43 protein-coding genes (2 of these 43 only partly in view) are annotated in these 57,671 nt (G+C 71.5%); 14 read left to right on the top strand and 29 right to left on the bottom strand.

What is annotated here, in order from left to right; all coding sequences use genetic code 11:
* Positions 1 to 1,720: the 3' portion of a type VII secretion protein EccCa gene (gene eccCa, locus CFW40_RS26330; protein WP_088800352.1), read on the top strand. Its footprint begins 2,237 nt before the window's first position; the window shows 1,720 of its 3,957 coding nt (coding positions 2,238–3,957); its start codon lies off the left edge, out of view; the stop codon is at positions 1,718 to 1,720.
* A gap of 151 nt (positions 1,721 to 1,871) precedes the next feature.
* Here eccCa and CFW40_RS26325 read toward each other — a convergent pair whose 3' ends face one another.
* Together CFW40_RS26325 and CFW40_RS26320 are read right to left on the bottom strand one after the other, a co-directional pair.
* A complete protein-coding gene (locus tag CFW40_RS26325; RefSeq protein WP_088800351.1) occupies positions 1,872 to 2,672 on the bottom strand; it encodes a WXG100 family type VII secretion target in 801 nt (266 codons plus the stop codon).
* Positions 2,669 to 2,977 (bottom strand): hypothetical protein, encoded by a 309-nt coding sequence (locus CFW40_RS26320; protein ID WP_088802377.1) that lies wholly within the window; start codon positions 2,975 to 2,977, stop codon positions 2,669 to 2,671. Before CFW40_RS26320 ends, CFW40_RS26325 begins: the two co-directional genes overlap by 4 nt.
* Positions 2,978 to 3,215: 238 nt before the next feature.
* On the opposite strand from CFW40_RS26320, the gene CFW40_RS26315 reads away from it, so the two are divergent.
* The 3 genes from CFW40_RS26315 to CFW40_RS26305 all read left to right on the top strand — a co-directional run bounded on the left by CFW40_RS26315 (position 3,216) and on the right by CFW40_RS26305 (position 7,529).
* Positions 3,216 to 3,623, top strand: coding sequence for a hypothetical protein (locus CFW40_RS26315; RefSeq protein ID WP_088800350.1), 408 nt, complete (start codon positions 3,216 to 3,218; stop codon positions 3,621 to 3,623).
* 343 nt (positions 3,624 to 3,966) lie between these two features.
* Entirely contained in the window at positions 3,967 to 6,201 is a 2,235-nt protein-coding gene (locus CFW40_RS26310; RefSeq protein WP_256331283.1) for an ATP-binding protein, read from the top strand.
* The gene (locus CFW40_RS26305) at positions 6,198 to 7,529 is read left to right on the top strand and encodes an SUKH-4 family immunity protein (protein ID WP_088800349.1); all 1,332 of its coding nucleotides are present in this window, start codon (positions 6,198 to 6,200) and stop codon (positions 7,527 to 7,529) included. The genes CFW40_RS26310 and CFW40_RS26305 overlap by 4 nt, the downstream gene beginning before the upstream one ends.
* A 91-nt stretch (positions 7,530 to 7,620) precedes the next feature.
* On the opposite strand, the gene CFW40_RS26300 is transcribed toward CFW40_RS26305, so the two are convergent.
* Entirely contained in the window at positions 7,621 to 7,920 is a 300-nt protein-coding gene (locus tag CFW40_RS26300) for a hypothetical protein (protein ID WP_088800348.1), read from the bottom strand.
* 399 nt (positions 7,921 to 8,319) lie between these two features.
* On the opposite strand from CFW40_RS26300, the gene CFW40_RS26295 reads away from it, so the two are divergent.
* A complete protein-coding gene (locus CFW40_RS26295) occupies positions 8,320 to 8,649 on the top strand; it encodes a WXG100 family type VII secretion target (protein WP_256331284.1) in 330 nt (109 codons plus the stop codon).
* A 213-nt stretch (positions 8,650 to 8,862) separates the two neighbouring features.
* A complete protein-coding gene (locus tag CFW40_RS26290) occupies positions 8,863 to 9,891 on the top strand; it encodes a PE-PGRS family protein (protein ID WP_176956379.1) in 1,029 nt (342 codons plus the stop codon).
* Between the two features lie 174 nt (positions 9,892 to 10,065).
* On the opposite strand, the gene CFW40_RS26285 is transcribed toward CFW40_RS26290, so the two are convergent.
* The 7 genes from CFW40_RS26285 to CFW40_RS26255 form a co-directional block, all read right to left on the bottom strand.
* Positions 10,066 to 11,376 carry a S8 family serine peptidase gene (locus CFW40_RS26285; protein WP_088800346.1) on the bottom strand — a complete coding sequence of 437 codons (1,311 nt, stop codon included), beginning with the start codon at positions 11,374 to 11,376 and terminating at the stop codon, positions 10,066 to 10,068.
* Positions 11,377 to 11,466: 90 nt separating this feature from the next.
* Entirely contained in the window at positions 11,467 to 12,972 is a 1,506-nt protein-coding gene (locus CFW40_RS38750) for a hypothetical protein (RefSeq protein WP_088800345.1), read from the bottom strand.
* Positions 12,973 to 13,012: 40 nt separating this feature from the next.
* On the bottom strand, positions 13,013 to 13,360 hold the full coding sequence (locus CFW40_RS26275) for a hypothetical protein (RefSeq protein WP_088800344.1): 348 nt from the start codon (positions 13,358 to 13,360) through the stop codon (positions 13,013 to 13,015).
* Between the two features lie 20 nt (positions 13,361 to 13,380).
* On the bottom strand, positions 13,381 to 14,637 hold the full coding sequence (gene mycP, locus CFW40_RS26270) for a type VII secretion-associated serine protease mycosin (RefSeq protein ID WP_176956380.1): 1,257 nt from the start codon (positions 14,635 to 14,637) through the stop codon (positions 13,381 to 13,383).
* 200 nt (positions 14,638 to 14,837) lie between these two features.
* On the bottom strand, positions 14,838 to 15,131 hold the full coding sequence (locus CFW40_RS26265) for a WXG100 family type VII secretion target (RefSeq protein ID WP_006602760.1): 294 nt from the start codon (positions 15,129 to 15,131) through the stop codon (positions 14,838 to 14,840).
* Positions 15,132 to 15,253: 122 nt separating this feature from the next.
* On the bottom strand, positions 15,254 to 15,577 hold the full coding sequence (locus CFW40_RS26260; protein ID WP_088800342.1) for a WXG100 family type VII secretion target: 324 nt from the start codon (positions 15,575 to 15,577) through the stop codon (positions 15,254 to 15,256).
* Between the two features lie 387 nt (positions 15,578 to 15,964).
* Positions 15,965 to 17,584, bottom strand: coding sequence for a type VII secretion protein EccB (locus CFW40_RS26255; protein ID WP_088800341.1), 1,620 nt, complete (start codon positions 17,582 to 17,584; stop codon positions 15,965 to 15,967).
* Positions 17,585 to 17,929: 345 nt separating this feature from the next.
* On the opposite strand from CFW40_RS26255, the gene eccE reads away from it, so the two are divergent.
* The 3 genes from eccE to CFW40_RS26240 all read left to right on the top strand — a co-directional run bounded on the left by eccE (position 17,930) and on the right by CFW40_RS26240 (position 23,246).
* Positions 17,930 to 19,156: a type VII secretion protein EccE gene (gene eccE / locus CFW40_RS26250; protein ID WP_088800340.1), complete on the top strand. Its 1,227-nt coding sequence runs from the start codon at positions 17,930 to 17,932 to the stop codon at positions 19,154 to 19,156.
* The gene (locus tag CFW40_RS26245; RefSeq protein WP_088800339.1) at positions 19,156 to 20,001 is read left to right on the top strand and encodes a hypothetical protein; all 846 of its coding nucleotides are present in this window, start codon (positions 19,156 to 19,158) and stop codon (positions 19,999 to 20,001) included. Before eccE ends, CFW40_RS26245 begins: the two co-directional genes overlap by 1 nt.
* A gap of 341 nt (positions 20,002 to 20,342) precedes the next feature.
* Positions 20,343 to 23,246, top strand: coding sequence for an SCO5717 family growth-regulating ATPase (locus CFW40_RS26240; RefSeq protein WP_088800338.1), 2,904 nt, complete (start codon positions 20,343 to 20,345; stop codon positions 23,244 to 23,246).
* 547 nt (positions 23,247 to 23,793) lie between these two features.
* On the opposite strand, the gene CFW40_RS26235 is transcribed toward CFW40_RS26240, so the two are convergent.
* From CFW40_RS26235 to rimP, 9 genes are all read right to left on the bottom strand, one after another.
* Entirely contained in the window at positions 23,794 to 24,741 is a 948-nt protein-coding gene (locus CFW40_RS26235) for a bifunctional riboflavin kinase/FAD synthetase (protein WP_088800337.1), read from the bottom strand.
* 263 nt (positions 24,742 to 25,004) lie between these two features.
* Positions 25,005 to 29,123 carry a trypsin-like peptidase domain-containing protein gene (locus CFW40_RS26230; protein WP_088800336.1) on the bottom strand — a complete coding sequence of 1,373 codons (4,119 nt, stop codon included), beginning with the start codon at positions 29,121 to 29,123 and terminating at the stop codon, positions 25,005 to 25,007.
* 305 nt (positions 29,124 to 29,428) lie between these two features.
* Entirely contained in the window at positions 29,429 to 30,358 is a 930-nt protein-coding gene (gene truB / locus CFW40_RS26225; protein WP_088800335.1) for a tRNA pseudouridine(55) synthase TruB, read from the bottom strand.
* Positions 30,355 to 30,807, bottom strand: coding sequence for a 30S ribosome-binding factor RbfA (rbfA, locus tag CFW40_RS26220; protein WP_088800334.1), 453 nt, complete (start codon positions 30,805 to 30,807; stop codon positions 30,355 to 30,357). Before rbfA ends, truB begins: the two co-directional genes overlap by 4 nt.
* A 63-nt stretch (positions 30,808 to 30,870) precedes the next feature.
* A complete protein-coding gene (locus CFW40_RS26215) occupies positions 30,871 to 31,164 on the bottom strand; it encodes a DUF503 domain-containing protein (protein ID WP_033269483.1) in 294 nt (97 codons plus the stop codon).
* A gap of 175 nt (positions 31,165 to 31,339) precedes the next feature.
* On the bottom strand, positions 31,340 to 34,480 hold the full coding sequence (gene infB, locus CFW40_RS26210; protein WP_088800333.1) for a translation initiation factor IF-2: 3,141 nt from the start codon (positions 34,478 to 34,480) through the stop codon (positions 31,340 to 31,342).
* 163 nt (positions 34,481 to 34,643) lie between these two features.
* Positions 34,644 to 34,940 (bottom strand): YlxR family protein, encoded by a 297-nt coding sequence (locus tag CFW40_RS26205; RefSeq protein WP_088800332.1) that lies wholly within the window; start codon positions 34,938 to 34,940, stop codon positions 34,644 to 34,646.
* Between the two features lie 136 nt (positions 34,941 to 35,076).
* Positions 35,077 to 36,069: a transcription termination factor NusA gene (gene nusA / locus CFW40_RS26200; protein ID WP_088800331.1), complete on the bottom strand. Its 993-nt coding sequence runs from the start codon at positions 36,067 to 36,069 to the stop codon at positions 35,077 to 35,079.
* 2 nt (positions 36,070 to 36,071) lie between these two features.
* On the bottom strand, positions 36,072 to 36,614 hold the full coding sequence (gene rimP, locus CFW40_RS26195; protein WP_088800330.1) for a ribosome maturation factor RimP: 543 nt from the start codon (positions 36,612 to 36,614) through the stop codon (positions 36,072 to 36,074).
* A 160-nt stretch (positions 36,615 to 36,774) separates the two neighbouring features.
* Between rimP and CFW40_RS26190 the strand changes: the two genes are divergently transcribed.
* From CFW40_RS26190 to CFW40_RS26180, 3 genes are read left to right on the top strand one after another with little or no spacing between them, the layout of a single operon-like run.
* Entirely contained in the window at positions 36,775 to 37,323 is a 549-nt protein-coding gene (locus CFW40_RS26190; RefSeq protein ID WP_088800329.1) for a hypothetical protein, read from the top strand.
* Positions 37,324 to 37,372: 49 nt separating this feature from the next.
* The gene (locus CFW40_RS26185; RefSeq protein ID WP_176956381.1) at positions 37,373 to 37,897 is read left to right on the top strand and encodes a ferritin-like domain-containing protein; all 525 of its coding nucleotides are present in this window, start codon (positions 37,373 to 37,375) and stop codon (positions 37,895 to 37,897) included.
* A gap of 48 nt (positions 37,898 to 37,945) precedes the next feature.
* The gene (locus CFW40_RS26180) at positions 37,946 to 38,857 is read left to right on the top strand and encodes an aminoglycoside phosphotransferase family protein (RefSeq protein ID WP_088800328.1); all 912 of its coding nucleotides are present in this window, start codon (positions 37,946 to 37,948) and stop codon (positions 38,855 to 38,857) included.
* Positions 38,858 to 38,966: 109 nt separating this feature from the next.
* Here the strand turns inward: CFW40_RS26180 and CFW40_RS26175 are convergent, their stop codons facing one another.
* From CFW40_RS26175 to CFW40_RS26130, 10 genes are all read right to left on the bottom strand, one after another.
* Positions 38,967 to 40,676, bottom strand: coding sequence for a proline--tRNA ligase (locus CFW40_RS26175; RefSeq protein ID WP_088800327.1), 1,710 nt, complete (start codon positions 40,674 to 40,676; stop codon positions 38,967 to 38,969).
* Between the two features lie 411 nt (positions 40,677 to 41,087).
* On the bottom strand, positions 41,088 to 41,624 hold the full coding sequence (locus CFW40_RS26170; RefSeq protein ID WP_088802373.1) for a GNAT family N-acetyltransferase: 537 nt from the start codon (positions 41,622 to 41,624) through the stop codon (positions 41,088 to 41,090).
* A 24-nt stretch (positions 41,625 to 41,648) separates the two neighbouring features.
* Positions 41,649 to 42,494, bottom strand: coding sequence for a GNAT family N-acetyltransferase (locus CFW40_RS26165; RefSeq protein ID WP_088800326.1), 846 nt, complete (start codon positions 42,492 to 42,494; stop codon positions 41,649 to 41,651).
* Positions 42,495 to 42,668: 174 nt separating this feature from the next.
* Positions 42,669 to 43,826: a flavodoxin-dependent (E)-4-hydroxy-3-methylbut-2-enyl-diphosphate synthase gene (ispG, locus tag CFW40_RS26160; protein WP_088800325.1), complete on the bottom strand. Its 1,158-nt coding sequence runs from the start codon at positions 43,824 to 43,826 to the stop codon at positions 42,669 to 42,671.
* Positions 43,827 to 43,999: 173 nt separating this feature from the next.
* On the bottom strand, positions 44,000 to 45,301 hold the full coding sequence (locus CFW40_RS26155) for an RIP metalloprotease (RefSeq protein ID WP_088800324.1): 1,302 nt from the start codon (positions 45,299 to 45,301) through the stop codon (positions 44,000 to 44,002).
* Positions 45,298 to 46,572 (bottom strand): 1-deoxy-D-xylulose-5-phosphate reductoisomerase, encoded by a 1,275-nt coding sequence (gene dxr, locus CFW40_RS26150; protein ID WP_088800323.1) that lies wholly within the window; start codon positions 46,570 to 46,572, stop codon positions 45,298 to 45,300. Before dxr ends, CFW40_RS26155 begins: the two co-directional genes overlap by 4 nt.
* A gap of 141 nt (positions 46,573 to 46,713) precedes the next feature.
* Positions 46,714 to 48,633 (bottom strand): acyl-CoA dehydrogenase family protein, encoded by a 1,920-nt coding sequence (locus CFW40_RS26145; protein WP_088800322.1) that lies wholly within the window; start codon positions 48,631 to 48,633, stop codon positions 46,714 to 46,716.
* A gap of 523 nt (positions 48,634 to 49,156) precedes the next feature.
* Positions 49,157 to 50,617 carry an aldehyde dehydrogenase family protein gene (locus CFW40_RS26140; protein ID WP_088800321.1) on the bottom strand — a complete coding sequence of 487 codons (1,461 nt, stop codon included), beginning with the start codon at positions 50,615 to 50,617 and terminating at the stop codon, positions 49,157 to 49,159.
* 257 nt (positions 50,618 to 50,874) lie between these two features.
* Positions 50,875 to 52,509, bottom strand: coding sequence for a PucR family transcriptional regulator (locus CFW40_RS26135; RefSeq protein ID WP_088800320.1), 1,635 nt, complete (start codon positions 52,507 to 52,509; stop codon positions 50,875 to 50,877).
* A gap of 269 nt (positions 52,510 to 52,778) precedes the next feature.
* Positions 52,779 to 54,995, bottom strand: a complete 2,217-nt coding sequence (locus CFW40_RS26130; protein WP_088800319.1) for an ATP-binding protein — start codon at positions 54,993 to 54,995, stop codon at positions 52,779 to 52,781.
* 277 nt (positions 54,996 to 55,272) lie between these two features.
* Here CFW40_RS26130 and gabT point away from each other — a divergent pair, with 277 nt between their 5' ends.
* Positions 55,273 to 56,622 (top strand): 4-aminobutyrate--2-oxoglutarate transaminase, encoded by a 1,350-nt coding sequence (gene gabT, locus CFW40_RS26125; RefSeq protein ID WP_088800318.1) that lies wholly within the window; start codon positions 55,273 to 55,275, stop codon positions 56,620 to 56,622.
* A gap of 650 nt (positions 56,623 to 57,272) precedes the next feature.
* Positions 57,273 to 57,671, top strand: partial view of a phosphatase PAP2 family protein gene (locus CFW40_RS26120; RefSeq protein ID WP_256331287.1) — the 5' portion only. It continues 369 nt past the right edge of the window; the window shows 399 of its 768 coding nt (coding positions 1–399); the start codon lies at positions 57,273 to 57,275; the stop codon falls past the right edge of the window.

Genomic DNA, 57,671 nt, shown 5'->3' with positions numbered 1-57,671 from the left:
CCAGCGCATGCAGGGCCAGGGCCCGCCGGCGCACCAGGTGTGGCTGCCGCCGCTGGACGAGGCGCCCACGGTCAACCAGCTGCTGCCGACGCTCGCGGTCACGCCCGAACGGGGTGTGCACGCACCGGAGTACACCGCGCTCGGCAAGCTGGTGGTGCCGGTCGCGCTGGTGGACAAGCCGTTCGAGCAGCGGCGTGACGTGATGTACCTGGACTTCTCCGCGGGCGCCGGTCACGGCCTGGTCGTGGGTGGTCCGCAGTCCGGTAAGTCCACGCTGATCCGGTCCGCCATCGCCTCGTTCGCGCTCACCCACACCCCGTCCGAGGTGCAGTTCTACTGCCTCGACTTCGGTGGCGGCGGCATGCTGACCATGGAGGGCCTGCCGCACATCGGCGGCGTCGCCTCGCGTCTGGACTCGGAGAAGGTGCGCCGTACGGTCTCCGAGGTCGTCGGCATCCTCAACGAGCGGGAGGAGTTCTTCCGCGCCAACAACATCGACTCGATCGGGACCTACCGCCAGCGGCGGGCCTCGGGCGCCTACCCCGACCAGAAGTGGGGCGACGTCTTCCTGGTCATCGACGGCTGGGCGACGTTCAAGACCGACTACGAGCAGATGGACCCGGTGATCCTGGACATCGCCGCCCGGGGTCTCGGTTTCGGTGTCCACCTGATCATCGCCGGTGCGCGCTACACCGAGGTGCGGCCCGCGCTGCGCGACCAGCTCCTCAACCGCGTCGAGCTGCGCCTGGGTGACCCGATGGAGTCGGAGTTCGACCGCAAGCGCGCGGAGAACGTGCCGATGGGCAAGCCCGGTCGCGGTATGTCCCCCGAGAAGCTCGACTTCCTGGCGGCGCTGCCGCGGCTGGACGGGATGAGCGACCCGGAGACGCTGAGCGAGGGCATTGCGAACCTGGTGTCGACGGTCAGCGAGCACTGGCAGGGCGAGCCCGCCCCCGCGGTGCGGATGCTGCCGACGATGCTGCACGTCAACGAGCTGCCCAAGGGCAACGACTACCCGGATCACGGCATCGCGATCGGGGTCGACGAGACCACGCTGTCGCCGGCGTTCATCGACTTCGAGACCGACCCGCTGCTGGTCATCTACGGCGAGAGCGAGTCGGGCAAGTCGTCGCTGCTGCGCCTGCTGACCAAGCAGATCGCCGAGCGGTACCCCTCCGACAAGGCGCTGATGGTGGTCTCCGACTACCGTCGCGCGCTGCTCGGCGAGGTCCCCGAGAGCCATCTGTACAAGTACTGCGCCGCGGGACCGCAGTTGCAGGAGGTCATCACCGGTCTGGCCGGTTCGCTGGGCCGCCGGATGCCGGGCCCGGACGTCACGCCGGAACAGCTGCGCAACCGCAGCTGGTACGACCTGCCGGACGCGTTCGTGATCGTGGACGACTACGACCTGGTGGCGACCAGCAGCGGCAACCCGCTGCAGCCGCTGCTGGAGTACCTGCCGTTCGCCCGTGACCTGGGTCTGCGCCTGATCATCGCGCGCAGCTCCTCGGGCGCCGGACGGTCGTCCTTCGAGCCGGTGATGCAGCGCACCAAGGAGCTCGGTGCGCAGGGTCTGATCCTGTCCGCCGACCCGGCCGAGGGCCCGCTGATGGGCAACGTCAAGGGCCAGCGCCTGACGCCGGGACGGGCGACGTTCATCACGCGCAAGCGCGGTGCGCAGCTGGTCCAGACGGGCTGGCTGCCGCCGAACAGCCGCTGACCGGTCCGTACGCCACAACGGCGGTGGGGCGCCCCTCCTGGGAGGGGCGCCCCACCGCCGTTTCGTCTGTGCGGCCGGTGCGCCCGGTGCGCCCGGTGCGCCCGCGCAGTACGTACGTGCCGGGCGTGCCGGGCGTGCCGGGACGGATGCGTCAGCCGAAGGCTCCGTGGCGGGTGATGTCGGGTCCGGGACCGCCGGGTGCACTGCCGGGAGCGTCGCCGCCGGACGGCGCGGGGGCCTGGGGCTTCGGGGCGTCGGCGGTGGTGGGCGCCGCGGCCCGGGGGGCGGGCTCGGCGGCGGGGGCTGCCGTTTCCTTCTTCCGCGGCCCGGCCTTGAGGTCTTGTTCATGGCCCGGCGCCGACGCCGAAGCCGGCCCCGGCTCCGACTCCGCCCCGGCCGGCCGGCCCCGTACCCCCTTGGCGACGCCCTCGCCGCCCCGCCTCGTGGCCTCGCCGCCTTGCGCCGGGCCGAACGGGTCGGGCCCCTGCGCCGCCGTGGAGGTCGCCCATTCGTGCCGTACGGGCGGCCGCTGTCCCTGGCCGCCGCCCCCACCGCGCCTGCCGAACGCGCCGCCGAGACCGTTCGCGAGCTGGCCGAGCGCCATGAAGCCGTAGGCGATCTCGGGGCCGGACGACGACTGCGCGCCGTCGGCCGCGTGGTGCACCGGTGGTGTGCCGTGGTCCTTGCCGGCCTGGTCGTCGGCGGGCTGCGCGGCGGCGGTCTCCAGGTCGGCGGCGGCCAGTTCGAAGACCGGCAGGGAATCGTCGACGGACCGCTTGAGGCGGTGCCACTCCCCCGCGAACGCCTCACCGGCCGGGCCGTGCCAGTTGGCCGCGGCCGCGGTGCCGACGTGCCGGTCCAGATCGCGGACCAGGCCGTCGAGGTGCTTGCCCATCTCCCGCCAGCCGGCCGCCGCTTCCCGCAGGGCCTCGGGATTTCCTCGCTCGCTCACTGGACGCTCCGCATCATCTCGGCCAGCTCTTCCTCGGCCGCCTGCGCATTCGCGGCGGTCTCCTTGATGCCTCGGCCGACCTCCGCGAGGCGCTGCTGCAGCTGGACGAGCGCCTGCTCGGCCTGCTCGTACCGCTCGCGGTGGGACCGGGCCGCCTCGTCGCTGCCGAATCCGTCCCGCAGGGCCTCGGCATCCGCCCGCCGCCTGAATGCGGCAAGCTGCCGGCTCAGTTCTTCCGCACGTATCTCGAAGGTCGCACCGAGTCTGTGCAACTCCTCGGTACTGAGCCGGACTTCATCGGACATCATTTCTCCCCGAATTGCATGACGGCTACCTGCCGGCATGGCTTCAGGTCTAGCACACTCGCAATAGGCCCGAAGCCCTCTGCGCAGCGGGCGGGCGGCGCCTCACGGAATTCGGCATGCCGCAATATCCGGCAATACCGACAACCCCCGCCTTGACGCCCCGTTCACACCCGTCATTAGACTTCGGCACGCCGGTGCCGCACTCGCGGCCTGTGCCATCACATTCAAGGGGGCAGACATGAGCAATGAGCGGCAGATCCAGGACGAAGACCTGATGGACGTCGCCCATGATCCCGAGCAGGCGCACCGGCTGCGCAAGGCGCTGAAGGTCCTGGCGGACAACCCCCATGTCGGCGGCAAGCTCCAGGAGATGGCCCAGGAGGTGCTCTCCGGGCGTATCGGCATGAAGGACGCCATCGCGACGCCGGGGTACATGGACGCCCTGGGCGACCGGATGAACGAGATCCGGCGGGCCGCGGAGAACCAGACCATGGCCGAGCGCGAGGAGTCCCGCGAGAAGTTCGCCGCATGGCAGAAGGAGCAGGAGGCCAAGGAGGACGAGGAGCGCGCGGAGCGTGACGGCCCTTCCGGCGCCCTCGTGACCGCCCCGCGGCGCGGCGGCCGGAGCGGCGGGCACCGGGACTGACCCGAGGCGCCCGCGCCGGCGGTCACCGAAATCCGTTCACCCCGCACGGAAAACCGCCACGGAAGAAAGCAGATCGACCGCCGCATCATTCGGAACGGATCTGCTTTCTTTCCGCACATGGTGATCTCGATTTCTCCACATCGGGCCCCGGGGACAACTCACTTCGCGCTTCCCCGCCCGTCTTCCGTTACGACCGCCGCACACCGGCCCCGGCCTGCCGGTTTCAGTTACGGAACAGTCGCCACCACGCCACCCTCCGCGTACGGAACGGATCATAGGATCGAGCCGGAACACGCAGGAATCCACAAAGGTGGAGTCGGGATTGATCGGGGACGAGGAAGCCATGAGCGCCTCAGGCGAAGGAAAAGCCGCGGCCGCCGGATATGCACCACATCCGTACGTCGGCGGTCGCACCGCCGTGCTCCGCGCGCTCGCGGCCTGGCGCATGCGGTGGCCGGGTGCGCCGCGCGTCATCGTGCTCACCGGCAACCCGGGCAGCGGACGTTCGCGCCTGGTCACCGGCTTCCTGATGATGTGCGACCCGGGCCGCCGCAAGCAGTTGCCGCTGGACGATCTGGACCCGGCGACGGTGCCCCCCGACCTCCCGGAGCCCGCCGTACCGAGCCCCGCGGGACGTACCGCGGCACAGCTGTTGCGGCTCATCTCCGGTCATTTCGGGCTGAGCGCCGACCGCGACGACGACATCTTCACCGAACTCGCCGCTCGTGAAGAGCCGGTGACCCTGGTGGTGCCCGATGTCGACCGGGCCGGTCCGGTACGCGCCGCGAACGAGCCGGCGCGCGTCGTCCGGGAGGTCCTCAGGCCGCTCGCCGCCACCGGAACGGTCCACCTGCTCGCCGAGGTCCCGCGCGAACTGGCCGCGGAGCTGGCCGGGGCGCTGCCCTCCGGCCAGGCGCAGATCATCGATCTCGACGCGCCCGAGTGGGCCGACCCCAAGGGCCTGGTGCGGCACGCCGAGACCGCGCTGACGCCCGACGCGGGGGCGCCGGAACTCCCGTACACCACCGACCCGTCCGCGCGCCGGGCGCTCGCCGAAGCCCTCGCGACGCGCGCGGACGGCAACCGGCTGACCGTCCAGCTCGCCGTGCAGTCGCTGATCGTGCGGCCCGAGGGCTTCGATCCGGCGGACGCCTCCCTGCTGCCCGGCAGCGTCGGCGAAGTGCTCGATCTGCATGCGCGCCGGCTGGGCGCCGATCCGCAGACCCTGCGGCTGATGCTGGCGCCGCTCGCGTTCGCCGAGGGCCAGGGGCTGCCCGTCCAGCTGTGGGGTGCGCTGGCGAGCGCCGTCGCCGGACGGGACATGAGCCGGGACCTCGCCGACGGCATGCTGCTGGCCGCGCCGTTCATCGAGCCGGTCGAGCCGTCCCGGGACACCGACGACGGGGCTGGGGACGGCGACGGGGACCGGGGCCGTAACGGGGGCGGGGCCGCGGCCGGGGAGAGGCGCGACACCGCGGACGGCGGTGGGGCCGGCTCCGGGGCCGGCGAGGGCCGTACGCTGCTGCGTCTGCTGCACCCCGGGATCGCCGAGGAGATCCGCTCCGGTCTGCCGGACGTCCGCGACGCCCAGACCAAGATCGCCATGGCGCTGCTGGAAGCGGTGCCGCAGCAGGACTGGGCGCAGGCCGATCCGTACATCCGCGACCATCTCGCGGCGCACACCCTCGACGCCGGACTCCTCCCCCAACTCCTCACCGACCCCGGCCTGTTCGCCCACGCCGACCCCGTGACGATGCGCGCCGCCATCGAAGCCGTACCGCTGGAGCAGCTGGGCGCGCCGGCCCGTACGTACCTGCGCACCGCCCCGCTGCTCACCCGCTCCGAGGCACCGGCCGATCTGCGGGCGGCGTTCCTGGAGTCCGCGTTCGTCGAGGACGGGCTGGTGGCATACGCGGACGCGCTGCACACGCTCGGCTTCACCCTCCCGTGGCGGACGCTGTGGAGTGTGCCGCTGGTCGGCGTCCGCGCCGTGACCACGGGTTCCCTGCCCGCACAGGGCGGGGACGGGGCGACGGCGGGCGCGGCCGGGGGCCCGGACGGCAGCGGCGCCGGGCCGGTACCGGCGTCCCCCGCCGCCGCTCCCCGCCCCGTGGCCGCTTTCCTCGTCCCCGAGGGGACCCCCGGGGCCCGTACGGTGCCCGGCCCGGACGGTGACGACTCCGGGGCGGGCGGTCGGGCGCTCCTCGTCCACGATCTGCTGCGTCCGGGGTATCTCGACGCCGATCCGGCGCTGGTGCAACTGCCTTCCGCACAGGCCCGGGAGGCGGCGCCCTTCGGGCTCAGCCGCGGCGCCGACTCTCTGCGGGTATGGGCCCGCGCCGACGAGGAAGTGGTGGCCGCGCTGCTCTCCGACACCCCGTTCACCGGCGCCGATCTCTCACCGGACGGTGTGCTGGTCGTCGCCACCGCGCGTGGTGTGACCGCCCGGCAGATCCTCGCCGCGGCTCCCGCTCCCGCGCCCGTGCCTTCCGTGCCGGCCCAGCGCACCGGCACCGCTGACTCCGCTTCGTCCGACGGCCTCGACGGCCTCGGCGGCCTCGAAGGAGACCACTCGTGATCACCCAGGCGCAGGCCCACGCCACCGCGGCCCGCTGGCTCAACCCCGAGGGGCAGCAGGGCCCGCCGCGGGAGGTGGCCCTGCAGGAGTTCGACCTCGGCTGGGTGGTGTGGGCGGTGCCGCCGCCTCCGGAGGCCGACCCGCACACCGGGCAGCGACGCCCGCCCGCCGAGGTCGGTGCCGCCTGCGGTGTGGTCGACCGGGCGTCCGGCGAACTGACGGTGTGGCCGTCGGTGCCGGTCGAGGAGGTCGTACGGATGTACCGGCAGAAGCACGGCGCGGGTACCGAAACGGCCCCCTCGGCGCCCGCGGAGCGTCCGGCCACCGGCCCCGGCAACACCGCCGTCGCGACCTACAACGACCCGTCCACCGGCGAGGAGACCAGCCTCGCCCGGGTCTCGGCCCCCGGTCAGCCGCCCGCCGAGTACCAGCTCCACGACGAACTGCGGCGGCTGGGCATCAACCCCGCGCACGTCCGCGCCGTCCACACCGATCTGCGGTCGGCCCTGCTGCCCGGCGGCTACCCCGGCGACTTCCTCCTCCGCACCTTCCCGAACGCCACCTTCTCCTGCACCGAGGGCTACGGCATGCGTCCCGAGGAGCGCGCCGAGGGCGTCGCCGGGCTGCTGCGGCACGTCGAGATGATGCACCAGCTGGCGGGCCGGCCCGCACCGCCGCGGCCGCACCGGCTGCCGGTGCCGCAGCGCGTCGAGGCCGCGCCACCGATGCGGGACGTGGCCCTCGGCAAGCACCTCGTGGAGGTCTTCGGCCCCCAGGGCGTCCACCGCCCGGACGCCGACGACCTCGCCACCACCCAGCTCCCCGAGGCCACGAAGAACACCCTGATCTGGGCCGGACTGCCCGCCCAGGTCCCGTACTTCTTCACCGCCGACCGCTACGACGCCCCGCCGGCCGGCGGACTGTTCACGGACGTGGCGGCCCACCTGCGGGAAGCCGGCACCCAAGCGCGCGAAGAGACCCTGACGACCCTCGCCGGCTACGTCCGGTTCGGCACCGACGGCCTCTACACACTCGCCGTTCAGTGCACCGCTCCGGAGCGGAACCAGAGCCTCGTCGGCACCGTCTGGGCGGTCCAGCCGTCGTCGGGCGGCGGCCGGTTCGTCAACCGCACCGCATCCGCGTACCTGCGCTCACTCGCCCTGCTGGCCACCACACGCGGGCAGATGCAGGGCATGGATCCGTACGCGGCGGGTGCCGCGGTCGCCGCCTTCCAGGAACAGATCGCGGCGATCGACTCCTGGGCGCTGGATGACGACGGCAACTGGTGGTCGCTGGTCATCGAGCAGATGTGGCACGGGTTGTTCTGAGGGCAGTGCGTGGGCCGTGTGAGGGGCCGGATGGGGCGGGGTGGGGCCGGGTGGGGAAATGCGTCCGGCGCTCGGCGCCTCCCGCAACTCCTCAGGGCAGCAGCAGCCAGTCGGCGGCCAGTGCGGCCGCCAGGCCGATGCCCAGCAACCAGGTGCCGAGGCGGGTCCGTCCGTTCCGGCTGAGTTCGATCACCACGCCACAGAGCACCAGCGCGGCCCCGTACACCCCGACCACCAGCACCGACGTGCGCGACGCCAGGCGCACCACGAGCACCCCCGCCATCGCGGCCATCAGCACCGAGGCCAGGACGATGCGTATGCGCCTGGCCTGACGGGGCGTCAACCCCACTCGGCTCTCGGGAAGGGGCTCTTTGGCACCGGCTGCGTCCATGAGCGGGAATGCTACGGGACGAGTAATCGCCGGGCCGCCGCACACCCCCCAACCGTCAACCTGCCGGCCCCACCCGTACGGCCCATACGGCAAGGTCCGTGGTTGACGCCGCAACGCCCTGCCCCTGCCCCGGGTCCCGAATAATTGACCGACCACACACCAATACTTAACCTGCCCTTTCAGCACACGGACCGAGGGACACCCCCCACGCCCCCTCACGCGCGATTCACCCATGCCGCAGGTCGGTCAATTCCACTGCATTCGCGAGCAATTGAGCCGCAGGATGCCCACGTTCCCTCCACACACCTCGCCTTGACATGCTTGCGTTCAGATCGCCTAATGTGTAGTTCGTTGAAGATGCGACAGGTATTTACGGACGACGCATGACCGGGGGCAAGGGTGGCAGGCAAGGCATTTGACGTCGATCCGGATGTGCTGCGCAGGCAGGGCGACGCATTCGTCCACATCGGCAGCGATTTCTCCAAGGCGTCGAAGAAGCTCCAGGATGATCTTGAAGGCCTCGGCAGCCCCTGGGAAAACTGCGACTTCGGCGACATCTTCGAAACGATCTACACGCCTCTCAGGGACGGCATGTTCGAATCAATGGACTCCCTGGGCGAACGCCTCGAAAACATCGGCGACAAGCTCCAGAACATGGCCGGCTCGTACACCGCATCCGACGAGCAGGGAATCCACACCATCAGGACGGTCGGCCGCCCCGCCATCTGACGCCGGTAGGCATCCCGCCCATGAACCCGGGCGCCGGGGCACCGGGAAAAGCAGCCGAGGCCCTTCCCGGACGCATTCCCGCAGCGCCTCGAGGGCGCGGCCGAGCAGCGGCAGGGCCTCCCCACGGGCCACCGCCGCCACCCCTCTCACGCTTTCCTTCACCGACGCCATTGCGCTCCGCAATCGGCTACCACTGCACGGGGGACGATCACTGTGTCATTGACGCTGCCAAGCGAGGTTGCTTGGGTCCTGGATTTGCTCGGCTACAACTGGCCGGATGCCGACGAGGACAAGCTCCACGAGTGCGCCCAGACCTGGCGCAACTTCGCCGAGGCGGTCAATCAAGCGTCCACCAAGGGCTCTTCGGCAGCCGGTGAGGTCGTCTCCGCCAACTCCGGAGAGGCGATCGAGGGCTTTTCCCACGAATGGGGTTCCTTTTCCGGCGGCGGGGACAGCGGCGACCACTACCTTCGTGACGCCGCCGCGGCGGCCGAGGTGATCGCCGTCGCCTTCGATGCCGCCGCCCTCGCCGTTCTCGCCGGAAAAATCGCCGTCATCGTCCAGCTCGTCATGCTGGCCACCGAGCTCATCGCGGCACAGGCCGCCGCACCCTTCACCCTGGGTCTGTCCGAGCTCGGTGCCGCGGGCGCCACCCAGGCCACCCGCCTGATCGTCCGCCAGATCCTCGACAAGATCAAACGTGAGGTCATGGAGGCGGCCACCAAGGCCATGGAGCACGCCACCATGGATGCCATCAAAAAGATGGCGAAGAAGCCCGTCTCGAAGGAAGCCCGCAAAATCGCGGCGGACTACGTCAAGAAGACGGTCAAGGAGACCGTCAAGGACAAGGTCATCGATCAGGCGAAGGAAATCGCCAGGGACAAGATCGTCGAAGAGGGCAAGGCAAAGGCCCAAGAGGCCGCCACGGAGATGGCCCAGAACGTGGCCCAGCAGGGCATCGAAAGCCACTTCGGCGCCCGTGACGGAATCGACTGGGGCGAAACCGCCGACATCGGCAAGGACAAAGCCGGTGAATACGTCGACGGCATCAAGGAAGGCGCCCAGGAGTACAAGGAAGGCGTCACCAGCCTCGCCGACCCCACCACCTATGTCGACCACGCCAAGGAAGACCTCACCAACCGGGGCCTGGACCACGCACAGCGCCATGTCGACCGCCGCACGGGCGGCGCGGCCACCCGCCACCAGGACATCACGGACGAGGTGCGTTCGGTGTTCGGCTGAGCGATTCGGTACCGGCTCGTTCGTTCGGCTCCCCGCACCACAACAGGGGTGGAACCGCGGTCACCAACTGCGGTTCCACCCCTGCTGCGATCTGGCTGCGGTCTGGCTGCGGTCTGGCGTCGCGCTCCGACTGATACCGGCGGATGAGCTCACCAAGCCTGCAGGCCTGCGTCTCTACTGACGAGGCGGGTAGTTGGGCGGTGCCGACTGGTACCCACCAGGGCCACCCGGCTGCTGGTAGGCGCCGGGATACTGCGGGGGAACCCCCACACCACCGTGAGGACCGCCGAAGCCCCCACCACCCGGAGGCGGACCATTGCGGCGCTTCTTGTTGGCGACGATCACGCCGATGACAATCCCCAGCACAACGAGCACACCCACCGCGATACCGACAACCGCAAGGGGGCTCACGCCACTGCTCTCCTCGGCACCGCTGCTCGCCGAAGGGCTCCCCCCAGGCGCATCGGCGCCGGCGCCGGCGGACGGCTCCGTGTCCTTCGGCATGATGAGCGGACCGTTCTTCGGGCCTGCCGGAATATTCTCCGAGAGGGCCCGGTACGGGCGAATCACTCCGTAGCCGTACTTGGGGTCAGGAGACGTGACGCCCGTCTTGCCGTCCGGGGTGATCGCCGTCTTCGTGAGGCGATTGGCGACCTGGCCCGCGGTGAGGTCGGGGAACTTCGAGCGGACGAGGGCTGCGGCCGCCGACACATAGGCCGTTGAGTCGGAGGTGCCGGTGGCCTGCCGGTACTTCATGGAGGTGCCGGCGGAGTAGATCTTCTCGCCGGGAGCGATCAAACGGATGTGGGGGCCGTAGTTTGACCGAGAAAGGACCTTTCCGTCCTCCCCCACTGCCCCTACAGCCAAAACGCCGGGCGCCGCGGCGGGGTAGAGAGGCTTGCTGGAGCCATCGTTACCGGAACCAGCAACCAGCAGCACGTCCTTCTTGAGGGCGTAGTTGACTGCACTCTTTTCGTCGTAACTCAGAGGGGCGCCCGCAAAAGACATGTTGATGACCTTTGCGCCGTGATCAACTGCGTACCGAATCGGACCGTCGATGAGGGTCTCAGGGCCGCCTACCGATTCGTTCCTCTTGATCGGCAGAATCTTCGCATCCGGTGCCAGACCCATGATTCCGTCGGCATGATTGGGCCCGTGTCCATGGCCTGCAATCAGGGCCGCCATGGCCGTACCGTGATCATCACCGGATTCGTGATCTGCCGTACCGCCGTCGCCGGCAAAACTCTTCCCGGGGAGAACATTGCCCTTGAGGTCAACGTGGTCTCCGTTGACACCGGAGTCGATGACCGCCACGGTGACGCCCTTGCCGGTCGACTCCTTCCACACCTTTTGCGGATTGAACGCATCTAGCGCCCATTGCCCGTCCCTGATGTAGTCCGCCGAAGCGGTCGGCGCGGCGGTGAAGAGCAGTGCTCCTGCCACCGCCACGCCGCCAACTGCACGCAGCGTCCGCGTGAAGCTCATGCTGCAACACCTCTCCTCAACAGGTTGCGGCCCGCAGCCCGAAGACTGCGGGCCCAACTCGTTTCCGCCGCTGTCACACCCGAAGGCTAGCTACTCAATCACCTTCGGAGCCACATCTCGCTCGGTCGCCCAGGTCTCCTCATCCTCAACAAGGTAGTCCGGCCGCTCACCGTTCTGCCCCTTGTCGTTCTTGCCCTTGGCCCCATGGGCGCCATGCATCCCGGACATCCCTGCCGAACGCCGGCTCCCGGATGCCCCGGCACCCGCCTGGGCGCCACCACGGCTGCGGTGCAGACCCGAGCCGCCCTGGGAGCCACCGGTCCCCTTGCCTTCGGTGCCGCCACCGATGACGCCACCCTTCTGGCGAGCGAGGCCAAGGCCGCGCCCGGCTCCCCCGCCCTTGGCACCGCCCTTGCCGCCTGCCGCACCGACGCCACCCATACCTGGCATGCCGGCACGTCCGGTCCCACGCCCGGCGGCACCGGGGCCGGTGGTCCCGCCAGTACGACCACCGGCGCTCCCCGTGGTCCCACCAGTACGGCCACCAGTGGCACCCTTCATGCCGCCCGGCACACCGGGAAGCCCCCCGGGACCGGGGCTTGTGCCGCCGCCAGGGCCGGTGCCACCACTCATGCCTCCGGTGCCGGGGCCGATACCACCACCGCCTGGGATGCCTCCGCTGCCTCCGCCGGGGCCCACGCCGCCTTGCGGAGGATTCAGGCTTTCAAGACCAGTGCCCACATGCGGCGTCAGGGAGCCCGGGGCCGGCATCGTGTTGCCGATACCCCCGCTGATCCCCGGCGTCTTCACGCCGTCGCCCGAGAAGCCTGGCCCCTTCTCCATGGGCTTCATGGACCCCTTCGACATTCCCTTGGGCTTGGTGACAACTGCTGGCAAGGGGTAGTGAACGGGAGGGACACCCGGGTTGTCCGGCGGCGGGATGGAGGATGGGTCGTCGTCAACACCCACGCGCTTGGGTTTCCCGATTGCTACCGCATTGGTCCGGTAGGCGGCACCCAGGTACTCCATGGTCGCCGCAGCCTTCAGCTGGGTTTCCTTCTGCGCCGACAGATCGTCTTCATTGTCCTTAACGACCTGAGTGGCGCTCTTTCCCCCTGCCAGCTGCGCGTCAGCGTTCTTGTCCTGGCGCTCGATGTGGTCCGTCGCCCAGTCCCACGCCCGGTCGCCCCAGTCGGGCATCTCCATACCATCGAGGTGCTGCTTGTATGCGCTCAGTGCCTCATTCGCACGGCCCATGCCGTCGCTTACACGCTTGGCATACAGAGCGCCGTTGCCGATGCTCTCACTGATGCTCTTGGCACGCACGCGAAACGCCTGCGCAGCGTCGCCCTCCCAGTGCTGCAAGACCTCGTCGATGGCCTTGTCGAAGTACGCCCGAATGCCACCACCGTTGTCTACCACGAGCGTGTTGTGCACCTGTTCCCAGGCGTGAGCCACCCCGGCGACCGTCTCGGGCTTTGCGTCGGACACCATGGCCTTCAGCGACGTGAAGTCAATCTTGTAGAACTTCGTGGTGTTTTCGATTGCGTAGCACTTGTCTTGTGGTGCGTACTTGCTATCCGCATAACTACCCACGTCCCTGCCCCCTCTTCCTCTGTGAGCTCATGGCTGCCGCTCAGGAGTAGTTGTTGTGCGACGAAGACTGGCCCTTCTTCATCGCGTTGCTCGTGTCCTGCTCCTGGTCCTGGTAAGCGCCATGAGCCTTCGAGGTCTTCTTCTGAAGATCACCGATCAAACGCTCGAGCTTACCGAGCACATCCGTCTCGATAAAGGTCTTCATGTCGGCATGCGTCTGCCGCAGTTCGCCCTCCTCCTCGAAGCCCTTGCCCAGCGAGCCTGCCGGAAGATGTGTCCCGCTCTTCGCCTTGCCCGAGGCGCTTTGCATGTCCTTGAGCACGTTGTTGAGCTTCTTGACGACTTCATCGAGCCTGTCAAGATCGACGCGGTAGGAATCGTTAGCCATCCTTGGCCTCCCCGTGTTTGCTATGAAGTTTTCCGACGCCAGTCACGAAGTGCGATGGCACAGCCCACCACCGTACCGACGGCCAGAAGTCCGCCGCCGACAATGTAGACGGACACCCGGGCACGCCGGTCCTCGGGGCTTTCGCCGAGTGTGACCGCGACCGGATGGATATCGGAGCCGTCAGCCACGTTCGCGGGCTTGTCCGGCTTGGGTTCGGCAGTGGGCTCGGTGTCGTCGTTGAGAGCTGCCACCGGGTCGACGACGCCCCAGCCGATGAAGTTGTCCCGGCCCCTGCCCACACGCTCGGCGGTCTGCTCGAGATGCCAGATGAGCTGCTGCGGCGACCAGTCCTTGTGCTTTGCCTTGAGAAGGGCCGCGGCTCCCGTGACGTAGGGAGCGGAGAAGCTGGTGCCCTGGTCGACGCAGTTGCCGCCGTCGGGGACCGTGGAGACCATGTCGACGCCGGGAGCGGCGATCTGGACGAAGGGGCCGGACTGCGAGAAGGGCGCGCGCTCGTTGTTGCGGTCCGAGGCGGCCACGGCCAGGACATTGGGGTACTTGTTCGAGTACGCGGCGGGGTACATGTTCTTTTCGCCGCCGTCGGCGCCACCGTTGCCGGCCGAGGCGACCACCAGAATGCCCTTGGTGTTGGCGCGGGCGATCGACTGCTCGAGGGTGGGCAGCAGGCGTGGGTCCGCGCCGGTTCCCTGGGAGATGTTGATGATGTCGACGTCCTCCGCCACGGCCTTGTCCACGGCCCTGGCGAGGCTGTCGGCGGTCCCGGCCTTCTCGTCCGAAGTCTGCTGGAACGGGATGACGGTGGCCTTGGGCGCGATCCCGAAGAAGCCGGAACCCTTGACCGGGCGGGCGGCGATGATGCCTGCGACCTTGGTGCCGTGGCCGACCTTGTCCTCGGTCGGCTTGCCGTGGACGAAGGTCTTACCGCCGCTGCCGATTGCGCTTTTCAGCTGCTGGTTACCGTCGTCGATACCGGTGTCGATAACGCCGACACGGATCCCCTGCCCCTTCATTCCGTTGGCCCACAGCTGATTCGTCAGGAGGCGCTGCAGGGACCACGGGGTCTCTGCGATGTTGTCCGTGCCGAACTTGCACTCACCGCTGTTGAGCGGCACGTTCTCGTCCGCGATCGCCGGCGCGGCGGTCACGCTCGACAGGCCGGCAATGCACACCGCCAACACCAGTGCGCTCGCCGCTCGGCGACGGTGCCCGGCTCGATGACCAATGGCGCGAGATCCCACGGGTTGTCTGCTCTCCATGTGTGACGGAACGGTCGGGGCGAGGAGTGAGGAAACGGCGGAGAAAGGGGCGGTGCGGAGGAGATGGCGGCGATATTGCGAGGCGGTATCGGACGGCAGAAGGGCGAGCGCACTGTTGCAGCGCGCTCGCCCTCATTGACCACTGTGCGAGCCTTCGGGCTGCTCAGCCGGTCGCTATCCGTACCGTTGCTGCCGTGAGGTCAGCCCGCCCAGATACCGGAGTTCTTGTGCTCGGTGGCCTGGTAGTTCTGGGCGGCCTGGTCCAGCGCCTTGGCGATGGCCTCAAGCGTCGAGTGCAGGGAGGCCGCGCGCTGGTCCCACTCGCGCTGGCGGGCCTGGTAGCCCTCCTGCGCCGCACCTTCCCAGCTGGCGGCGATCTTCTTGACGCCCGCCTCGAGGTCGTCGAGCTGCTGGCGGATGTTGTTGGCCGTACCGCGCACGTCGGAACTGGCCTGCGAGATCGTCGCGAAATTAACGAGGATCTGGCCTGACATGGTGTCTCCTCAGGAGTTGATGAAGCCTGGTCGATGCACGTGCCACAGCGGGCCGGCGGACGAACCGGCGAGCCCGGGCTGTGGCGGTGGGCCGTTGCGCCGCGGTCAGCGACGCGGCCCCATCATCCGAACGGGGAAGCCGAGGCGGAGATGTGCGAGATCGACTGGTGCTGCTCCTCTTCGGAGGCGGAGTAGTTCTTCGTGGTCGCGTCGATCGCTTCCTTGATCTCACCCAGCAGCTGGTTGAGACGGGTGGCGTCCTGGTTCACCTGGGACTGGAGCTGGTTGTACGAGGAGGCCGCAGCACCCTTCCAACCAGACGTGATGGTGTCGACGACCGTGTTCAGGCGAGAGATCTCGCCCTGGATCGACTGGTTGACCGAGGAGATCTTGCCGCTGAACGCGACCATCTCCTCCTCGGTGGTTGTGTACTGCTGACCAGCCATAGTCAACGTCCCCCATGAGACTTGTACGTCGTACCGCGGCATGCCGCCACAGGCGCTCGCGCGGTAGGCATCTCCTGCTGACGCCTTTGGCTACTTTAACCACTCCATATGCCTGTTCCCAACAGGGGGAGGGTTCTTGTGACGGGATCACAACATCGTCAACTGGCCGCCATGGAAACGCCGTTCAAAAGAACCGGACGAAAGCGATGCTATCGGTCAGGTCCGGGCGTACGGAAGTAACGAAGCTCGCATCCGGAAGGCCACGGCGATGGAGGTGAATTCCACGGTGCACGGAATGCGGACACCGAAGTCCGCGCCGATTCCCGTGACGGAACCGGCGCGGACCTCGTACCCCTCAGAACGTCAGCCCTCAGGCCCTGGCGCCTCTCAGGACGACTGCGGCTTCTTGGCGCTGCGGATGTCCAGCGCCGGCCCCTCGGAGAGCAGGGAGGACCAGGCCTTCAGAATCAGCGGCGGGTGTGTGCCGCCGTAGCCGAGGTGAAGCATCGACTGGTCGACTTCCTGCTTCTCGTTGCCTGCCTTGCCCCCGCCGTCGTTGTTCCGCGGAACGGAGTAGCGCAGCCCCGTGTCGGTGGCCAGGAAAAGGCTGCCGCTCTTCGCCTGGGGAGTGGGCACCTCCGTGTACAGCAGGCCGCTGCCGGGGGTGACGTACGAGCTGGCGCCGCTGGCGAGCTTGGCCGGGTAGTCCTTGCCGACCCAGGTCTGCATGTCCGGCACACCGTTCGGGTAACCGAGCTGCTTCTCCTCGCCACCCGGGTACTTGTTGTTGGTGCCGTTGTAGACACTGCAGGACACGCCGCTGCGCGTGGGCGTGACCAGCCCGCCGTTCTGGGAAGCGAAGTTGTTGGCCGCGGAGACCGCCTCCTTCGGCCACGGCGAATCGAAGTCGCCGAACGTCTTCCCCAGGTACGTCGTCAGGTTCCCCGCGTCATCCTTCTTGGGGGAGATGCTGCTGGCGGCGACGGGTACGGGGACGATCGGCGAACCGTCGGAGTGCAGCTTCCTCGCGTTCGAGCCCTGCTCCAGGAGCCTGGCGACGAACTTCGTCACCTGCTCGACGCCGTCCTTCTCCACCACGTACTTCTGGCCGTCGCTGTCCTCGAGGATCGAGCCGACCCGCTTGCCCTTCGCCGGGACCTTCGGATCGGTGGTCATCGTTCCCGCCTGCTCGACCTGCGGCATGCTGATGGACAGCTGGTCCGGGAGGGTGAGGAGGGTGTCCATGTACTGCTGCGACACCTTCTGCGGCTGGGTGTTGGGGCCGAAGACGATACGGCGCAGAAGGGCGTCGCCGTCCGCCCTGCTGCCGGACCACCCGCCCATACGGGTCGAGTTGAACCCGAAGGCCATGCCGTTGTTGTCGACCAGCCACCTCTTGCCGCGGGGGTCCTCGACGTACAGGGCCTGATGGACGTCGAGCTTGCCCTTGCCCTCGACGAGCTTCTTGTCCTTGCCGGCCAGCACGAAGACGGCCTGCTGCGGCTTGGCGTTCACGCTGGCGCCAGGGCGGTTGCACACCGCCCAGGTCTTCGGCTTGTCGGCGTCCTTGGTGGAGGGCAGCCGGTCGGGGGCGTACGGAATGCCGAGGGCGGGCCCGTGCGGAAGCTTTCCGTCCAGCTCGGATTCCTTGACCTTGACGACTTTGAAGTTCGGGTCGATAAGAAGCCGGGCGGAGGCGAGATTCAGGATGGGATGCAGCAGTTTCTGGTGGTGGCTTTCCAGGACGATGTACCGCGTGGTCGATTCGTCCCCGACGACGACATTCTTGCCGACCTCGTCCCAGCCCTGCGGCGCAACCGGCTTGAGAATGCCGCACGCACCGAATCCCACGAGCATCACGACACCCATGACGATACTCGGCACCACCGCCTTGAGCGGCTTGGGGGCACTCTCGATCGATCCGTTCGGCAGCGGCTTCAGAAATGCCGCATTCGTGCGCTTTCGAGCAAACGAATACGCATTCAGCTCGTCCCGACGTGATGCCATTGTTGCTTTCTCTCCCCGCCTGTCGGATCTACCTCGACCGCCCCCGGCACTCACGCCGTAGCGCCCTCTACTATGCCGTGTGTCGATCGACCCGTACGGTACGGGTGCCACCTTCCAACGCACCAGTCTCAGCGGGCGACCGACACGTCCAGAGGCCACACCACCAGTAGAGGAGCAGGCCGGGGGATGTCCAGCGCCACCAGGGCTCGACGCCGCAATGGGCGGCAACAGCAGCAACCGCCTTCCGCTGCCCCGCAATACGCGGGAAATGCTGACCAAAACGGCACAGCTTCGGGCAACAGAGGAAATGGCGGCGGAAATTCCGCGGCCCGTCCGGCCGGTCCGGTGGCACCGCGGCTGCGCCAACAGGCCGGAACCATCGGCGGGGTGCGCGTCCAGCAGCTGGCCATCATCGAACTCGCCGCGGCACTGGTGCTGGTGGGCTGGACGATCCATCCGGCCGCACTGACCGCGGCCATTGTGATCGCGGCTCTTCTGGTCATTTTCGCGCTCGGCCGGCGGCGGAGGATTCCGCTGCCGGAATGGATCACGACCGTGCGCGCCATGAAGCGGCGCGGCAAGGACAGCAACTCCGCGCTCGCGGCGACGCAGGGCGTGGACCCCGCGTTCGCGCCGGTGGTGGAGTGCGAACCGGCCCTGCGGACCTATGAGTTCACCACCGAGTCGGACCAGCGCGCCATCGGGTTCGTCGGTGACGGGACGTTCCTGACGGCCCTCGTCCAGGTGGACGCCCGTGACGAGCCGCTGCGGCCACAGCGCGGCAGTCACATGCTGCCGCTCGACGTGCTGCACACCGCGCTCGACATCGAGGACATCCACCTCGAATCGGTGCAGTTCGTTCAGTACAGTCAGCCCGCGCCGGCGCCGCACCTGCCCGAACAGGCCGTCGCGGCCCGTTCGTACGCGCCGCTGCAGGCCCAGTCGCAGACCCCGGCGCTGCAGCTGACCTGGATCGCGCTCAAGCTCGACCCCGAGCTGTGCTCGGAGGCGATCGAGGCCCGCGGCGGCGGGATGGAGGGCGCCAAGCGGTCGCTCCTGCGCGCCGCCGACCAGCTCGTCAGCCGGCTGACCGCACACGGCGTACGCGCCAAGGTGCTCGCCGAGCGCGAGGTCGTGGCCGCGATCGGCACCGCGGTGTGCGTCAGCCCGCGGGCCGCCAACGGGGCGATGGGGCGCGACGGCCGGGCGGCCCGCCGCACCCAGGAGACGACCCGGGCGATGCGCTGCGACGACCGCTGGCACACCACCTACTGGATCGGCCGCTGGCCCCAACTGGGGCAGGGCGGGGCCCCGTTGGCGGCCATCACCCAGCTGCTGACCAGCACCAGGGCGATGGCCAGCACCTTCACGCTGACCGCCACGCACGGCGGTGGCCGCGCCCCGGCCATCTCGGGTTACGTCCGTCTTTCCACCCGCAGTGAGAACGAACTCTCGGCCGCGCAGAGCGAGTTGGAGCGCCGTTCCGGTTCCGTGAAGGTCGGGCTCGTACGGCTCGACCGGGAGCAGCTGCCCGGCCTGCTGGCCACGCTTCCCCTCGGAGGTACCCGCTGATGGCCTCTCCCACCTATCAGCCCCGCGTCAACACCAGCGGCAACGGCTGGCGCAATCCCCCCGTCGCGGGCGGCGTCACCGGTGGCGGCCGCCTCTCGCACCAGCCACGTCCGGACGAGGGGCAGTCGGGTCCGAACGGCCCCAAGCCCCGGCCCGGTTTCGGCCTGCGCGGCCCGCGGCGCAGCCCGCACATCCTGACCGCGGAATCGCTCGCCTCGCTGACCCTGCCGGTCGGTGACGACGGCGTGGTCATCGGCATCGACCCGCAGAACCAGCCCGCCGTGCTGAGCCTGCTGCGGCCGGCGCCCATGGAGATCGCGCTGGTCGGCAGCATGTGGATGGCGCAGGTGCTGGCGCTGCGTACGGTCGCCACCGGCGCGCGGGTCGCGGTCGAGACGGCGCGGCCGCCGGCCTGGGGGCAGATGGCGCAGGCCGCGGGCGGCGGGCAGCAGTGTGTCTCCGTCCACGATGTGCGTCAGATCGCGCCCCAGGGGCCGTCGGTTTCCAGCCCGGTGCTGGTCGTACGGGACATGGGTGCACGGCCGCCGCGCAATCAGCTCGCCCCGAGCCCCTGGCAGTCGGTGCTGACCGTACTGCCCTTCCTCGGGCCGCGGTCGCCGCAGATGCTCAGCCGCGCCGACCTGGTCGGTCTGCAGCGGCTTTCGCCCGAGGAGACCGAGGTTGTGACGCGAATCATGCGGCTGCCCGAGCAGGTCGGCGCGGTGCTGCCGACGCTCAGCGACAACGCCATGCTGTGGTGTTCGCGCGACGGCCACCAGTTCGTCATGACCCAGCCGACGGAAGCGGAGACCAACCTGCTCGGCGGCCCGCGCCGCATGGACTGAGGGACTGACGGACGCTGCGGGCCGGTTGCCCTTCGGGGCGCCGTGTACCGCACGGACACCACCGGCCGCAGGTACGGCGTGACGGGCGCACCCACGGGTGCGCCCGTCAGCGTGCCGAGGGGCCCCGAGCGATATGGCACCGACTGCCGCGATGTGCCGAGTCTTGATTAGGCTGTACGGGAGAGCCGCAGGAGCACAGCACGACGGCAGTCGAAACGGGGACGGAGACAGTTAGTGTTGGCGCAACCCCGGGTGGTGTGTTCCGACTTCCGCTACATCCGATCGATCCGCCTGTATCCGGTCCTGCCGTTCAGGTGCGTTGCAGTACACCAGGAGGCACAGTGAACGAGCAGGAGGCTTTCCGTCCGGACGGAAACGATCCTGACGACGACCAGTCCGAGTTCGACCTGACCGGTGAGTTCAAGATCGATTTCGCCGCACCGGCCTGGTACGCGAGCAACGACACCAGTGGTGGGGGCGCGAGTGCCGCCTCCCCCGCGACTCCTCCTGCGTCTTCGCCCACCGCTCCGCCCGCCGCCGCCCAGCCCCCGCTCGGCCCGCCCACCGGCCAGCCGCTGCCCGGGCCCGCCCAGGGGGCGCCCGGAATTCCGCCGCAGCAGAGTGTGCCCGGGATTCCTCAGCAGGGTGTACCGGCGACCCCGCCGCCCGTGAACGCCGCCCCGCCGAGCTTCCCGACCCTGCGCCCGCAGGACACCGGCAATGACGTACCGGCCGCCGGCGGCGACGCACCGGCCACCGCAACTCCCGGCCCCCAGCCGACCGCGGAGGCCGCACCGGCCACGGACGACGGTGCGGACGCCGGAAATCGCCGCTCGGGCACGGGTGTCGACCCGTCGATGTCCCTCTGGGGCGACGACGGGAACGACGCACCGGAGGCGGCGAACGCGTCCGAACCCGAGGCCGAGCCCGAAGCTGAGGCACAGTCCGAGGCCGAGGCGCAGCCCGAGGCCGACGCCGCACCCGCGGTGGCCCCGGAGACCGCGCCCACCGCAGTGCCGCAGCCCGAAGCCGCCCAGCCGCCGTACGCCGCCGAGGGGGGAGCTCCGGCCCCGGAGGCGGTGACCCCCGCCCAGCCCGCCCCCGAGGCCACGCCGCAGAGCGGGCAGCCCGCACCGGCCCAGCCGCAGCCGCAGCCGCAGCCGCAACAGGCCGCGCCCCAGCAGGGCATGCCGCAGCAAGGCGTGCCCCAGCAGGGCATGCCGCAGCAGACGCCTCCGCAGGGCGTGCCCCAACAGGGCGTACCTCAGCAAGGCGTTCCGCAGCAGGGGGCGCCTCAGCAGGGTGCTCCGTGGGGCGCTGCGGCCGAGGGCCTGCAGCAGGGGGTGCCCGGGCAGGGCACCCTGCCGCCGCTGCCGGCGGAGTTCCAGCCGGCGGACCCGCGGATGGCTCAGGCGCAGGCCCAGGCCGCCCAGCAGGGCCAGCAGCCCCAACAGCCTCAGCAAGGCCAGCAGCAGGCACCGGCTCAGCAGCAACAGCAGCCGCAGCAGCCGCAGCAGCCGCAGGCCGGCTATCCGCAGGGGCAGCACGCTCAGCACGGTGGCTACCCGCAGCAGCAGGGCGTCCCCGGCTCACAGCAGCCCGCGTACGGCTATCCGCAGTCGGGGTACGGCTACCCCCAGCAGGGCCAGCCGCAGCAGCACGCGGCGGCGCAGCAGTCCGGTTACGGCTATCCGCAGACCGGCGCGCAGGGCTACCCGCAGCAGGGCCAGTACCCCCAGCAGCCGCAGGCCCACTACGGCCAGCAGCAGGCCACCGCCCAGCAGGCGGCACAGGCCCAGGCGGCGCAGGCGCAGCAAGCCCAGCAGGCGCAGCAGGCTCAGGCCGCCCAGCAGGCGCAGCAGCAGGCACAGCAAGCCCAGCAGCAGGCACACCAGGCGCAGCAGCAGGCACAGCAAGCTCAACAGGGCCAGCAGCCCCAGCAGGCCTACCAGCCGCTCCCCGGCCAGCAGGCCGGCGACCCCAACGCGGCGGCGAACTACGCGTCATACTCGCAGCCGGGTCAGCAGCAGCCGCAGCAGCGGGCCGCTCCCGGTGCGCCGCTCGGCTACAGCGCCGCGGTGGAGTTGACCTCCGACCGGCTGCTGCGCAACCAGCCCAAGAAGCGCAAGCCGGGCGCCAACGCCCAGCCTTCCAAGTTCAAGCTGGGCGCGAAGAAGGAGGAGGCGGAGCGCCAGCGCAAGCTGGAGCTGATCCGTACGCCGGTGATGTCGTGCTACCGGATCGCGGTGATCAGCCTCAAGGGCGGTGTCGGCAAGACCACCACGACGACCGCGCTCGGCTCCACCCTCGCGTCCGAACGACAGGACAAGATCCTGGCGATCGACGCCAACCCGGACGCCGGCACGCTCGGCCGACGGGTGCGGCGGGAGACCGGTGCGACCATCCGTGACCTGGTGGGTGCGATCCCGCACCTGCACAGCTACATGGACATCCGCCGGTTCACCTCGCAGGCACCTTCGGGCCTGGAGATCCTCGCCAACGACGTGGACCCCGCGGTCTCCACGACGTTCAACGACGAGGACTACCGACGGGCGATCGACATCCTCGGGAAGCAGTACCCGATCATCCTCACCGACTCGGGTACGGGTCTGCTCTACAGCGCGATGCGCGGAGTGCTCGATCTCGCCGACCAGTTGATCATCATCTCCACCCCGTCCGTGGACGGTGCGAGCAGCGCGAGCACCACCCTGGACTGGCTCTCCGCGCACGGCTACGCCGACCTGGTGCAGCGGGGTATCACGGTCATCTCGGGTGTCCGCGAGACCGGCAAGATGATCAAGATCGATGACATCGTGTCGCACTTCGAGACCCGCTGCCGCGGTGTGGTGGTCGTCCCCTTCGACGAACATCTCGCCGCCGGCGCCGAGGTCGACCTGGACATGATGCGGCCCAAGACCCGTGAGGCGTACTTCAACCTCTCTGCCCTGGTGGCCGAGGACTTCACGCGGGCGCAGCAGGCGGCGGGGATGTACCCGCAGCAGCAGATGGGCGGCGATCCCTACGCCCAGCAGCAGTACGCCCAGCAGGGCCAGCCGCAGCAGCAGCCGCAGCAGGGCACACCGCCACCGCCGCCGGCCGGTTACAGCCAGCAGCAGGGCGGCTGGACCCAGCAGCCCGCCCAGCCGCCGGCCCACTGGCAGCAGCAACAGCCGGCTCCGGACGCACCGCAGCCGGAACACCCCGGCCTGGCGCCGGGATGGCAGCAGCAGCCGCCTCCGCAGTGAGGCGGGCGTAGCGGCACGGCCATAGCGCACTACGGGGCGGGGCCCGGCATCAGCGAGATGCCGGGCCCCGCCCCGTAGCACGCCATCCCTCGGACGAGTGAACCCCTCTCAGCCGAACTGCGCCTGAAATCAGCCGAGTTGGGGACGCCCATCTCCATACGTCCAACCCCGAAGTGGCGATACGCACCTGCGCACCGTCCAACGCAGCGTTGGCGATACCGCATCTCCACACCCGCCCACCCCGAGTTGGCGATACCGCACCTCCACACCCGCCCACCCCCGAAGGGGGGTGGGCGGCGGGGAAAAAACCGGGGGGGGAACCGGGGGGTAAACGTGGGGGGGGAAGACCAGCTGGGAGACGCCGGGCCGGCGGAGGACCGGACGGAGGAAAAGACCGGGCCAGCGGGAGGACCGGACCGGGAAAAAGACCGGGCGGGAAAAGCCCGGGCGAGGACCGGGCGGCAGGCCCCCGGTGAGGAAAGACGACCGTCCCCGAGGGGAAGAAAGCACCCGCCCCGAAGGGAAGTAACGCCAGAAGCGCGAAGCCTCAGCCCGCGTCCGCGATCAAGCCCCGAGCCAGCTTCACATCGACCGCCATCCGCTCCAGCAGCGCGTCGAGCGTGTCGAACTTCTCCTGGCCGCGGATGTAGGCGACGAAGTCCACCCCGACGTGCAGCCCGTACAGATCCAGGCCGACACGGTCGATGGCATATGCCTCGACGGTCCGTGCCGTGCCGTCGAACTGCGGGTTGGTGCCGACCGAGATGGCCGCCGGCATCGCCTCGCCCTCGACCTGCAGCAGCCCGGCGTAGACGCCGTCGGCCGGGATCGCGGTGTGCGGCAGGGTCTCCACATTGGCTGTCGGGAAGCCCAGTTCACGACCGCGCTGGGCACCGCGTACGACAACGCCCTCGACCCGGTGCGGCCTTCCCAGGACCTCCATCGCGCCGGCCACATCGCCCTCGGCGACCAGGCGGCGGGTGAGCGTGGAGGAGAACGGCTCGCCGCCGCCCGCCGCCCCGCGCTCGTAGAGGTCGATGACCTCCACGGTGTAGTCGTAGGTGGTCCCGAGCTCCGCGAGGGTCGCGACATTGCCGGTCGCCTTGTGCCCGAAGCGGAAGTTGGGGCCCTCGACGACGACCTGGGCGTGCAGCTTGTCGACCAGCACCTTGACCACGAAATCGGCCGGTGCCAGCTTCGAGAACTCCTTGGTGAACGGGAGAATGAGCACCGCGTCCACCCCCAGACCGGCCATCAGCTCCGCACGCCGGTCGTGCGGAGCCAGCAGCGGCGGGTGGGTACCGGGCCGCACGACCTCGCTCGGGTGCGGGTCGAAGGTGACGACCACCGCGGGGATCCCCAGCTCACGGGCGCGCGCGACGGCCTTGCCGATGATCAGTTGGTGGCCGCGGTGCACTCCGTCGTAGGAGCCGATGGTGACGACGCTGCGTCCCCAGCCCTCGGGGATGTCCTCCAAGCCACGCCAGCGCTGCACAGTGCCCGCTCCTCGCCCGAACCCTTGTCCGTCCATTGCGCCAATTCGGCATGGCGCAGGTCTAAGACTGCCATGCCGCGGGTGATGCTCCGCGCTAAGGGTGGCTCAGGGCACCCGTCCCAGCCCCTGTCCGGCCCTGATCCCACGGACGGTCTCGCGGGTCGCGGACAGCTCTGCCCGGGCCGGCCCGCCCGATCCGGCCCCGGCCCCGCGGCCCCTTCCGCCCCCAACGCCCCTTGGTGCGCCTCGACAGCTCCTGCCCGTCAGCTGTGCGACCCGGCGAGCGTGGCGCGGGCGCCGGGGCCCACCACTGCCGCCCACTCCCCCGGCTCATCCATCACCCAGTCCTGCACCCGCCGTGCGAAACCCGGCAGCCGCCGTCCCAGTTCCACCAGCCGCCGGTCGAAGCACGCCGCGCCCGCAGGCGTACGCACCAGCAGCATCCCGGTGCGGTGCACCAGCTCCCTGGTGCGCTCCGCCGGCCGCCGCTCCGCGCCCTCGGCTGCGGCTTCCAGAAGGGCCTCCAGCACACGGGTGTCCCGGCCGCCCTCGCTCTCCTCATGGACGCGGTGCGGCGCCACATAGGAGGCCTCCTGCGCCAGCAGCGCATCGAGCAGTTCGCGGCGCAACGCAACCGAGTCGCCACACCCCGTCTCGGCCACCACGGCCGCGAGCGCGCACCGGACCGCTACGGGGGAGCCGGTCAGCAGCTCCACGGCGAGCGGGCGGAGCGCGGCGCGGGCGGCCGGGCCCCGTTCGAGGCGGCGGTCGATGAACTCCGCGACCGGCCGTGCGGCGCGCTCGGGGCAGTGCCGGGCACAGTCACGGACGAGGTCGGCGACCCGGGCGACGAGGTCCGGCGCATCGGTGCGGGCGAGCATGCACAGGAGGGCGGCCGCCACCGGTGGCCCGGCGCCGCCGATCAGCCGGGCCCGGAACGCGGTCAGCACCGGCTCGGGATGGTCGGCGAGGGCGGCCGTGAACACCGTGGGCGGCAGCTGCGGATCCCCCGCGACAAAGCGGGCCAGCGCCCGGTCCAGGAAGCGGGAGCGGGTGGCCGGGTCGCCCATCAGCAGCGCCAGCGCGGAGCCGTGGTGGGCGCTGTCGGCGCTCCGGGCGAGAAGGCAGAGGGCCGCGTAGCGCAGCAGGGCGCGGTCGGCTCCGGCGGTCACGTGCCGGGCGGCCCGCAGGCCGTACGACACGGCGGCGGCCCGCCGCTCGGGGCGCGCGTCGTGCGCCCACCGGTCCACGGCCCGGCACACCGCGGCCGGCTCGTCCTCGGCCAGTGCGTCCATCAGTTCGTCGCCCCTGGGGTGCGCGGCCTGCACCAGCGCCTCCGTGAGGGCGTCGAGCGCCCGGTGGCGATGGGTGTGCAGCAGCGCCTGCGCCGCGGTGGCCACGGTGATCTCGCCAGGCACGGCCTCTACGGGGTGGGCCGGACCGCCGTCCTCCGCGCCGGGGCGTTGCAGCGGGCGGGTGTCGTCGAACCAGGCGCACAGCAAAGGCTGCATCCGCTGCGGATCCGCGCACAGCAGTGCGGCCGCGGCATCGAGAAACCGGGGCGAGCGTGCCGCGGCGGACCGGGTCCGGGCTGCGGGGGCCGCTGCGGACGCGCTGCCGTCGGTGTCGGCCCGGGCGGGGCTGGAGCGCGGGGCACCGAGGGCATCCGTCCGGCCGTCGCCGTCCGGGCCGGACGCCGGGTCGTCAGCGGGGTGGACGCGTACCCGCGGCGGCGGTGCGAAACGGTGGCCGGCACCCGGACCGTCGACGGCTACGGCGGAGGACGACAGACCGCCCGGCGCGGGATCGAACGCCCCGGGCGGGCCGTACGACGGCAACCGGTCGGACCACGAGGACGGACCGGACCATGCAGAGGGATCGGACGATGAGGAGGAACAAGGCAGAGGTGATGAGCTGGACGACGGCAACCGCTCGGCCGGCGACGAACCGGGCGACGGCACCGGCCACCCGGCCCGCGACGGCGCCCCGGACGGCACAGCTCCCGCGGCTCCCTCCTCCGCCTCCGCCTCCGTACCCGTCTCCGCGTACCGCTCCGCGCCGGCCGCCCTCCGCCCCGCCCCGCACGGCGGCCCGTCGGCCGGCAGCAGGCGGCGCAGCAGGTCCATCCGGTCCTCGTCGGCCAGCGCCAACCGCTCCCAGAACCACGGCCCGAAGGCCTCCAGCCCCGTCTGCGCGAAGCCACCCGCCCGGAGTGAGCGTTCCGTGATCCGGTCGGCGAGCAGCCGCAGGACGCCCGTGTACGGCCTCGCGTCGGGGACCCGGAGCAGCACACCGGACAGCAGATGAGCGGCCCACCAGCGGCCGTCCACGGCACGCGCGGCCGGTGAACCGGCCGCGGGGGCGGCCCCGGGGGCGGTCGCCATCGGCACCAACTCGGCCAGCCGGAAGGTCAGTTGCACCGCCCCCTCGCGCCTGCCGAGCAGCAGCAGCGCCTGGACGGCCGGCCCGACGCGGTGTCCGGGGACTGGCAGCAGGTCGAGGTCGGCATGGGCGCCCTGCAGCCACTCCGCGAACTCCTCGTGGGCGAAGCGGAATCCGGTGCCGGCCGGGACCAGCAGCCCCTCGGCCAGCACCGCACGGGCCCAGCCGGGCTCGCGCGGGAACACCTCCTCGAAGGACGTACGGTCCAGCGCGCCCGGACCGGGGCCGAGGCAGCGGCGGGCCGCCTCGTGCACCTGCCCGGCGACCTGGGCGGCCAGCCGGCGCACGGCGGCGGCGCGCGACGGGGGCCGGTGGCCGGCCGCGAGCCGTACGGCGATGCGCAGGCACACCAGGTCCAGGTAGGCGTCGAAGATCTGGTGGCGGTCGGGTGTGCCGAGGCCGGCCGGCTCGTCGGCGCACCGCCCGGTCCCGTCCCCCTCGGTGAGCGCCGCGCCGACCTCCGCGAGCAGGCGCAGGGACAGCGGATGGCGGGCGTCCGGCGCGGCCGGTGCGCCCGGCGGCAGGCCGTAGCGGCCGCGGGCGCGCTCCGCCTCTTCCTCGGTGAGGTCACCGAGCTCCACGCAGGCGGGCAGCGCGGGCGCCGGACGCAGCGGCCGGTGCAGCACACCGGGCGGGAAGAGCGCACCGGCCCGCTCCCAGTACTCGGGGCGGCAGGCGACCACCAGCCGCACGCCGGTGGTACGCAGCCAGTCGGCCGTCGCCGTGGTCCACCCGGCCAGCCGCTCCCCCTGTGCCAGGGCCGAAGGCATCTCCTCCGGCCCGTCGAGGAGCACCAGCAGCGGGCGGCCGGCCGCGGCCGCCGCCCGTGCGACGTCCTCGGAGGTGGTGTCCGCCGGGTCACCGGCGGTACGGCCCTCCCGGGCGACGGTACGGCCGGCGGACCGCAGCGCGCGTTCGACGGCGGTTCGTACCCCGTCGTCGTCGGACCGCAGGTCCGCGCCGCGCAGCCGGATGGTCGCGGCGAGGCCGGGGCCCTGGGCCCGGCGTGCCGCGAGGCCGGCCAGTTCCGTGCTCCGGCCGCATCCCGGCTGTCCCACCAGCCCCAGCACACATGCCGCCGCCGTCCCGTGGCCCTCCTCGAAGCGCGCGAACTCGGCGGCCGCTTCCGGCCGTTCGACCGGCTCCCGTCCCAGCCGCGGCCGCTCGGCGGAGCCCTTCGACAACTCGGCCAGCCGCCGCGCGCCGGCCGGGTTCAACTCGCTGCCGTAGGCCGGGACGGTCGCCGCATTGCGCTCCAGCAGCGCGGCCAGCGCGCCCTGTGGCGCGGCCTCGGCCACCGCGCGCAGCGGGATCGCGAAGCCGCCCGCCCGGCGCCCGAAGGCACCCTCCCCCGGGCGGCCGCGGCCGGGAGCCTGGGGGTGCAGCGCGGTGCCGAGGATGCCGAGCACCGCGCCGGTCCGGGCGTCCAGCACCGGCCCGCCGACCGCCAGTCCACGCAGCCGCAGCGCCTCCCGGCCCCCGGCGCACAGGCCGAGCTCCAGCGTGTCGTCGAGGAGGTGGACGCGCTCGGCGGCCGTGTACATCACCCCGGAGCCCGGTCCGACGACCGTGCCGTCCAGCCAGCCGCCCGCCCAGAGCCGGGCGGTGGTGCCCGCGGTCGGCCGGGCCGCGGCGATGGGCAGCGGCGTGAGCCGGTGCGGTCCGAAGCCGCCGGCCCGGACGAGGGCGAGCCCGGCCTCCGGCAGGGGCGTCACCGCATCGGCCGCCACCACGCACGTCCATCCGCCGCCCCCGGCCGCGCCGCCTCCGGCGCCGTCCGCCATGGGCTGCAACACCAGTTGCGCGGCGCCGTCCACCGCTTCGTGGCTGGTGATCACGGTGCCGTCGTGGTCCGCGAGAAACCCCGTGCCACGTGTCCGACCTGCCAGATCGCGGATCCGCACCAGTGCCGTGTCCGCATCGGCATCCAGCAATGCCATCGCCGGTCCTCTCGCCCTGTGCCGTCCCCCGCACGGTAAGCAGGCGGTGATCGTCTCGACAGGGCCCCAGGGCAACGCGCCCCCCTCCGCGCCTTGATTCACTTCAAGCGCCTCACCGAATGAGTGAATAGCCGGAACCCCGCGCAGAACCGGAGGGCCGGGCGACAGGGAAAGCAGGACCGCACGGCCGCATACAGGCACGCAAAGGGCCGGGCCCGGAGCGCGTCGTCCACGCGTCTCCGGGCCCGGCCCCACGGGTTCCCTGCTCGCCGGCCCTGGCCGGCCCTGATACGGCAACTGCGGTACTAGACCGCGAACACCGCCAGGCTCTTCGCCTTCCCGCCCTGGTTCTCCACCAGCGCGAGGAACCGGCCGTCCGGCCCGAACGCCGCGACCGGGCCGCTGCCCTCGAAGCGCGGCATCGGGGTCCGTGCGCCGTTGAGCAGCAGCCGGGCCTGCGCCTCGGGCACGTCCCAGCGGGTGAACGCCGCGGCGGCCGCGTCCCCGAGCGGCATGACCGGCAGGCCCTCCCCCTCGGTGTCGTCCACGGAGGCCTGGAGCTGGTCGAGGGTGCGCGCCCGGTCCAGCTTGTACGGGCCGACGCGGGTGCGGCGCAGCGCCGTCAGATGGCCGCCGACGCCCAGCCCTTCGCCCAGGTCGCGGGCGAGGGCACGGATGTACGTACCGGACGAGCACTCGACGGAGACCAGCAGATCGGTCACCGGGGTACCGTCCTCGGCCTCGGTCTCGTGCGCGGAGTGCACCACGAACGAGGAGACGGTGACCGGCCGGGCCGGGATCTCCACGTCCTCGCCGTCGCGGACCCGCGAGTACGACCGCTTGCCGTTGATCTTGATGGCGCTGACCTTCGACGGCACCTGCATGATCGCGCCGGACAGCCGGCCGACGACCGCGTCGATGTCCTCGCGGGCGAGACCGTGCGCCGCCTTCGACGCGGTGATCTCGCCCTCGGCGTCGTCGGTGACCGTCGTCTGGCCGAGCCGGATCGTGCCGACGTACTCCTTCTCCGTCAGCGCGAGGTGGCCGAGCAGCTTGGTGGCCCGCTCGATCCCCAGGACGAGCACGCCCGTCGCCATCGGGTCGAGCGTGCCGGCGTGCCCGACCCGGCGGGTGCGCGCCATTCCGCGCATCTTCGCCACCACGTCATGCGAAGTGAAGCCGGCCGGCTTGTCGACGATCACGAGGCCGCCCGGCTTGTTGCTCTCACGCTTCATTCTGCCGCGGTGCCCTCGTCGTCGTCCTCGCCCGGCTTGCGGTACGGGTCGGGCTCACCGGCGTACTGGGCGCCCGAGGAGACCTCGCGCACCTTGGCGTCCGACGCCCGTGCCTTGTCGAGCAGGTCGTCGATCGTCTTGGCGTTCTCCGGCAGGGCGTCCGGCACGAAGGCCAGGGTCGGCGTGAACTTCGTCCCCGCCGCGGCCCCGACCGCGGAGCGCAGGATGCCCTTGGCGCTCTCCAGCCCGGCGGCGGCGCTGGCCCGCTCCTCGTCATCGCCGTAGACCGTGTAGAAGACCGTAGCCTCCCGCAGGTCGCCGGTGACCCGGGTGTCCGTGATGGTCACGTGCGAACCGAGCCGCGGGTCCTTGATACCGCGCTGCAGCTTCTGGGCGACCACCTCCCGGATGAGGTCCGCCAGCTTCTTCGCCCGCGCATTGTCGGCCACTGGTCCGTCTCCTTCTTTCTTCCACAATTGTGCTTCCACCGGCGGCGGCCTGCCCGGTCCGGGTCAGTCGTCGTCGCCGTGCAACCGCCGGCGTACCGACAGCAGCTCCACTTCGGGCCGTGCGGCGACCAGGCGCTCGCAACGGTCCATGACATCGGTCAGATGCCCCGTGTCCCCGGAGACCACCGCCAGGCCGATCGTGGCCCTGCGATGCAGATCCTGGTCCCCGACCTCGGCGACGCTCACCGCGAATTTGCGGTGCAGCTCGGCGACGATCGGGCGGACGACGGAGCGCTTCTCCTTCAGCGACCGTACGTCGCCGAGAAGCAGGTCGAAGGACAGCGTCCCTACGTACATGCAAGACGGGCTGAGCCGCCCGTGGGGCCTTAGGTGTCCGTGTCATTTCGAACCGTACACGGAACGGCCGGGGCCGATCGACGGAAATACCTTCCGCCGACCGGCCCCGGCCGGCCGCCCGCCCGTCGCGCGACCACCACCGGGGTGGAAGCGCCACGGGCGGGCCGCTGCACGATCAGCCGCGCGGCTTCTCGCGCATCTCGTACGTCGCGATGACGTCGTCGATCTTGATGTCGTTGAAGTTTCCGAGGTTGATACCGCCCTCGAAGCCTTCGCGGATCTCGGTGACGTCGTCCTTGAACCGGCGCAGACCCTGGATGTTGAGGTCCTCCGCGACCACCTTGCCGTCGCGGATGAGGCGCGCCTTGGTGTTGCGCTTGACCTCGCCGGAGCGGATGAGCACACCCGCGATGTTGCCGAGCTTGGACGAGCGGAAGATCTCGCGGATCTCCGCGGTACCGAGCTCGACCTCCTCGTACTCCGGCTTGAGCATGCCCTTGAGGGCCGCCTCGATCTCCTCGATCGCCTGGTAGATGACCGAGTAGTACCGGACGTCGACGCCCTCGCGCTCGGCCATCTGCGTCGCGCGGCCTTCGGCGCGCACGTTGAAGCCGATGACGATCGCGTCGGAGCCGGACGCCAGGTTGATGTCGGTCTCCGTGACCGCACCGACGCCGCGGTGCAGCACCCGGATGTCGACCTCTTCGCCGACGTCGAGCTGGAGCAGCGAGGACTCCAGGGCTTCGACGGAACCGGAAGCGTCACCCTTGATGATGAGGTTGAGCTGCTGGACCTCGCCGGCCTTGAGCACCTTGTCCAGGTCCTCGAGGGACACCCGGCGGGTGCGCTTGGCGAAGGCGGCGTTGCGCTCGCGCGCCGCGCGCTTCTCGGCGATCTGACGGGCCGTACGGTCCTCGTCGACGACCAGGAAGTTGTCGCCGGCGCCCGGGACGTTGGTCAGACCCAGGACCAGGACGGGGGTCGACGGACCCGCTTCCTCGACGTTGTTGCCCTTGTCGTCGAACATCGCACGGACCCGGCCGTACGCGTCGCCGACCACCATCGTCTCGCCGACGCGGAGCGTGCCGCGCTGGACCAGGACGGTCGCCACGGCGCCGCGGCCACGGTCGAGGTGGGCCTCGATCGCGATGCCCTGCGCGTCCTGCTCCGCGTTGGCGCGCAGGTCGAGCGAGGCGTCCGCGGTCAGGACCACGGCCTCGAGCAGCTGCTCGATGTTCAGACCCTCACGGGCGGAGATGTCGACGAACATCGTGTCGCCGCCGTACTCCTCGGCCACCAGACCGAACTCGGTGAGCTGGCCGCGCACCTTGGTCGGGTCGGCGCCCTCGACGTCGATCTTGTTGACCGCGACCACGATCGGCACCTCGGCCGCCTTGGCGTGGTTCAGGGCCTCGATCGTCTGCGGCATGACACCGTCGTTGGCCGCCACCACGAGGATCGCGATGTCGGTCGACTTGGCACCACGGGCACGCATGGCGGTGAACGCCTCGTGACCGGGGGTGTCGATGAAGGTGATGCGCCGCTCTTCGTCGTTGACCTCGGTCGCGACCTGGTAGGCACCGATGTGCTGGGTGATGCCGCCGGCCTCGCCCGCGATGACGTTCGTCTTGCGGATCGCGTCGAGCAGCCGGGTCTTACCGTGGTCGACGTGACCCATGACGGTCACCACCGGCGGACGCGCGACGAGCATGTCCTCGCCGCCCTCGTTCTCACCGAAGTCGATGTCGAAGGACTCGAGCAGCTCGCGGTCCTCCTCCTCCGGGCTGACGATCTCGACGACGTAGTTCATCTCTTCGGCGAGCAGCTGCAGCGTCTCGTCGGAGACCGACTGGGTCGCGGTGACCATCTCGCCGAGGTTCAGCATGACCTGGACCAGCGACGCCGGGTTGGCGTTGATCTTCTCGGCGAAGTCCGTCAGCGAGGCACCGCGCGACAGGCGAACCGTCGCGCCGTTGCCGCGGGGCAGCATGATGCCGCCCACCGACGGGGCCTGCATGGCCTCGTACTCCTGACGCCTCTGCCGCTTCGACTTGCGGCCACGGCGCGCCGGACCGCCGGGACGGCCGAACGCACCCTGCGTGCCACCACGGCCACCGGGACCGCCGGGACGGCCACCGAAGCCGGGACGACCGCCGAAGCCGCCGCCACCACCGGGACCGCCGCCACCGGGACGACCGGCGAAACCGCCGCCGCCACCCGGACGACCGCCACCGCCACCGGGACGGCCGGCGAAACCGCCGCCACCGGGACGACCGCCACCGCCACCGGGACGACCGGCACCGCCGGGACCGCGACCGCCGCCACCGCCGGGGCCCGGACGCGGGCCGGCAGCGGGACGCTGCGGCATCATGCCCGGGTTCGGGCGGTTACCGCCGCCACCGCCGGGACGCGGGGCGCCACCGGGAGCGGCACCCTGCGGACGGGGCATACCACCGGGGGTGGGACGCGCACCGCCCTGGCCGCCCTGGGGACGGGGGCCACCCTGGCCGCCGCCCTGCGGACGCGGACCGCCGGGACCACCCTGGCCACCGGGACGCGGGGCGCCACCGGGACGGGGGGCCTGCGGACGGGCCATGCCCGTGGAGCCACCGGACGTGAAGGGGTTGTTGCCCGGACGGGGGCCGGAGGGACGGCCGCCGGGACGCGGGGCCGGACGCTCGCCACCGGGACGCGGAGCGTTACCGCGGCCCTGACCGCCCTGGCCGGGCGCCGGACGGGCCGGACGCGGGCCGGGGGCACCGGGACGGGGAGCCGACTGGCCGGCGGCGGGAGCGGCCGGCGCGGACGGCGGAGCCTGGAACTCGGGCTGCGCGGGGGCGGCCGGAGCGGGCTTGGGTGCCGCGGGGCGCGCCGGGGTGGGGCGCGGGCCCGGGGTGGGGCCGGCGGCGGGAGTGCTCTTGGGAGCCACCGGTGCCTCGGGGGCCTTCGGGGCCTCGGGGACCTTCGGGGCCTCGGGGGCTGCCGGAGCCGCGGGGCCCGGCTTGGGGGCGCCCGGCTTCGGGGCAGCAGGACGTTCCCCCGCTGCCTTGGCGGCAGGGGAGGTGCCCCCAGCCTGCGCCGGGGACGGCGCGGACGGCTTCGCGGGGGCCGACTTGCGCGGCGCCGCGGGCTTGCCGGCGGCGCGGCCATTGCCGCCGCCTGCCTGGAAAGCGTCGGTCAGCTTTCGAACAACCGGCGCCTCGATCGTCGAGGACGCCGAACGGACGAATTCACCAAGTTCTTGGAGCTTGGCCATGACGACCTTGCTCTCAACGCCGAACTCCTTGGCGAGTTCGTATACCCGGACCTTAGCCACTTCGCTCCTTCTAGGTCCGGGTTGTCCACCGGACCGTCGCTACTTCATGGGCGTACTCATCGCGTACTCATCGAGTGCTCATCGCAATCTCGACCTACTTCCGACTCGCGAGGTACCTGACCGCACGGTTCTCCGTGCGCTGTGCGTTTCGTGCTGCTGTGCGTTATTGCAACGGCGGCTGCTCGACGGGCGTCCGCTCGATGAACCGGCGCAGCGCCGTCGTGTCGAACGGTCCCCGGGCCCGGTAGGCCCGGTTGAACGCCCGGCGGCGAACCGCCAGGTCGAGGCAGACCAGTGTCGGGTGCACGTAAGCACCCCGGCCGGGCAGCGTACCGCGAGGATCGGGGACACACTCGCCCTCGATCTCCACGATGCGCAGCAAATCGCCCTTGGCCGCTCGCTCCCGGCATCCCAGACAGGTGCGCTCAGGGCATGCGCGGGCATGCGTCCGGCCAGACACTGCTTAAGTCTACCTCCCCGCGCCGGCCCGACCCCTATGGGGTAAAGGCGGAACGGCTGCTCAGCATTCCGGTCGGAGCGCCGCGGCACCACCGATTTTCGGGGGCCGCGGCGTCACCGTCCGTGGTGGAACGGTCTCAGTCCTGTGGTGCGGGCTGCTCGGTGTCCGGGCGGATGTCGATCCGCCAGCCCGTGAGGCGGGCGGCGAGCCGGGCATTCTGCCCTTCCTTGCCGATGGCCAGTGACAGCTGGTAATCGGGGACGGTGACCCGGGCGGAGCGGGCCGCCAGGTCCACGACCTCGACCTTGCTGACCCGGGCCGGTGACAGCGCGTTCGCCACCAGTTCGGCCGGGTCGTCGGACCAGTCCACGATGTCGATCTTCTCACCGTGCAGCTCGGCCATCACGGCGCGCACCCGGCCGCCCATCGGGCCGATGCAGGCGCCCTTGGCGTTCAGGCCGGAGCGGACGGACCGTACGGCGATCTTGGTGCGGTGGCCGGCCTCGCGGGCGATGGCGGAGATCTCCACCGAGCCGTCCGCGATCTCCGGGACCTCCATGGCGAAGAGCTTCTTCACCAGATTGGGGTGGGTGCGCGACAGCGTCACGGACGGGCCGCGGACGCCCTTGGCCACCCGGACGACGTACGAGCGCAGCCGGGTGCCGTGCGCATAGTCCTCACCGGGGACCTGCTCCTGCACCGGCAGCATGGCCTCCATCGGGCCGACGTCCACCAGCACGTTCTTCGGGTCCTTGCCCTGCTGGACGACGCCGGTGATGACGTCGCCCTCGCGCCCGGCGAACTCGCCGAAGGTGATCTCCTCCTCGGCGTCCCGCAGCCGCTGCAGGATGACCTGCTTGGCGGTGGTCGCCGCGATCCGGCCGAAACCGGACGGGGTGTCGTCGAAGTCGCGGGGCTCGGCACCCTCCTCCAGGTCCTCCGGATCCTCCTTCGCCCACACCGTCACATGGCCGGTGTTGCGGTTCAGCTCCACCCGCGCCCGCCGGCGGCTGCCCTCGGTGCGGTGGTAGGCAATGAGGAGGGCCGACTCGATCGCCTCGACCAGCAGGTCGAACGAGATCTCCTTCTCCCGCACCAGACCCCGCAGGGCACTCATGTCGATATCCACGGCTACGCCTCCTCCTTGTTCTCGTCGATCTTCTCGTCGTGCTGCGCGTCGCGCTTGTCTGTCCTGTCGGGCTTACGGCTGAATTCCAGCTCGACACGCGCCTTGGCGATCTCGTCGAAGGAGACGCGGCGGGTGGTCGGCTTGCGGCCCTTGACCCCCGGCACCTCGAGGTCCAGCCCGGCGTCGTCGACGGCGGTGATCCGTGCCACCAGCTCCCCGCCCTCGTGGAGTTGGGCCTTGATGAGGCGGCCGACGGCGCGGCGGTAGTGCCGCAGCTCGGTCAGCGGGCGGTCGGCGCCGGGAGAGGTCACCTCAAGGGTGTACGGGGCGCCGCCCATCACATCGGAGTCGTCCAGGACCTGGGAGGCCTCGCGGCTCAGCTCGGCACACTCGTCCAGCTGGACGCCCTCGTCGGAATCGACCACGATCCTCAGCACCCGCCGCTTGCCTGCCGGTGTCACCTCGATCTCTTCCAGATCCAGGTCTCGCGCGGCGACGAGCGGTTCAAGCAATCCGCGCAGCCTCTCGCTCTGGGTGGTGCTCATCCGGGTGACTCCTCGGCCGCGTGTGCTGTTGTGGGTGGGTCGTGTGTCGGGTCAAAGCCTATCGGTTCCGGCGGGGTACTGACGATTCGGTGGGTGGTCACGGATACTCTCGCCTGCGGTGATCACGACGAAAGACCCCGGGAAGTGCAACGTGCCGAAAGTGGCGCTCACACGCAGAAGGACCCTGCTGGCCGGCGCCGCCCTCGGGGGCGTGGCGCTGCTCACCGGCTGTTCGGAGGACGACGGCCCCGACCGGACCGAACGCTCCCTTGCCGCCGACCGGCTGCGCCGGCGCTCCGCCCGCGACAGCACGGCCCTGCTGGCGCGTTACGACGCCACACTGGCCGCGCATCCGGCGCTGGAGCCGCAGCTGCGCCCGCTGCGCTCGGAAGTCGCCCGGCACGCCGAGGCGTTCACCGGTGAGCGGGCCGCCCCCTCCCCCGGCGGCGGGGCGGACGACGGCCCGGCGCGCGATGCCGGTGCGCCCGCTTCCGGCCCCGCGCCGCAGGGCTCCCGGCGGCCGTCCGCCCCCCAGGCCCCCCGGGACCAACGGGCCGCACGCACCGCCCTGGCCGAGGCCGAGCGCAAACTCGCCGATGTCCGCGCCAAGGCTCTGACCACCGCGCCCCCGGAGTTGGCCCGGCTGCTCGCCTCGGTCGCGGCGGCCGGTGCGGCCCATGCGTATCTGCTGACGGAGCCGGCCGGATGACGGGCAGGGCAGCGGGGCCAGGAGCAGGGACCGGCGAAGGGGTGAGCGGATGAGGACCACGGCGGCGCACGGCAAAAGCGGGCACGAGGAGGCGGACGGCGGGCACGACGAGCTGACCGCGGTGCAGGCGGCACTGGCCGCCGAACATGCGGCGGTCTACGGCTACGGCGTGGTCGGCGGGCGGATCGCGGACGACCGGCGAAAGGAGGCGCAGGCGGCGTACGACGGGCATCGCGCGCGCCGGGACGCACTGCGCCGCGAGGTGCGTGACCTGGGCGGTACCCCGCGTGCCGCGGCCGCCGCCTACGAACTGCCCTTCCCGGTCCCGGACGCGGCCGCCGCCGTCCGGCTGGCGGCGGAGCTGGAGGACCGGCTGGCCGCCGTCTACGCGGATCTCGTACGGGCCGGCGCGGCGGCCCGGCGCGCCGAGGCGGCGGCCGCGCTGCGCGAGGCAGCGGTGCGGGCGGTGCGCTGGCGCGGCAGCGGCGTAGCCTTCCCTGGGCTCGTGGAGCGGGCCGCGGCCGCCACCGGCTCCGGCTCCGGCGCCGCGAGCGCTTCCGCGGGCGCGCTCTGAAGGACCGGCCGCGGTCCGGTCACGGCCCAGGAAGGGGACGGCTCAAGCATGGCAACGGCACCCATCGAACCGCCGCAGCGGTTGGTGAGTTCGCTGAGCGGCGATCCGGAAAGCCCCGTACGGCAGTGGCTCGACGCCCTGCCGACCTTGGTTCAGCAGCGGCTGGAGGCCTGGGATCTGACGCTGGAACGGGTGCAGGCCCCCGGAGGCCGCAGCAGTCTGGTCGCCCTCGTGCGGCAGAAGGACCGGTCGCCCGCCGCGCTGAAGTTCCCGGTGCCCGGGCGGGTGTCCGCGCATGAGGGAGCGGTGCTGGAGGCGTGGGACGGCTGGGGCGCGGTGCGGCTGCTGCGGTCCGATGCCGCCAGTGGTGCGCTGTTGCTGGAGCGGCTGCAGGGCGGGGTGTCGCTGCGGTCGCTGCCGGAGGCCAAGGCACTGCTGGAGGCGGCCGGTACGGTGCGGCGACTGTGGGTGCCGGCGGCACCGGAGCACTCCTTCGAGACGCTGGCCGGGCGTACCGGGGAGGCCGTGGAGGCGCTGCGGACGGCCGGGGCGCTGACCGAGGCGGCCGGGCCGCTGGTGGATCAGGCGCTGGAGCTGCGCCGCGCCCTGCCGGAGGGGTCCGACGAGCGGTTTCTGCTGCACGGCGCGTTCCGGCAGGGCAAGGTGCTGGCCGGTGAGCGGGCGCCCTGGCTGGCGGTCGGCCCGTCGCCGGTGGTGGGCGAGCGGGCATACGACCTGGCATCGCTGGTGCTGGACCGGTTCGAGGACCTGGCGGCCGGGGCGGGCGCGGCTGCCGCGGCCCGCCGCAGGGTGGCCAAGCTGGCCGACTCCCTGGAGGTGGACCGGGACCGGCTGCGCGACTGGACGCTGTACCGGGCGGTGGACACCGGTGTACGGGAGGTGGCGGTGGGCGACCGGCAGCGCGGCGAGCTGCTGCTGGAGTTCGCGGCCTGGCTGTAGGGGGTCTCTCCCCGGTGGGATGCCCTGGCGGGATCCCACCGGTGGGACGGACGAACGGGCCGGCCGCCGGGGTGTGTGCCCGATGGCCGGCCCGTCGGCCGTGCGGGGGTTACGCGCTGAGGCGGGCGACGGCCTCCTCGACCGTCAGCTCCTCACGCTCGCCGGTGCGGCGGTCCTTGACCTCGACGACGCCCTCGGCGGCGCGGCGGCCGGCGACGACGATGGTCGGCACGCCGAGGAGTTCGGCGTCGGTGAACTTCACGCCGGGCGAGACACCCGCCCGGTCGTCGACGAGGACCCGCAGGCCCGCGGCGCCGAGCCGTTCGCCGACCTCCAGGGCGAGTTCGGTCTGCTTGGCCTTGCCGGCCGCGACGACATGCACATCGGCCGGTGCGACCTCGCGGGGCCAGCACAGGCCCTTCTCGTCGTGGGTCTGCTCGGCGAGGGCGGCCACCGCGCGGGAGACGCCGATGCCGTACGAGCCCATGGTCACCCGGGCGGGCTTGCCGTTCTGGCCGAGCACGTCGAGCTCGAAGGCGTCCGCGTACTTGCGGCCGAGCTGGAAGATGTGGCCGATCTCGATGGCGCGGTCGATCTTCAGGCCGGTGCCGCACTCCGGGCAGGGGTCACCGGGCTCGACAACGACCACGTCGAGGTAGTCGTCGACCTCGAAGTCCCGGCCGGCAACGACGTTCCTGGCGTGCTTGCCCTCCTTGTTGGCGCCGGTGATCCAGGCGGTGCCGGGGGCGATACGCGGGTCGGCGATGTAGCGGAACGCCTTGCCGGCCAGACCCTGCGGGCCGACGTAGCCGCGGACCAGCTCGGGGCGGTCGGTGAAGTCCTCGGCGGTGACCAGCTCGACGGTGGCCGGTGCCAGGTGCTCGCCGAGCTTGCCGAGGTCGACCTCGCGGTGGCCGGGGACACCGACCGCGACGATCTCGCCATCGACCTTGACCAGGAGGTTCTTCAGGGTCGCCGAGGCCGGTACGCCAAGGTGCTCGGCAAGGGTCTCGATGGTCGGGGTGTCTGGGGTGTCCAGCTCCTCGACGGGGCCGTGCGCGGAGCCGTCGGCGGCCTCGACCTTGACCGTGACGGCCTCGGTGTTGGCGGCGTAGTCGCAGGCCGGGCAGTCGACGAAGGTGTCCTCACCGGCGGCGGCGGGGGCCAGGAACTCCTCGGAGGCGGAGCCGCCCATCGCGCCGGAGACGGCGGAGACGATGCGGTAGTCCAGGCCGAGCCGCTGGAAGATCTTGGTGTAGGCCTCGCGGTGCAGGGCGTAGGACTGCTCCAGGCCCTCGTCGGTGGTGTCGAAGCTGTACGAGTCCTTCATCTGGAACTCGCGGCCGCGCAGCACACCGGAGCGGGGGCGGGCCTCGTCGCGGTACTTGGTCTGGATCTGGTAGAGGATCACCGGCAGGTCCTTGTAGGACGTGCACTGGTCCTTGACCGTGAGGGTGAAGATCTCTTCGTGGGTGGGGCCGAGGAGGTAGTCGGCGCCCTTGCGGTCCTTGAGGCGGAAGAGCAGGTCGCCGTACTCCTCCCAGCGGCCGCTGGCCTCGTAGGGCTCCTTGGGCAGCAGGGCCGGCAGCAGGACCTCCTGGCCGCCGATGGCGTCCATCTCCTCGCGCACGATGCGGGAGACGTTCTCCAGGACCTTCTTGCCCAGCGGCAGCCACGTCCAGATGCCGGCGGAGGAGCGGCGGACGTAACCGGCGCGGACGAGCAGCTTGTGGCTGGCGGTCTCGGCGTCGGCCGGGTCGTCACGCAGTGTCTTGATCATCAAGCGGGACATGCGCTGGACCTGTGCGGCGTGGGCCATGGGAGTTTCTCCTGCGTAAGAAAGGTGACTCCCTGGAGGTTAGCTGCAGGGGTCTGTCGCGCGGAAATGCGTATCCGCTGCGCTTGGCCGGCTTCCCACGTTTTCGGCTGTCCCGCCGTCGGGGTTTCTCGCCGTTTCGCCTGCGGCGGGCGTGTGTGTCGGGTGCGGTGCCGCTCCTCCGGACTCCGTCCTGCGGCGCGGCACCTCCCGTGAGTGGGGGGAAAGAGGCCGGTGGGGACGGGCCGCTTCCTTCGTCCGCGGGCGGTCGAGGGAGAAGACCCGCCCCCACCGGTTTTCTCCCCCACTCACAACAGCCCGCCGCTGGGGGCACCTCCGGCGCCCTTCAGGCAGTGGGGGAGCCACGGCGGGACAGCCGACAACGTGGGAAGGAAAGCCAAGCGCAGCGGACGGTCAGGGGCGCTTCAGGGGGAGCGGGGCTCCCATCACCGCATACGGGGTCGGGGCGCTGGGGAACAGGACGCGGCGGGCGATGTCCTGGTAGCCGAGGGCGCGGTAGAGGCGGCGGGCGGGGCTTTCGGTGTCGATGGCGGAGAGGATGGAGCGTGGTTGGGCGGCGCCGTCGGTGATGCGGGTGATCAGTGTCCGGCCGATGCCGCGGTGCTGGTAGTCGGGGTGGACGTGCAGCTCGGTGATGGTGAAGGAGTCGTCGAGCCAGTGGTCCAGGCCCTCGCTGCGGAGGTAGGGCTCGACGACGGTGGACCACCAGTGGGCGCGGTCGTTGGGCATGCCGTAGACGAAGCCGACCAGCCGGCCCGCGGGGGTGGTGGCACCGAGGGCGCGGGCGCCGGGGCAGGTGAGGTGACGGAGCACGATGTGCCGGCGGACGGCGATCTCCTCGGCGCTCAGGCCGAAGGCGAGTGCCTGGACGGCCAGCGCGTCGTCCACGCGGGCAGCAAGATCAAGCGGGCCGACCGCGACGTCATCCATGCTCGGAGCGTACAAGGCGGCGGGTCAGAAAAGTACGCTCATGAACGCGCCGACTTCCTCGAAGCCCACCCGCCGGTAGGAGGCGCGGGCGGCGGTGTTGAAGTCGTTGACGTAGAGGCTGACGACGGGGGCGACGTCGTTGAGGGCGTAGCGCAGCACGGCGGCCATGCCGGTCTCCGACAGGCCCTTGCCGCGGTAGGCGGGGTCGACCCACACGCCCTGGATCTGGCAGGCCCGCTGGGTGGCGGCGCCGATCTCGGCCTTGAAGATGACCTTGCCGTTCTCGATACGGGCGAAGGAGCGGCCGGAGCCGACAAGTTCGGCGACCCGGGCCTGGTAGAGGAGCCCGCCGTCGCCGGCCATCGGGGAGATGCCGACCTCTTCGGTGAACATGGCCACGCACGCGGGCATGATCAGGTCCATCTCGTTCTTGCGGATCCGCCGGACGTAGGGGTCGGGGGCGATCTCGGCGGCCGGTGCGGTGGTGACCATCAGCGGCTGGTGGGCGCGGATCTCGCGGGCCGGTCCCCAGGAGGGCTCCAGGAGCGACCACAGCTCGGCGGTGGACTCGGCGGGGCCGACGATGGAGGAGCAGCGGCGGCCCTGGCGGCGGGCGCGTTCGGCGAAGCCACGGACGGCTTCGGGGGTGGCGCAGACCGGGACGAGGTTGGCGCCGGCGTAACACAGCGACTCCAGGCGGCCGCCGACGTACCAGCCCCACATCTCGCCGCCCAGCCGCCAGGGGTCGAGGCCGGCGACCTGGACGCGGGCGGCGACGAAGGCGTTGGCGACCGGGTCGCGGTCCAGGACCGCGAGCGCATCGTCGAGGTCCCCGGGCTCGAGGACCTTGATGGTGGTGGTCGTCAGCACGTGTCGGAAAGCCTCACCGTTACGGGCCTGGGAGGCCAGGCGGAAGCAGGTCCTGGCACTTTACCTCCACCTGCGCGGGAGTACCCGGGCGCCGGGGACGGATTGTCCCGGGCAGCGGCGAGCCCCGCGGCCCGGTGCGGGCGGCGGGGCTCGGCAGCTGTGGGCGGTGCCGGGTCAGCCGGCGATGGCCACGGTCGGCTCGCCGGAGGCGATGCCGTCCTTCTCCATCTGCTCGGCGATCTTCATGGCCTCTTCGATGAGGGTCTCCACGATCTTCGATTCGGGGACGGTCTTGATGACCTCGCCCTTGACGAAGATCTGGCCCTTGCCGTTGCCGGAGGCGACGCCGAGGTCGGCCTCGCGGGCCTCGCCGGGGCCGTTGACGACGCAGCCCATGACGGCGACGCGCAGCGGCACCTCCATGCCGTCGAGGCCCGCGGTGACCTCGTCGGCGAGCTTGTAGACGTCGACCTGGGCGCGGCCGCAGGAGGGGCAGGAGACGATCTCCAGCCGGCGCTGGCGCAGGTTGAGCGATTCCAGGATGGAGATGCCGACCTTGACCTCTTCGGCGGGCGGCGCGGAGAGCGAGACGCGGATGGTGTCGCCGATGCCCTCGCTGAGCAGGGCGCCGAAGGCGACGGCGGACTTGATGGTGCCCTGGAAGGCGGGGCCGGCCTCCGTGACACCGAGGTGGAGGGGGTAGTCCGACTGGGCGGCGAGCTGGCGGTAGGCGTTGACCATCACGACCGGGTCGTTGTGCTTGACCGAGATCTTGATGTCGCGGAAGCCGTGCTCCTCGAAGAGAGACGCCTCCCACAGCGCGGACTCGACCAGCGCCTCGGGGGTGGCCTTGCCGTACTTCTGCAGCAGGCGGCGGTCCAGGGAGCCGGCGTTGACGCCGATCCGGATCGGGGTGCCGGCGTCGGAGGCCGCCTTGGCGATCTCCTTGACCTTGTCGTCGAACTGCTTGATGTTGCCGGGGTTGACGCGGACCGCGGCGCAGCCGGCGTCGATCGCGGCGAAGACGTACTTCGGCTGGAAATGGATGTCCGCGATGACCGGAATCTGCGACTTCCGGGCGATCACCGGCAGCGCGTCGGCGTCGTCCTGCGTCGGGCAGGCGACCCGGACGATCTGGCAGCCGGAGGCCGTCAGCTCGGCGATCTGCTGCAGCGTGGCACCGATGTCGGACGTACGTGTGGTCGTCATCGACTGCACCGAGACCGGTGCGTCTCCGCCCACGGCGACCGTTCCGACCTGGATCTTGCGGCTGACCCGGCGGTCGGCAAGCTTGGTCGGTACGTCCGGCATTCCCAGTGAAATGGCAGTCATCTGGCGAGCAACCCCAAGGTGTGGATCTAGGCCCCGCAGCGGCGGGCTCCGGTCTTCGAGATTACGGCACGGGGGTTGCTATGAGCACATCGCGCCCCTGTGGCGCCACGAAAGGAGACGGCCGGACACCTCCAAACGCCACGGAGGTGTCCGGCCGCCGCCAAACGTGCTTTCTAGGTCAGCTTCACCGGATTCACCACGTCGGCGACGAGCACCAGCAGCGTGAAGCAGATGAAGATCCCGGCGACGACGTAGGCGACAGGCATGAGCTTGGCCACGTCGAAGGGGCCGGGGTCGGGACGCCGGACGATCTTGGCGAAGGCCCGCCGGACGGACTCCCACAGGGCGCCGGCGATGTGCCCGCCGTCCAGCGGCAGCAACGGCAGCATGTTGAACAGGAAGAGCGAGAGGTTGAAGCCGGCGACCAGGAAGAGCATGGTCGCCACCCGCTGCTCCGGCGGGATGTGCAGGGAGAAGACCTCGCCACCGACCCGGGCCGCGCCGACCACGCCCATCGGGGAGTCCTGCTTGCGCTCGCCGCCGTTGAAGGCCGCGTTCCACAGGTCCGGGACCTTCGCGGGCAGGTTTATCAGCGAGGAGACGCCCTGCTCGACCATGGTGCCCATGCGGTCGACGGACTGGCCGAAGGACTGCTGGACGACGCCGCTGGCGGGCGTGAACCCGAGGAATCCGGCGGTGACGAACTGGCCGGGGACATAGCCGCCGTGGCCGTCGGTCTTGGCGACCTTGTTCTCGATCAGGTCGGCGTGCAGCGTCCGGCGTGCGCCGTGCCGCTCGACGACGAGGGTGGCGGGCCCCGTGGTGTCGCGGATCTGCTGCTGCAGGGCGCCCCAGTCGGGGACGGCGTGGCCGTTGAAGGAGACGATCTTGTCGCCGGCCCGCAGGCCGGCGGCCTTGGCCGGGGAGTCCTTGGCGCCGTGCGGGCACTTGTCGGTCTTGGCGGCCGCCGAGATGACGCAGTCCGAGACGGAGCCGACCGAGGTGGTCTGGGTGTTGATGCCGAAGCCCATCAGCACGCTCATGAAGATCACGACCGCCAGGATCAGATTCATGAACGGCCCGGCGAACATCACGATGACGCGCTTCCAGGGCTTGCGGGTGTAGAAGAGCCGCTTCTCGTCGCCGGGCTGCAGCTCCTCGAAGGCCGCCGAGCGGGCGTCCTCGATCATGCCGCGGAACGGCGAGGTGGACCGGGCCTGCAGCTTTCCGTCGTCGCCGGGCGGGAACATCCCGATCATGCGGATGTAGCCGCCGAGCGGAACGGCCTTGATGCCGTACTCGGTGTCGCCCTTCTTACGGGAGAAGATCGTCGGCCCGAAGCCCACCATGTACTGCGGCACGCGGATACCGAACAGCTTGGCCGTGGAGAGGTGGCCGAGCTCGTGCCAGGCAATGGAGAACAGCAGACCGACGACGAAGACGACTATGCCGAGGATGGTCATCCAGGTCGTCATGCGCGAGCCTCCGAAGGTGTCCGTGCCGCACGGGCGGCCAGTTCGCGGGCGCGGGCGCGCGCCCAGGTCTCCGCCTCCAGGACGTCCGCGACCGTCAGGGAAGTTCCCCCGGCCGGCGTCCCGTGCTCGGAAACCACTGCGGCGACGGTATCCACAATCCCTGTGAAGGGCAGCCCGCCCCGGAGGAACGCGTCCACGCATTCCTCGTTCGCGGCGTTGAAGACGGCGGGGGCGGTGCCGCCGAGATCACCGACGTGGCGGGCCAGCGGGACGGACGGGAAGGCCTCCTCGTCCAGCGGGAAGAACTCCCAGGTCTGCGCCTTCGTCCAGTCCACGCCGGGCGCGGCGTCCGGGACCCGCTCGGGCCAGCCGATGCCCAGCGCGATCGGCATCCGCATGTCGGGCGGGCTGGCCTGGGCGAGGGTGGAGCCGTCGGTGAACTCCACCATCGAGTGGACGTAGGACTGCGGGTGGACGGCGACCTCGATGCGGTCGAAGGGGACGTCGAAGAGCAGGTGCGCCTCGATGACCTCCAGCCCCTTGTTGACCAGGGTCGCGGAGTTGATGGTGACGACCGGGCCCATCGACCAGGTGGGGTGGGCCAGCGCCTGCTCGGGGGTGACCGCGGCCAGCTCCTGCTTCGTACGGCCGCGGAACGGGCCGCCGGAGGCGGTGACCACGAGCTTGCGGACCTCGGCGCGGTCGCCGCCGGCCAGGGCCTGGAAGAGCGCGGAGTGCTCGGAGTCGACGGGGATGATCTGGCCGGGCGCGGCGACGGCCTTGACCAGTGGGCCGCCGACGATCAGCGACTCCTTGTTGGCGAGGGCCAGCACCCGGCCCGCCTTCAGGGCGGCCAGGGTGGGGGCGAGACCGATGGAGCCGGTGATGCCGTTGAGGACGGTGTGGCAGGGGGAGGCGGCCAGGTCGGTGGCCGCGTCGGGGCCGGCCAGGATCTCGGGCAGCGGCTCGCCCGCGCCGTAGCGGTCGGCCAGCGCGGTGCGCAGCGCGGGCACCGCGTCCTCGCGCGCCACGGCCACGGCGCTCACCCGCAGCTGGTGCGCCTGGTCGGCGAGCAGCCCGACCCGGCCGCCGGCCGCGGAGAGCGCGGTCACCCGGAAGCGGTCGGGGTTGCGCAGCACGATGTCGATCGCCTGGGTGCCGATCGACCCGGTCGAGCCGAGGATGACGAGGGAACGGGGGCCGCTCGGGCCGTCGGGATCGGCGGCGGCCGGCTCGAAGCGCAGATGCGGGTGGGCGAGGGAGTCCGTCATGTGGTCCATTGTGGCCGGTCGCCGGGGGGCCGCGGACACCCAGGGCGGGTCATACCGATCATGCACGCCCCGCACCGCTGTGGGCCGCACGCCCCGGGGCCGGTCCGCACCGGCCCCGGGGCGCGGACCGCCGCGGGCCGCTCAGCGAACGGGCCGCCGGACGTTGTCCGTCCGGCTCGGGCCCGGGGTGGCATCCGCGATCCAGGGGCCGTCGCCGCTGGGGTCGATCATGCCCTCCTCCAGCCAGGTGTAGCTGCCGTCGAGGACCCCGTCGACGACCTTGCGGTCGAGCTCGTCGGTGTTGGTCCACAGCCGGCCGAACAGCTCCTCGACGCGGATCCGCGCCTGCCGGCAGAACACATCGGCCAGCTGCTGCGCCTCGCGGCCGTGGTCACCGGTCTCGGTCAGGTACTCGGCCCGTACGCAGGCGGCGCTCATCGCGAAGAGTTCGGCGCCGATGTCCACGATCCGGCCGAGGAAGCCCTGTTTGGTCTCCATCCGGCCCTGCCAGCGGGACATCGCGTAGAAGGTGGAGCGGGCGAGCTTGCGGGAGGTCCGCTCGACATAGCGCAGATGACCGGCCAGCTGCCCGAACTCCTGGTAGGTGCGCGGGAGTTGACCGGGCCCGGCGACGAGCTTGGGCAGCCAGCGGGCGTAGAACCCGCCGGCCTTGGCCGCCGCCCGGCCCTTGTCGGCGAGCGACTTGTCGGGGTCGATGAGGTCGCCGGCGACCGACAGGTGGGCGTCCACCGCCTCGCGGGCGATCAGCAGGTGCATGATCTCCGTGGAGCCCTCGAAGATCCGGTTGATGCGCATGTCGCGGAGCATCTGCTCGGCGGGGACGGCGCGTTCGCCGCGGGCGGCGAGCGAGGGGGCGGTCTCGTAGCCGCGGCCGCCGCGGATCTGGACCAGTTCGTCGGCCATCAGCCAGCCCATCTCCGAGCCGTAGAGCTTGGCGAGGGCGGCCTCGATGCGGATGTCGTTGCGGTTCTCGTCGGCCATCTGGGAGGAGAGGTCGACGACCGCTTCGAGGGCGAAGGTGGTGGCGGCGATGAAGGAGATCTTGGCGCCGACGGCCTCGTGCTTGGCGACCGGCCGGCCCCACTGCTCACGGGCCGCGGACCACTCGCGGGCGATCTTCAGGCACCACTTGCCGGAGCCGACACACATCGCGGGCAGCGAGAGCCGGCCGGTGTTGAGGGTGGTGAGGGCGATCTTCAGGCCGGCGCCCTCGGGTCCGATGCGGTTGGCGGCGGGGACACGCACCTGGTGGAAGCGGGTCACGCCGTTCTCCAGGCCGCGCAGGCCCATGAAGGCGTTGCGGTTCTCGACCGTGATGCCGGGCGAGTCGGCCTCGACGACGAAGGCCGTGATGCCGCCCTTGTGCCCCTCGGAAGCGGGCACCCGCGCCATCACCACCAGCAGGTCGGCGACCACGCCGTTGGTGGTCCACAGCTTGACCCCGTCGAGGAGGTAGTCCGTGCCGTCCGGGACCGCCAGGGTCGCCAGCCGGGCGGGGTCCGAGCCGACATCCGGCTCGGTCAGCAAGAACGCCGAGATGTCCGTACGGGCACAGCGCGGCAGGAAGGTCTCCTTCTGCTCCTTGGTGCCGAACAGCTTCAGTGGCTGCGGCACGCCGATCGACTGGTGCGCGGAGAGCAGCGCGCCGATGGCGGGGCTGGCGGTGCCGACCAGGGACAGGGCGCGGTTGTAGTAGACCTGGGTGAGCCCGAGGCCGCCGTACTTCGCGTCGATCTTCATGCCGAACGCGCCGAGCTCCTTGAGCCCGTGCACGGTCTCGTCCGGAATCTTTCCCTCGCGCTCGATCCGGGCGCCGTCGATCTCGCGCTCGCAGAACTCGCGCAGCGTGGCGAGGAACTTCTCGCCGCGGCGTACGTCGTCGACCGCGGGGGTGGGGTGCGGATGGATGAGGTCGAGCCGGAAGCGCCCCAGGAACAGTTCCTTGGCGAAGCTGGGCTTGCGCCAGTCCTGCTCGCGGGCCGCCTCGGCGACCTGGCGTGCTTCGCGCTCGGAAACGTTGCGGATGGATGGAGCGGTCATCTGGAGCTCACCTCGCCGCGGGATCAGCAGTTCAGCGCCGGCGGGCCGGTCGGCCGCTGGACAGCGCTACTTGTGAGAGTTACCCGATCCGCGCGGGTTGCACCACGGGAGGCGGCGGGAGAGGGCCGCACGGAAGGCCACTTCCCACCAAGTGGGACATACCCCCCTGGCGCCGGTCCAAGGCCGCTCGGTGCCCTCCGCCGTTCGGGGGGTACGGCATACCGCGCTGGTTGTACACGGGGCCCCGGCACCTCCCCCGGAGGGCCGCCGCGGCTCCCTCTCAGACAGGAGGAAGGGAGGGGACTGTGCCGCTTACCGTCAAGATCCGGCATGACGGGAGAGGTGATGCCGGAAACGGGGGACGCGGCGCGCTCCGGAAACAGGGTGCCGGAGCGCGCCGCGCCGGGGGCCGGCGCCGGGGAGGCGCCGGCCGGGTCCGGTTGGTGTGACGGCCCAAGGGACGGCCGCCGCTGTCCACCGGTCCGGACCGGGTCGGGTCGGAGCAGATCGGAGCGGGCGGTGGTTACAGCGCGAGGCCGGTGAGGACCAGCACCCGCTCGTAGGTGTAGTCGTCCATCGCGAACCGCACGCCCTCGCGGCCCACACCGGACTGCTTGACGCCGCCGTACGGCATCTGGTCGGCACGGTAGGACGGCACATCGCCGACGATCACGCCGCCGACCTCCAGCGCGCGGTGGGCGCGGAAGGCGGCCTGGACGTCGTGCGTGAACACACCCGCCTGGAGGCCGAACTTGGAGTCGTTGACGGCCGCGAAGGCCTCCGCCTCCCCGTCGACCTTCGTGAGGGTCAGCACCGGGCCGAAGACCTCCTCGCAGGCGAGGGTGGCGTCGGCGGGCACGTCCGCCAGCACCGTCGGCGCGTAGGAGGCGCCGTCGCGCTTGCCGCCCGCGAGCAGCTTCGCGCCGCGCTCCACGGCCTCGTCCACCCAGGACTCGACGCGCTTCGCGGCGTTCTCGTCGACCAGCGGGCCGACCTCGGTCGCGTCGTCCGACGGGTCGCCGGTGACCTGCGCCTCGACGGCGGCCACGATCTTGGGCACCAGACGGTCGTAGACGGAGGCGTCGGCGATCACCCGCTGAACCGAGATGCAGGACTGGCCGCCCTGGTAGTTGGAGAAGGTGGCGATGCGCTGCGCCGCCCAGTCCAGGTCCGCCTCAAAGGAGTAGTCGGGCAGGACGACGGCCGCGCCGTTGCCGCCGAGCTCCAGGGTGCAGTGCTTGCGGGGCACCGAGTCGAGGATCGCGTAGCCGACCTTCTCGGAGCCGGTGAAGGAGACGACCGGCAGCCGCTCGTCCTGGACCAGCGCCGGCATCCGGTCGTTGGGCACCGGGAGGATCGACCAGGAGCCGGCCGGCAGCTCGGTCTCGGCCAGCAGCTCACCGAGGATCAGGCCGGAGAGCGGGGTGGCCGGCGCCGGCTTGAGGAGGATCGGGGCGCCGGCCGCGATGGCCGGGGCGATCTTGTGGGCGCAGAGGTTCAGCGGGAAGTTGAACGGGGCGATGCCCAGGACCGTGCCGCGCGGGAAGCGGCGGGTCAGGGCGAGCCGGCCGGCGCCGCCCGCGTCGGTGTCCAGGCGCTGGGCCTCGCCGCCGTTGAAGCGGCGGGCCTCCTCGGCGGCGAACCGGAACACGGAGACGGCCCGGCCGACCTCGCCGCGCGCCCACTTCATGGGCTTGCCGTTCTCCGCGGAGATCAGCCGGGCGATCTCCTCCGTACGCTCCACCAGCCGGCGGTGCACATGGTCCAGCGCGGCGGCCCGCACATGCGCGGGGGTCGCGGCCAGCTCGTCCTGCACCGCGACGGAGGCGGCGATGGCCTCCTCGACCTGGGCCTCGGTGGGGACGCTCACCGTGCCGACGAGGCGTCCGTCCCAGGGAGAGGTGACGTCGAAGGTGGCCTCGCCGGTGGCCTCGCGGCCGGCGAGCCAGAAGGCGGTGGGGGCTGCATCAGTGGGGATCGGCACAGTGGAACCCGGCCCTTCAGAAGTGGTGGGTGATGCGCATGGCTCAGCGAGCGGCTCTGCGGTTTTGACTCGGGATCCACGGTAGGGGTGCGGCGGCGCCGTGGCGTTTGTCCGAAGCGTAGAAATCGGTGGGGCCGTCTCTCCGTGGTGGAGGGGCAGCGGGAGCGTACGGGGCGCGGTGGAGAGGGCCGCCGGAGCGTACGGGACACGTCTCGGGGGGAGGCCCGCCCCCTGGACGGTCCGTTCCCCCGGACGTCCTACTCCCCCGGCGCACCCGACGTCGCCTTGAGTGCCAGCCACAGCTCCATCCGGACGTCCGCGTCGTCCAGCGAGCGGCCCAGGATCTCCTCCACCCGCCGCATCCGGTAGCGCAGGGTGTGGCGGTGTACGCCCAGGTCGGCGGCGGCCGCGTCCCACTGGCCGTGCCGGGCGAGCCAGGCGCGCAGCGAGGCCACCAGATCACCGCGGCCCCGGGCGTCGTGCTCGCGCAGCGCCCGCAGCAGCCCGTCCGCGAAGGCGCGGACGGCGTCGTCGGCGAGCAGCGGGAGCACGGAACCGGCCGCCACGTCCTCGTGCTCGACCAGCGCACGGCCGCGCCGGCGGGCCACCGACAGCGCCTGCTCGGCCTGGCGGTAGGCGTTCGCGGCGGCCATCGGCCCGGTCGGCGCCGACAGCCCGACGGCCACCCCCTCCGCGTGGCCCGCCTCGGCCCGCGCCGCCCGGCCGTGCGACCGCGGCCGCGCGGCGGTGCGGGCCTCGGCGGCGTACGCCGCGCAGGCGTCCGCGGCCGCCCCGCCGTCCGCCACCAGCACGATCAGCCGGCCGCCGTCCGGCACCGCGAGCACCGCCTCACCGGTCCGCGCGGCCGCGGAGTCCATCGCATCGGCCAGCCCGTCAAGGAGGCCCGACGCCCCGCCGCCCGCGCCCGACGCCTGCTCGTCGCCGGCCACCGCCTCCGCGACCACCATCCGGAACGGTGCGTCCAGCAGCCCGCCGTAGAGCCGGCCCGCCACTGCCCGCGCATGGTCCGGCTCCCCCGCGAGCAGCATCTTGAGCACCGCGGCACCGAGCCGCTGCTCGGCGTCCTGCAGCGCCCGGGACCGCTCGGTGGTGAGGGTGAGCAGCGCGACCGCGGAGTGCACGGCATAGCGTTCGGCCGTGCCGAGCGGCGCACCGGTCCCGACCGCGAGCACACCGCGGGCCCGGCGCCCGGTGCCCAGTGACTGCAGTTCGACCCGGTCGTCGCCGTCGGTGTCGCTGACGACCGAGCTGGCGGGTGCGGGCCGCTCGCGCAGCCGCCCCACGTCGTCGGCGAGCCGGGCCGCGCGGCGGGCGGCCCAGTCGGGGGCGGCGGCCACCACCGCGCCCGACGCGTCGTAGAGCGCGGCCCAGCCGTCCAGGTGCGCCGCGAGCCGGGCCAGCAGCTCGGCCGGCCCCTCGGCGCTGAGCGCCGCCCGGGTCAGCTCCCGCTGTGCCTCGAACCCCGCGGTCACCGCGCGGTACTGGTCGGCGGCGACGGCGGCCGAGACCGCCTTGCTGATCGCGATGAACGGGGTCCTGCGGGGCACCCCGAGCAGCGGCAGCCCCTGCTCCGCGGCCGCCTCGACCAGCGCCTGCGGAACGCCCTCGTAATTGACCCCGACCGCGAATCCCAGCCCGACGACCCCGGCCTCCGCGACCCGCCGGACATACCTGCGGGTCGCCTCCGCGTCCTGTGCGTCCAGCTTGAGCGCGGTGATCAGCAGCAGCTCCCCGCCCTCCATGTAGGGCACCGGATCGATCAGCTCACTGGCGTGCGCCCAGCGCACCGGCACCTCCAGCCGCCCCTCGCCCGCGAGCACGGTCAGCTTGAGCGCGGTGTGGTTGACCAGGGAAGCGAGGGTGTGCGGCATGGAACCTTCATGGCGTCGACGACTGCGAGGGACGACCGGACGGCAACCGGTCACCGGCCGGTCGCTCATTGACCGCCCACTGACCGGTCACCGGCCGATTCTTTACGCCGCCTCGTATGAACGGCCACTGCCGATTCTGCCTCAACGGAGGAATCCGGGGGAGCTCCGCTCCGGCCAAATCCGCTCGGCCCCTGCGAGCACGCCCCACGACGAAGGGGCGACGGGGGCCCTTATCCCCGTCGCCCCCGGGCGGCAAGCGCCCACCGCCCTCAGGACCGCAGATCCACCAGCACCGGCGGCGCATGCTCCCCCGCCACCGAGGTCACGGAGAGGACCGCATGGCCGGGCGGAACGGCATTGGCGAGATCGGACGCGGACCAGCGCTCGCGTTCCACGGTGCGCACGGTGACGGCCTTGGCGGTGACCGCCTTGCCGGTGACCAGGTGACGGAAGAGGTGGAACGCCTTCATCGCGGCACCCTCCGCGATGATCTGACGGTCCGTGACATCACGGGTCTCCACCCACTCCTTGCCCCACACCTCGGCGAACCGGGCGCCGTCCCACGTCGTCACGCCCGCGAAAGCCATCCGGCAGCCGACGGTGCCCAGCAGCGTGCCGCGCAGCCCATCGGGGATGTCGTCCAAGGAGCGCAGCGTCAGCACCGCGCCGGCGTTCGCCGAGCGCAGCCGCTGCAGACCGCGCAGCGCCTCCGCCGTGATCGTGTGGGCGGCCTCGTCGAGCACCAGACAGGCGAACAACGAGCGGTCGCCCCGGGCCACCGCGCACTCGGTGAACTGCGCCAGGACCAGCCGGGCGAGGATCCGTGACGCTTCGGCGTGGCCGCGCTCGGGCAATTCGATACGGACCCGCAGCGGATGGTCGAGGGCGCGCAGGGAGACCTGGCGGGTGGCTCCCGTGGGGTCGAAGAACGGGGCGAAGGCGGGCCGGTCCAGGAGGGCGAGGCGGTCGGCGAGGAGCACGCCGGGATCGCCGGGGCGCTCCGACTGGCGTCCCCGGGCGTCCAGTTCGCGCAGCAGGGTGTGGGCGTCCCCGTCCTGCAGGGCGGTGCGCAGCGCGGACATCGCCGCGGGGGCGCCGTCCAGCAGTTCGCGCAGCTCGGGAACGGTGGGGAAGCGGTCATGGGCGGCCCGGAAGGGGCCGAGCAACTGGGCCAGCGCGGTCGCCGCGCGTCGGCTGTCACCGCCCGGCAGCTGCTCGGCGAGATCGCCGACCAGGGCCTCCGCCAGGATCCCGGCCGCCTCGTCGGGGTCCGTGGTGCCGCCGTACAGGTCGAGGTCGCAGTCCGGATCCGGGCGGCCGACCCTGACCACCACGTCGAACGCCTCGTCAGGGCCGAGGTCGGAACCGGCCGGTCCGACGGCGATCACCGCGGCCTGCCCGGCCAGCGCCTGCAGGCACATCGACTCCACCACCGGCCTCACGACCCGGGTGGTCTTGCCGCTGCCGGCGGGCCCGACCGCCAGCAGCGAGGTGCCCAACACCCCCGGATCCAGCGCGCATCCGGCGCCGCGGTGCTGATACGGGTTGCGGTGGTGGTCGGCGGCGGTGCCGATACGGACCTGGTGGGCGAGCAGATCGTGGTGGGCGGTCCGCCGCGGCAGGTCGCGCCGTCCGGACGGATGCGCACAGGCCGCCGCCCCGTGCCGGAGCACGGTGTCGGTGAAGGAGGCCAGGGAGTTCTTGCCGGACCGCACCGAGCGCCAGGCGCGCTCGATCCTGGCCACATCCACATCGTTCATCCGGCCGGCCCGTGCCTCGGCGGTGAGCCTGTCGGCGGCGTCCGCGGCACCGTGTGCCCGCAGGTCGGGCCAGTGCGCGCGGTCGGCGGCGGGCTGGGGCCTGGGGACGGCGGGGCCACGGTTGCGGAAGCGGCCGAGGACCGGCCCCAGGAAGCGGCGGACGAGCTCCGGCCAGCGGCCCATACGGCCGAAGACGACGACCAGAAGCGCCAGCACCAGCCCGTAGTAGAGATAGGTGGCCCAGACGTAGACCATCTTGTCGCCGCCGGCCGACCGCCAGGAGTCCGGAGTGAGCAGCAGCAACGGCCAGAGCCAGTAACCGCCGAGGTACCCGTTCCACAGCAACGACCACAGCAGCCAGCCGCACAGGAACGAGATCACCGCGCCGCTGATCAGCTGGCGTCCGGGGACCCGGTCGGACTCCTGCGCGGGGCGGGGCCGGTGACCGTAGGTCCAGATGCCGGGCGCGGAGGCCGGGCGCGGGGTGCGCAGCCAGCTCAGCAGCGCCGGTTCGAAGGCCGCGGAGCCGCGGGGCGCGGCGTCCGGCGGGGCGGCGGGCATGGTCGGCACGGTCGGCGGAGCGGCGGGCGGTGGCGGAGTGCGCGGGCCGGCGGCCGGCGGGGTGGGTGGTGCCGCGGGGCGCGGCACCGCGGGTTCGGGTCGGTGCGCTCCGTCCGACCGCTGGGGAGCGGTGTGCTGTGCGTCGTGCGTGCCCTCGGTGTCCATCCGGTGCCCCTTGTCCCCCTTGAGCCGTGGCCTGCTGCGTCCTGGCGCCGCCGGCCGCGTCGTACGGCCGCGGTGTCATTGTCATGCCCGTGCTGGTGTCCGCCGCTGCCGGGCGCGCCGCCGCACAATCTACTGGCCGTGGCCCGCCGCTATGTCCGGTGCGGACAACGCAACACGCGCACTTCTCCCGAACGGAACATGCCAGACCCGCCCGGCCGCCCCTAGCCTGCGAGAACAACACCTCTGTACGTCCACCGTTCCACTCCAGGAGACTGCCATGACCGAACTGTCCGGAGGCCCGGCCCTCCCCCAGGAGCGTCGCGTCGTCACCGCGATCCCCGGCCCGAAGTCGCAGGAGCTGTGGGCCCGTAAGCAGGCCACGGTGGCCGCCGGCGTCGGCGCCGTGCTGCCCGTCTTCGTCAAGCGCGCGGGCGGCGGCGTCCTGGAGGACGTGGACGGGAACTCGCTGATCGACTTCGGCTCCGGCATCGCGGTGACCTCGGTGGGCAACAGCGCGGAGGCGGTCGTCCGCCGGGCCACCGCGCAGCTGGCGGCCTTCACCCACACCTGCGCCATGGTGGCGCCGTACGAGCCGTACATCGAGGTCTGTGAGCTGCTGGCCGAGCTGACGCCGGGCGACCACGCGAAGAAGTCGGCGCTGTTCAACTCCGGCGCGGAGGCGGTCGAGAACGCCGTCAAGATCGCCCGTGCGTACACCAAGCGCCAGGCGGTCGTCGTCTTCGACCACGGCTACCACGGCCGGACGAACCTGACGATGGCGCTCACCGCCAAGAACATGCCGTACAAGCACGGCTTCGGACCGTTCGCGCCCGAGGTCTACCGCGTCCCGCTGGCCTACCCCTACCGCTGGCTGACCGGACCGGAGAACTGCGCGCAGGAGGCCGCCGACCAGGCCATCTCGCAGATCACCAAGCAGATCGGCGCGGAGAACGTCGCGGCGATCATCATCGAGCCGGTGCTCGGCGAGGGCGGCTTCATCGAGCCGGCCAAGGGCTTCCTGCCGGCGATGGCGAACTTCGCGAAGGAGAACGGCATCGTCTTCGTCGCGGACGAGATCCAGTCCGGCTTCTGCCGTACGGGCCAGTGGTTCGCGTGTGAGGACGAGAACGTCGTCCCGGACCTGATCACCACCGCCAAGGGCATCGCGGGCGGCCTGCCGCTGGCCGCGGTCACCGGCCGCGCCGAGATCATGGACGCCGCGCACGCGGGCGGCCTGGGCGGCACCTACGGCGGCAACCCGGTGGCCTGCGCCGCGGCGCTGGGCTCGATCGAGACCATGCGCGAGCAGGACCTCAACGCCAAGGCCCGCCGGATCGGCGAGATCATGAAGGCCCGGCTCAACGCGATCGCGGAGAAGTACGACATCGTCGGCGAGGTCCGCGGCCGCGGCGCGATGATCGCGATCGAGCTGGTCAAGTCCGGTTCCAAGGAGCCGAACCCGGAGGCCACCGCCGCGCTGGCCAAGGCCTGCCACCAGGAGGGCCTGCTCGTCCTGACGACCGGCACGTACGGCAATGTGCTGCGCTTCCTGCCGCCGCTGGTCATCGGCGAGGACCTGCTGGGCGAGGGCCTGGACATCCTCGAAGGCGCCTTCGCCTCGCTCTGAGCAACGCGCACGGACGCCCACGGACACCGCGGGGCGGCAAGAAACCCGGCACGGCCCGGGACACGGCTTCTTCCGTGTCCCGGGCCGTGCCCCGCTTCACGCCGGTGCAGTACCCCTGTACACGCACCCGGTGTAGGTACCCATCCATGTACGCGCACCCGTGAATGCGCCCCTTGTGCACCCCGTTTACGCACCCCGTTCTGTGCCCATTTCTCTGCTCATTTCCGTGCGGACGCGCGTAACTGGAGGCATGGCGTGAAGAAGATGTGCGGGGCCGATGGCGGCCGGGTAATGCGACTGTCGGGGGCGCTCGCGGTGCCGTACGGTTTCTGCAGATGAGAGAAACACCCCGCTCGCAGGGGACTGCGGGCGACGCCCGGTCGGCACTTCCCCGGTTCCGATCAGGCCGTGCCCTCGCGCACAACACCGGTGCCCCTGGCAAAGGGGGTTCCGGGAATCCTCACCGATCGGATGTCCGCCCGCCCCATACCCCCCGGGGCGCGCGGGACACCGGTCAGCGCGGCCGCCTCGGAATCACCCCCCCTGTTCCGAGGCGGCCGACCCTTTTTCCCTCCGCGGCCCCGTCGGGCCGCGGCTTCCCGCGTTTCCCGCCCCTGACGGCCGGTCTGCTCAGCGCCGTCCTCTTCGCCGTGCTCACCTGGCAGGTGGCCGGTCACGGCCCGCTGCGCATCCTCGATGAACGGCTCGGCCGCGCCGTTGCCGCCGGGAGCCTCCCCGCCGGGCTCGCCGAGTTCTTCGCCGATCTCGGCAATACGGCCGTGGCACTGCCGGTGTTGTCGGTGGTCATGGTGTGGGCGGGGTGGACGGGGTGGCTGGGCAGACGGGGCGTCAGGAGCATGGCGGGCGTCAAGGGCATGGAGGGCAGCGCGGGCACGGGCCGGGGTCCTGCTCCGGTGCGCTGGTGGCTGCCGCCGCTCGCCGCCGGCCTCGCACTGGCCGCGGTGCCCGCGCTGGTCGTCCCGCTCAAGCTGTGGATCGCCCGGCCCGGCCCGCCGGAAATGGCCGGCGCTGCGCCCGCCTTCTATCCG

The sequence above is a fragment of the Streptomyces sp. 2114.4 genome (genome assembly GCF_900187385.1).
GTDB classification, from domain to species: Bacteria; Actinomycetota; Actinomycetes; order Streptomycetales; family Streptomycetaceae; genus Streptomyces; species Streptomyces mooreae.
Note: the sequence above shows the minus strand (reverse complement) of the source record. Positions and strands in the feature narration are given on the sequence as shown.

Bases quoted from the DNA above. Each gene is read 5' to 3' on its own strand.
- CFW40_RS26130 (WP_088800319.1), bottom strand. From the start codon at position 54,995: ATGGACACCGAGGGCACGCACGACGCACAGCACACCGCTCCCCAGCGG.
- CFW40_RS26320 (WP_088802377.1), bottom strand. From the start codon at position 2,977: ATGTCCGATGAAGTCCGGCTCAGTACCGAGGAGTTGCACAGACTCGGT.
- CFW40_RS26145 (WP_088800322.1), bottom strand. From the start codon at position 48,633: ATGACCGCTCCATCCATCCGCAACGTTTCCGAGCGCGAAGCACGCCAG.
- ispG (WP_088800325.1), bottom strand. From the start codon at position 43,826: ATGACTGCCATTTCACTGGGAATGCCGGACGTACCGACCAAGCTTGCC.
- rimP (WP_088800330.1), bottom strand. From the start codon at position 36,614: ATGAGCACCACCCAGAGCGAGAGGCTGCGCGGATTGCTTGAACCGCTC.
- CFW40_RS26315 (WP_088800350.1), top strand. From the start codon at position 3,216: ATGAGCAATGAGCGGCAGATCCAGGACGAAGACCTGATGGACGTCGCC.
- CFW40_RS26230 (WP_088800336.1), bottom strand. From the start codon at position 29,123: ATGGCATTGCTGGATGCCGATGCGGACACGGCACTGGTGCGGATCCGC.
- CFW40_RS26300 (WP_088800348.1), bottom strand. From the start codon at position 7,920: ATGGACGCAGCCGGTGCCAAAGAGCCCCTTCCCGAGAGCCGAGTGGGG.
- CFW40_RS26245 (WP_088800339.1), top strand. From the start codon at position 19,156: ATGGCCTCTCCCACCTATCAGCCCCGCGTCAACACCAGCGGCAACGGC.
- CFW40_RS26170 (WP_088802373.1), bottom strand. From the start codon at position 41,624: ATGGATGACGTCGCGGTCGGCCCGCTTGATCTTGCTGCCCGCGTGGAC.
- CFW40_RS26265 (WP_006602760.1), bottom strand. From the start codon at position 15,131: ATGTCAGGCCAGATCCTCGTTAATTTCGCGACGATCTCGCAGGCCAGT.
- CFW40_RS26215 (WP_033269483.1), bottom strand. From the start codon at position 31,164: ATGTACGTAGGGACGCTGTCCTTCGACCTGCTTCTCGGCGACGTACGG.
- CFW40_RS26260 (WP_088800342.1), bottom strand. From the start codon at position 15,577: ATGGCTGGTCAGCAGTACACAACCACCGAGGAGGAGATGGTCGCGTTC.
- CFW40_RS26275 (WP_088800344.1), bottom strand. From the start codon at position 13,360: ATGGCTAACGATTCCTACCGCGTCGATCTTGACAGGCTCGATGAAGTC.
- CFW40_RS26285 (WP_088800346.1), bottom strand. From the start codon at position 11,376: ATGAGCTTCACGCGGACGCTGCGTGCAGTTGGCGGCGTGGCGGTGGCA.
- mycP (WP_176956380.1), bottom strand. From the start codon at position 14,637: ATGGAGAGCAGACAACCCGTGGGATCTCGCGCCATTGGTCATCGAGCC.
- CFW40_RS26255 (WP_088800341.1), bottom strand. From the start codon at position 17,584: ATGGCATCACGTCGGGACGAGCTGAATGCGTATTCGTTTGCTCGAAAG.
- CFW40_RS26310 (WP_256331283.1), top strand. From the start codon at position 3,967: ATGAGCGCCTCAGGCGAAGGAAAAGCCGCGGCCGCCGGATATGCACCA.
- dxr (WP_088800323.1), bottom strand. From the start codon at position 46,572: ATGACGGACTCCCTCGCCCACCCGCATCTGCGCTTCGAGCCGGCCGCC.
- truB (WP_088800335.1), bottom strand. From the start codon at position 30,358: ATGAAGCGTGAGAGCAACAAGCCGGGCGGCCTCGTGATCGTCGACAAG.
- CFW40_RS26185 (WP_176956381.1), top strand. From the start codon at position 37,373: ATGAGGACCACGGCGGCGCACGGCAAAAGCGGGCACGAGGAGGCGGAC.
- CFW40_RS26180 (WP_088800328.1), top strand. From the start codon at position 37,946: ATGGCAACGGCACCCATCGAACCGCCGCAGCGGTTGGTGAGTTCGCTG.
- gabT (WP_088800318.1), top strand. From the start codon at position 55,273: ATGACCGAACTGTCCGGAGGCCCGGCCCTCCCCCAGGAGCGTCGCGTC.
- CFW40_RS26135 (WP_088800320.1), bottom strand. From the start codon at position 52,509: ATGCCGCACACCCTCGCTTCCCTGGTCAACCACACCGCGCTCAAGCTG.
- CFW40_RS26155 (WP_088800324.1), bottom strand. From the start codon at position 45,301: ATGACGACCTGGATGACCATCCTCGGCATAGTCGTCTTCGTCGTCGGT.
- CFW40_RS26175 (WP_088800327.1), bottom strand. From the start codon at position 40,676: ATGGCCCACGCCGCACAGGTCCAGCGCATGTCCCGCTTGATGATCAAG.